53 protein-coding genes, 2 tRNA genes and 1 other RNA gene (1 of these 56 running past the window's edge) are annotated in these 56,213 nt (G+C 71.4%); 34 read left to right on the top strand and 22 right to left on the bottom strand.

The features are described from left to right. Positions 1-126: 126 nt before the first annotated feature. The gene (locus AB0M80_RS41000) at positions 127-573 is read right to left on the bottom strand and encodes an Lrp/AsnC family transcriptional regulator (RefSeq protein ID WP_364575730.1); all 447 of its coding nucleotides are present in this window, start codon (positions 571-573) and stop codon (positions 127-129) included. Between the two features lie 111 nt (positions 574-684). Between AB0M80_RS41000 and AB0M80_RS41005 the strand changes: the two genes are divergently transcribed. The 5 genes from AB0M80_RS41005 (at position 685) to AB0M80_RS41025 (ending at position 6,564) form a co-directional block, all read left to right on the top strand. Beyond that, positions 685-1,113, top strand: coding sequence for a rhodanese-like domain-containing protein (locus tag AB0M80_RS41005; protein WP_364575732.1), 429 nt, complete (start codon positions 685-687; stop codon positions 1,111-1,113). A 15-nt stretch (positions 1,114-1,128) separates the two neighbouring features. After that, positions 1,129-1,878 carry a type 1 glutamine amidotransferase gene (locus tag AB0M80_RS41010; protein WP_364575734.1) on the top strand — a complete coding sequence of 250 codons (750 nt, stop codon included), beginning with the start codon at positions 1,129-1,131 and terminating at the stop codon, positions 1,876-1,878. 94 nt (positions 1,879-1,972) lie between these two features. After that, positions 1,973-3,106: an inorganic phosphate transporter gene (locus AB0M80_RS41015; RefSeq protein ID WP_364575736.1), complete on the top strand. Its 1,134-nt coding sequence runs from the start codon at positions 1,973-1,975 to the stop codon at positions 3,104-3,106. A 29-nt stretch (positions 3,107-3,135) separates the two neighbouring features. After that, the gene (locus tag AB0M80_RS41020) at positions 3,136-6,111 is read left to right on the top strand and encodes a bifunctional [glutamine synthetase] adenylyltransferase/[glutamine synthetase]-adenylyl-L-tyrosine phosphorylase (protein ID WP_364575738.1); all 2,976 of its coding nucleotides are present in this window, start codon (positions 3,136-3,138) and stop codon (positions 6,109-6,111) included. 21 nt (positions 6,112-6,132) lie between these two features. Then, complete coding sequence (locus tag AB0M80_RS41025) at positions 6,133-6,564, top strand: acyl-CoA thioesterase (RefSeq protein WP_364575740.1); 432 nt, start codon at positions 6,133-6,135, stop codon at positions 6,562-6,564. Positions 6,565-6,636: 72 nt separating this feature from the next. On the opposite strand, the gene glnA is transcribed toward AB0M80_RS41025, so the two are convergent. Next, positions 6,637-8,061: a type I glutamate--ammonia ligase gene (gene glnA / locus AB0M80_RS41030; RefSeq protein WP_364575742.1), complete on the bottom strand. Its 1,425-nt coding sequence runs from the start codon at positions 8,059-8,061 to the stop codon at positions 6,637-6,639. 269 nt (positions 8,062-8,330) lie between these two features. Between glnA and AB0M80_RS41035 the strand changes: the two genes are divergently transcribed. Beyond that, positions 8,331-8,720: an RDD family protein gene (locus tag AB0M80_RS41035; protein ID WP_364575839.1), complete on the top strand. Its 390-nt coding sequence runs from the start codon at positions 8,331-8,333 to the stop codon at positions 8,718-8,720. Positions 8,721-8,772: 52 nt separating this feature from the next. Here AB0M80_RS41035 and AB0M80_RS41040 read toward each other — a convergent pair whose 3' ends face one another. Next, positions 8,773-9,513, bottom strand: a complete 741-nt coding sequence (locus AB0M80_RS41040) for a DUF4191 domain-containing protein (RefSeq protein WP_364575744.1) — start codon at positions 9,511-9,513, stop codon at positions 8,773-8,775. Between the two features lie 56 nt (positions 9,514-9,569). On the opposite strand from AB0M80_RS41040, the gene AB0M80_RS41045 reads away from it, so the two are divergent. The 6 genes from AB0M80_RS41045 to AB0M80_RS41070 all read left to right on the top strand — a co-directional run bounded on the left by AB0M80_RS41045 (position 9,570) and on the right by AB0M80_RS41070 (position 14,032). Further along, on the top strand, positions 9,570-11,663 hold the full coding sequence (locus AB0M80_RS41045; protein ID WP_364575746.1) for an ATP-dependent DNA helicase UvrD2: 2,094 nt from the start codon (positions 9,570-9,572) through the stop codon (positions 11,661-11,663). Positions 11,664-11,884: 221 nt separating this feature from the next. Further along, positions 11,885-12,145 carry a hypothetical protein gene (locus tag AB0M80_RS41050; protein WP_364575748.1) on the top strand — a complete coding sequence of 87 codons (261 nt, stop codon included), beginning with the start codon at positions 11,885-11,887 and terminating at the stop codon, positions 12,143-12,145. A gap of 149 nt (positions 12,146-12,294) precedes the next feature. Beyond that, entirely contained in the window at positions 12,295-12,651 is a 357-nt protein-coding gene (locus tag AB0M80_RS41055; RefSeq protein WP_364575750.1) for a WhiB family transcriptional regulator, read from the top strand. Continuing rightward, on the top strand, positions 12,648-12,902 hold the full coding sequence (locus AB0M80_RS41060) for a hypothetical protein (protein WP_364575752.1): 255 nt from the start codon (positions 12,648-12,650) through the stop codon (positions 12,900-12,902). Before AB0M80_RS41055 ends, AB0M80_RS41060 begins: the two co-directional genes overlap by 4 nt. 72 nt (positions 12,903-12,974) lie before the next feature. Beyond that, positions 12,975-13,850: a class I SAM-dependent methyltransferase gene (locus AB0M80_RS41065; protein WP_364575754.1), complete on the top strand. Its 876-nt coding sequence runs from the start codon at positions 12,975-12,977 to the stop codon at positions 13,848-13,850. Continuing rightward, the gene (locus tag AB0M80_RS41070) at positions 13,847-14,032 is read left to right on the top strand and encodes a hypothetical protein (protein WP_364575756.1); all 186 of its coding nucleotides are present in this window, start codon (positions 13,847-13,849) and stop codon (positions 14,030-14,032) included. The genes AB0M80_RS41065 and AB0M80_RS41070 overlap by 4 nt, the downstream gene beginning before the upstream one ends. A 216-nt stretch (positions 14,033-14,248) precedes the next feature. Here AB0M80_RS41070 and AB0M80_RS41075 read toward each other — a convergent pair whose 3' ends face one another. From AB0M80_RS41075 to AB0M80_RS41085, 3 genes are all read right to left on the bottom strand, one after another. Beyond that, positions 14,249-15,142, bottom strand: coding sequence for a hypothetical protein (locus tag AB0M80_RS41075; RefSeq protein WP_364575841.1), 894 nt, complete (start codon positions 15,140-15,142; stop codon positions 14,249-14,251). Between the two features lie 162 nt (positions 15,143-15,304). Next, complete coding sequence (locus AB0M80_RS41080) at positions 15,305-16,645, bottom strand: AarF/ABC1/UbiB kinase family protein (RefSeq protein ID WP_364575758.1); 1,341 nt, start codon at positions 16,643-16,645, stop codon at positions 15,305-15,307. Between the two features lie 74 nt (positions 16,646-16,719). Continuing rightward, positions 16,720-17,751, bottom strand: coding sequence for a hypothetical protein (locus AB0M80_RS41085; RefSeq protein WP_364575760.1), 1,032 nt, complete (start codon positions 17,749-17,751; stop codon positions 16,720-16,722). 230 nt (positions 17,752-17,981) lie between these two features. Here AB0M80_RS41085 and AB0M80_RS41090 point away from each other — a divergent pair, with 230 nt between their 5' ends. Beyond that, positions 17,982-18,491, top strand: coding sequence for a M48 family metallopeptidase (locus AB0M80_RS41090; protein ID WP_013223146.1), 510 nt, complete (start codon positions 17,982-17,984; stop codon positions 18,489-18,491). Between the two features lie 294 nt (positions 18,492-18,785). On the opposite strand, the gene AB0M80_RS41095 is transcribed toward AB0M80_RS41090, so the two are convergent. After that, positions 18,786-20,153 (bottom strand): zinc-dependent metalloprotease, encoded by a 1,368-nt coding sequence (locus AB0M80_RS41095; RefSeq protein WP_364575762.1) that lies wholly within the window; start codon positions 20,151-20,153, stop codon positions 18,786-18,788. 101 nt (positions 20,154-20,254) lie between these two features. Between AB0M80_RS41095 and AB0M80_RS41100 the strand changes: the two genes are divergently transcribed. Then, the gene (locus AB0M80_RS41100) at positions 20,255-21,361 is read left to right on the top strand and encodes a PDZ domain-containing protein (RefSeq protein ID WP_364575764.1); all 1,107 of its coding nucleotides are present in this window, start codon (positions 20,255-20,257) and stop codon (positions 21,359-21,361) included. Here AB0M80_RS41100 and AB0M80_RS41105 read toward each other — a convergent pair. Continuing rightward, a complete protein-coding gene (locus AB0M80_RS41105; RefSeq protein WP_364575766.1) occupies positions 21,358-21,909 on the bottom strand; it encodes a PPA1309 family protein in 552 nt (183 codons plus the stop codon). The two genes, AB0M80_RS41100 and AB0M80_RS41105, sit on opposite strands and share 4 nt — an antisense overlap. A gap of 149 nt (positions 21,910-22,058) precedes the next feature. On the opposite strand from AB0M80_RS41105, the gene AB0M80_RS41110 reads away from it, so the two are divergent. Next, positions 22,059-25,061, top strand: a complete 3,003-nt coding sequence (locus AB0M80_RS41110) for a UPF0182 family protein (protein WP_364575768.1) — start codon at positions 22,059-22,061, stop codon at positions 25,059-25,061. Positions 25,062-25,128: 67 nt separating this feature from the next. Beyond that, a tRNA-Met gene (locus AB0M80_RS41115) sits at positions 25,129-25,202 on the top strand. Positions 25,203-25,406: 204 nt separating this feature from the next. On the opposite strand, the gene AB0M80_RS41120 is transcribed toward AB0M80_RS41115, so the two are convergent. Further along, a complete protein-coding gene (locus AB0M80_RS41120) occupies positions 25,407-26,828 on the bottom strand; it encodes an FAD-dependent monooxygenase (RefSeq protein WP_364575770.1) in 1,422 nt (473 codons plus the stop codon). A 94-nt stretch (positions 26,829-26,922) separates the two neighbouring features. Between AB0M80_RS41120 and AB0M80_RS41125 the strand changes: the two genes are divergently transcribed. From AB0M80_RS41125 to AB0M80_RS41160, 8 genes are all read left to right on the top strand, one after another. Then, the gene (locus AB0M80_RS41125; protein ID WP_364575772.1) at positions 26,923-27,507 is read left to right on the top strand and encodes a TetR/AcrR family transcriptional regulator C-terminal domain-containing protein; all 585 of its coding nucleotides are present in this window, start codon (positions 26,923-26,925) and stop codon (positions 27,505-27,507) included. Between the two features lie 79 nt (positions 27,508-27,586). Further along, a tRNA-Met gene (locus AB0M80_RS41130) sits at positions 27,587-27,660 on the top strand. Between the two features lie 414 nt (positions 27,661-28,074). Then, positions 28,075-28,575 (top strand): helix-turn-helix transcriptional regulator, encoded by a 501-nt coding sequence (locus AB0M80_RS41135; RefSeq protein ID WP_364575774.1) that lies wholly within the window; start codon positions 28,075-28,077, stop codon positions 28,573-28,575. Between the two features lie 63 nt (positions 28,576-28,638). Beyond that, the gene (gene prfB, locus AB0M80_RS41140; protein WP_364575776.1) at positions 28,639-29,736 is read left to right on the top strand and encodes a peptide chain release factor 2; all 1,098 of its coding nucleotides are present in this window, start codon (positions 28,639-28,641) and stop codon (positions 29,734-29,736) included. Between the two features lie 112 nt (positions 29,737-29,848). Further along, entirely contained in the window at positions 29,849-30,538 is a 690-nt protein-coding gene (ftsE, locus tag AB0M80_RS41145) for a cell division ATP-binding protein FtsE (RefSeq protein WP_364575778.1), read from the top strand. A gap of 61 nt (positions 30,539-30,599) precedes the next feature. Further along, the gene (ftsX, locus tag AB0M80_RS41150) at positions 30,600-31,493 is read left to right on the top strand and encodes a permease-like cell division protein FtsX (protein ID WP_364575780.1); all 894 of its coding nucleotides are present in this window, start codon (positions 30,600-30,602) and stop codon (positions 31,491-31,493) included. A 60-nt stretch (positions 31,494-31,553) separates the two neighbouring features. Further along, positions 31,554-32,036: an SsrA-binding protein SmpB gene (smpB, locus tag AB0M80_RS41155; RefSeq protein ID WP_364575782.1), complete on the top strand. Its 483-nt coding sequence runs from the start codon at positions 31,554-31,556 to the stop codon at positions 32,034-32,036. Further along, a complete protein-coding gene (locus AB0M80_RS41160; RefSeq protein ID WP_364575784.1) occupies positions 32,033-32,932 on the top strand; it encodes an amidohydrolase family protein in 900 nt (299 codons plus the stop codon). The genes smpB and AB0M80_RS41160 overlap by 4 nt, the downstream gene beginning before the upstream one ends. 12 nt (positions 32,933-32,944) lie before the next feature. On the opposite strand, the gene AB0M80_RS41165 is transcribed toward AB0M80_RS41160, so the two are convergent. From AB0M80_RS41165 to AB0M80_RS41185, 5 genes are all read right to left on the bottom strand, one after another. Beyond that, a complete protein-coding gene (locus AB0M80_RS41165; protein WP_364575786.1) occupies positions 32,945-34,261 on the bottom strand; it encodes an acyltransferase in 1,317 nt (438 codons plus the stop codon). 93 nt (positions 34,262-34,354) lie between these two features. Next, positions 34,355-34,579 (bottom strand): hypothetical protein, encoded by a 225-nt coding sequence (locus tag AB0M80_RS41170; RefSeq protein ID WP_364575788.1) that lies wholly within the window; start codon positions 34,577-34,579, stop codon positions 34,355-34,357. A gap of 119 nt (positions 34,580-34,698) precedes the next feature. Then, positions 34,699-35,340, bottom strand: coding sequence for a response regulator transcription factor (locus tag AB0M80_RS41175; RefSeq protein WP_014466646.1), 642 nt, complete (start codon positions 35,338-35,340; stop codon positions 34,699-34,701). 39 nt (positions 35,341-35,379) lie between these two features. Then, complete coding sequence (locus tag AB0M80_RS41180; protein WP_364575790.1) at positions 35,380-36,510, bottom strand: sensor histidine kinase; 1,131 nt, start codon at positions 36,508-36,510, stop codon at positions 35,380-35,382. Then, entirely contained in the window at positions 36,507-37,181 is a 675-nt protein-coding gene (locus tag AB0M80_RS41185; RefSeq protein ID WP_364575792.1) for a sensor domain-containing protein, read from the bottom strand. Before AB0M80_RS41185 ends, AB0M80_RS41180 begins: the two co-directional genes overlap by 4 nt. 161 nt (positions 37,182-37,342) lie before the next feature. Here AB0M80_RS41185 and ssrA point away from each other — a divergent pair. Next, positions 37,343-37,710: a transfer-messenger RNA gene (gene ssrA, locus AB0M80_RS41190) on the top strand. A gap of 352 nt (positions 37,711-38,062) precedes the next feature. After that, a complete protein-coding gene (locus AB0M80_RS41195; RefSeq protein ID WP_364575794.1) occupies positions 38,063-38,272 on the top strand; it encodes a hypothetical protein in 210 nt (69 codons plus the stop codon). 6 nt (positions 38,273-38,278) lie between these two features. Here the strand turns inward: AB0M80_RS41195 and AB0M80_RS41200 are convergent, their stop codons facing one another. From AB0M80_RS41200 to AB0M80_RS41210, 3 genes are all read right to left on the bottom strand, one after another. Then, the gene (locus AB0M80_RS41200; RefSeq protein WP_364575796.1) at positions 38,279-39,523 is read right to left on the bottom strand and encodes a GGDEF domain-containing protein; all 1,245 of its coding nucleotides are present in this window, start codon (positions 39,521-39,523) and stop codon (positions 38,279-38,281) included. Positions 39,524-39,656: 133 nt separating this feature from the next. Further along, on the bottom strand, positions 39,657-40,874 hold the full coding sequence (locus AB0M80_RS41205) for an MFS transporter (protein ID WP_364575798.1): 1,218 nt from the start codon (positions 40,872-40,874) through the stop codon (positions 39,657-39,659). A 97-nt stretch (positions 40,875-40,971) separates the two neighbouring features. Next, the gene (locus tag AB0M80_RS41210; protein ID WP_364575800.1) at positions 40,972-41,754 is read right to left on the bottom strand and encodes an IclR family transcriptional regulator; all 783 of its coding nucleotides are present in this window, start codon (positions 41,752-41,754) and stop codon (positions 40,972-40,974) included. A gap of 84 nt (positions 41,755-41,838) precedes the next feature. Between AB0M80_RS41210 and hutH the strand changes: the two genes are divergently transcribed. Genes hutH through hutI form a run of 5 tightly spaced genes read left to right on the top strand, consistent with a single transcriptional unit; the run spans position 41,839 to position 48,641 of the window. Further along, entirely contained in the window at positions 41,839-43,365 is a 1,527-nt protein-coding gene (hutH, locus tag AB0M80_RS41215; protein WP_364575802.1) for a histidine ammonia-lyase, read from the top strand. Positions 43,366-43,367: 2 nt separating this feature from the next. Beyond that, entirely contained in the window at positions 43,368-45,020 is a 1,653-nt protein-coding gene (gene hutU, locus AB0M80_RS41220) for a urocanate hydratase (protein WP_364575804.1), read from the top strand. Then, positions 45,017-46,213: an allantoate amidohydrolase gene (locus tag AB0M80_RS41225; protein WP_364575806.1), complete on the top strand. Its 1,197-nt coding sequence runs from the start codon at positions 45,017-45,019 to the stop codon at positions 46,211-46,213. Before hutU ends, AB0M80_RS41225 begins: the two co-directional genes overlap by 4 nt. After that, positions 46,210-47,499 (top strand): formimidoylglutamate deiminase, encoded by a 1,290-nt coding sequence (locus tag AB0M80_RS41230; RefSeq protein ID WP_364575808.1) that lies wholly within the window; start codon positions 46,210-46,212, stop codon positions 47,497-47,499. Before AB0M80_RS41225 ends, AB0M80_RS41230 begins: the two co-directional genes overlap by 4 nt. Next, entirely contained in the window at positions 47,487-48,641 is a 1,155-nt protein-coding gene (gene hutI, locus AB0M80_RS41235) for an imidazolonepropionase (RefSeq protein WP_364575810.1), read from the top strand. The genes AB0M80_RS41230 and hutI overlap by 13 nt, the downstream gene beginning before the upstream one ends. Here hutI and AB0M80_RS41240 read toward each other — a convergent pair. The 4 genes from AB0M80_RS41240 to AB0M80_RS41255 form a co-directional block, all read right to left on the bottom strand. After that, a complete protein-coding gene (locus AB0M80_RS41240) occupies positions 48,625-49,491 on the bottom strand; it encodes a lipase (protein WP_364575812.1) in 867 nt (288 codons plus the stop codon). The genes hutI and AB0M80_RS41240 overlap by 17 nt on opposite strands. Before the next feature lie 81 nt (positions 49,492-49,572). Beyond that, on the bottom strand, positions 49,573-50,991 hold the full coding sequence (locus AB0M80_RS41245) for a nitrilase-related carbon-nitrogen hydrolase (protein WP_364575814.1): 1,419 nt from the start codon (positions 50,989-50,991) through the stop codon (positions 49,573-49,575). Positions 50,992-51,126: 135 nt separating this feature from the next. After that, positions 51,127-51,903 carry a hypothetical protein gene (locus tag AB0M80_RS41250; RefSeq protein WP_364575816.1) on the bottom strand — a complete coding sequence of 259 codons (777 nt, stop codon included), beginning with the start codon at positions 51,901-51,903 and terminating at the stop codon, positions 51,127-51,129. Continuing rightward, on the bottom strand, positions 51,900-52,109 hold the full coding sequence (locus tag AB0M80_RS41255; protein WP_086863938.1) for a hypothetical protein: 210 nt from the start codon (positions 52,107-52,109) through the stop codon (positions 51,900-51,902). The genes AB0M80_RS41250 and AB0M80_RS41255 overlap by 4 nt, the downstream gene beginning before the upstream one ends. Positions 52,110-52,150: 41 nt before the next feature. On the opposite strand from AB0M80_RS41255, the gene AB0M80_RS41260 reads away from it, so the two are divergent. Genes AB0M80_RS41260 through AB0M80_RS41270 form a run of 3 tightly spaced genes read left to right on the top strand, consistent with a single transcriptional unit; the run spans position 52,151 to position 55,147 of the window. Next, complete coding sequence (locus AB0M80_RS41260) at positions 52,151-52,858, top strand: dienelactone hydrolase family protein (RefSeq protein ID WP_364575818.1); 708 nt, start codon at positions 52,151-52,153, stop codon at positions 52,856-52,858. 46 nt (positions 52,859-52,904) lie between these two features. Continuing rightward, positions 52,905-54,476: a histidine kinase gene (locus tag AB0M80_RS41265; protein WP_364575820.1), complete on the top strand. Its 1,572-nt coding sequence runs from the start codon at positions 52,905-52,907 to the stop codon at positions 54,474-54,476. Then, a complete protein-coding gene (locus tag AB0M80_RS41270; RefSeq protein WP_364575822.1) occupies positions 54,473-55,147 on the top strand; it encodes a response regulator transcription factor in 675 nt (224 codons plus the stop codon). The genes AB0M80_RS41265 and AB0M80_RS41270 overlap by 4 nt, the downstream gene beginning before the upstream one ends. On the opposite strand, the gene AB0M80_RS41275 is transcribed toward AB0M80_RS41270, so the two are convergent. Beyond that, positions 55,092-56,213: the 3' portion of an FAD-dependent monooxygenase gene (locus tag AB0M80_RS41275; RefSeq protein ID WP_364575824.1), read on the bottom strand. It continues 15 nt past the right edge of the window; only the last 1,122 of its 1,137 coding nucleotides appear in the window; its start codon lies off the right edge, out of view — the gene reads right to left on this strand; it ends in the stop codon at positions 55,092-55,094. The two genes, AB0M80_RS41270 and AB0M80_RS41275, sit on opposite strands and share 56 nt — an antisense overlap.

The raw sequence follows: 56,213 nt of genomic DNA on the forward strand, positions 1-56,213 counted from the left end.
TGTGGGAGAGTAGGACACCGCCGAACTTAACCAATGGAAAGGCCCCGGTCGAGAACCCCACAGGTTCTCCCGGGGCCTTTCCCCATGCCCGAAAACCGTGTCGACCCCCCAATCGCGCGTGATGCCTCAAGCCGGCCGCGCCGGCGGCCGCCTCCTCAACGGGGACGACAACACCAGTGACGTCGTCGTCTCCCCGTACCGCTGGACCTTCTCGACCAGCTCCTCCAGCTCCGCCGTGTTCCGGCACAGCACCCGCAGGATCCAGCACTCCTCACCCGTGACGTGATCCGCCGCCACCACCTGCGCCAGCGGCAGCACCGCCGTCCGGAACCGGGGTGTGTCGAGACTCCGGACCCGGGCCCGCACCAACGCCTCGATCGGCAGCCCCAGCTTCGTCGTGTCGACGTTCGCCGCGTAGCCGGTGATCACCCCGCGCTCCTCGAGACGGCGGACGCGTTCCGTCACCGCCGAGCCGGAGAGCGACACCCGGCGGCCCAGTTCCGTGAAGCTCAGCCGGCCGTCGGCCTGCAGGAGCTCCAGCAGGCGCCAATCGACGTCGTCGAGGTGGTCCACCGCAACTCTCCCGGGTTCGCAGGGCCGGAACGGGGAAATCCCCGGCCGTTCCGGGCTTCCACGCCGATTCTGCCCTGTCCGGACCGCGCTCTCGCCAGCAGGATTTACCTCATGACCACCGCACGCACACTCACCTTCCCCGCCGCGGCACCGGAAGCCGCCGTGAAGTACTTCGGTGCCGAGCTCGGCCTCGAGGTCGATCCCGACGATCTCGCCCGGGATCTCGAAGCCCGGCGCACCGATGGCTACGTCGTCGTCGAGACCCGGGCACCCGAAGCCTTCGCCCACGCGCGCATCCCGGGGGCGATCAACTTGCCCTACCGCGACCTGACCCTCGAGACGACCGCGCACCTCGACCGCGATCTCGTGTACGTCTGCTACTGCGAAAGCACCGTCTGCAACGCCGCCACCAAGGGCGCGCTCAAGCTCGCCGAGCTCGGCTTCAAGGTGAAACGGCTCTCCGGCGGCATCACGAGCTGGATCGCCGCCGGCTACCCGGTGGAAGGAACCGCGACTCCCGGAATTCGCTGTGCCTGCTGACCTACCCTGGAAGGCGTGACCCGAATCCTGATCATCCAGCCGGACGCGTCGGACCCCCTGGGCCCCCTCGGCGACTGGCTGACCGAGGCCGGCGCGGAACTCGACGTCCGCCTGCTGCCGGAAAACGACCTGCCCGCCGACCTCGACGGGTACCAGGGTGTCGTCTGCCTCGGCGGCGGCATGGCCGCGGAGGACGACGCCAAGCACCCCTGGCTCGCCGACGTCCGGCGCCTGCTGTCGAAAGCCGCCGGCCGGCAACGGCCCACGCTGGGCATCTGCCTCGGCGCGCAGCTGCTGGCCGTCGCGACCGGCGGCCGCGTCGAGGCCGCTCCCGACGGGCCCGAGGTCGGTCCGCACCTCGTCAGCAAGAAGGACGCGGCGTGGACCGACCCGCTGTTCGCCGACCTGCCGCTCGTGCAGGACGTCCTGCAGTTCCACTCCGACGCGATCACCCGCCTCCCGCCCGGCGCCGAGCTGCTCGCGTCCTCGCCGCTTTACGCGAACCAGGCCTACCGGATCGGGCGTTGTGTCTACGGTGTCCAGTTCCACATCGAGACGACGCCCGCGGTCGTCGAGAGCTGGGCGGCGGAATGCCCCGAAGAAGCGGAATTCGCCCGCCCGGGTGCGCTCGAGCACGAAGCGTTGATCACCGTGCACGCCGACATCGAGGAGACCTGGCGTCCCTTCGCCGGGCGGTTCGTCAAGCTGGCCGCCGGAGAACTCGAGCCCGCCGCGGGAAGGCAACGCACTTTGCCGCTGGCTTGACGACAGAGGTCACAACCAGCAACACGCTGTTAACGCCGGGCGTACCCGTCAGGTACCTTGCGGGAGGAGTCCCCACAAGGGTGCGGAGGTCGGGGTGCAACCCTCGTTGCTGGTCGTGGTCGTCGTCGTCACGGCCCTCATTTTCGATTTCACGAACGGGTTCCACGACACCGCGAACTCGATGGCGACGTCGATCGCCACCGGCGCCTTGCGGCCGCGGGTCGCCGTCGCCATCTCGGCGGTGTTGAACCTGGTCGGCGCGTTCCTGTCGGTCGAAGTCGCCAAGACGATCTCCAGCGGTCTGGTCGACGACACGAAGATCGGCCCGGCGATCGTCTTCGGCGGGCTGATCGGCGCGATCGTCTGGAACCTCGTGACGTGGTTCGTCGGCCTGCCGTCGAGCTCGTCGCACGCGTTGTTCGGCGGCCTGATCGGCGCCACGTGGGTCTCGGCGGGCGCCGACTCCGTCCACTTCGGAAAGATCGTCGAGAAGGTCCTGATCCCCGCCGCGGCCAGCCCGGTCATCGCCGGCCTCGTCGCGATGGTCGCCACCTACCTGGTCTACCGCTTCCTGGTGCGGGGCCGCCCGGCCACGCGCGGGTTCAAGGTCGGCCAGATCGTCTCGGCGTCCCTGGTCTCGCTCGCCCACGGCACGAACGACGCGCAGAAGACGATGGGCGTCATCACGCTCACGCTCGTCAGCGCCGGCAGCCTCCCGTCCGGCGCGTCGCCGCCGGTCTGGGTGATCATCAGCGCCGCGTGCGCACTCGCGCTCGGCACCTACCTCGGCGGCTGGCGCATCACCCACACCCTCGGCAAGGGCCTGACCGACATCGAAGGCCCACAGGGCTTCGCCGCCCAGACGAGCTCGGCGCTGGTCATCCTGGTCTCGTCGCGGCTGGGCTTCCCGCTCTCGACGACGCACGTCTGTTCCGGCGGGATCGTCGGCTCCGGCGTCGGCCGCCGGGACGCGCCGGTCCGCTGGCGGATGGCGGGCCGGATGGTCCTCGCGTGGCTGTTCACGTTGCCCGCGGCCGCGATCGTCGGCGCGATCTCCGGCAAGGTCGCGTCCCTCGGCAGTGCGGGCACGATCGCCGTCGGTGTCGCCGGGATCGGGGTGGGCCTCGGCATCTACCTCCTCTCGCGACGCCATCCCGTCACCGCGCACAGCTTCCAGGTGCCCGAGCCGACGCCCGCGGCGCCCGAGCCCGGCCGGCTCGCGGCCTGAACCGCTTTCCCCGGCTACGGTGGTCCGTGATGGCAGACCGCGCGCGAACGACCGCTTCGGCGGCGAGGTACGGCTTCACCGATTCCCGTGCCGAGGGTCAGTTGCGCGCGGCCGGCTGGTGGGCCGACGCCGGCCCGGTCGACGCGGCCGCCGACGTGCTCGCGGCGTTGTCCCGCACCGCCGACCCCGATCTCGCGCTGCGCGGGCTGGACCGGATCCGCGAGGCCGACGCTGCCGAGTGGACCGACCTCGAAGAGGAGCTCCGCGCCCACCGGACGTTCCGCGGTCGCTTCCTCAGCGTGCTCGGCACGTCGAGCGCACTCGCCGACTTCCTCGCCGCGCACCCGGAGCAGTGGCGCTCACTCACCGCGGACAAGTGCACCGACTCCGCCTGTTACCGGGAGGCCCTGCGCTCGGCTCTCCTCGGAGACGACGGCTCGATCCTCACCGGGCTCAAAGCCGAGCAGGCTCTCAAGGTCGCCTACCGCGGCCAGCTGCTCGGCATCGCCGCGGCCGACCTCGGGCACGTCGTCGAGACCGGGCTCGAGTACCCGCGCTACGCCGAGGTCGCGGCGCAGCTGACCGAGCTGGCCGAAGCCGCGTTGGCCGCCGGGCTGCTCGTCGCCGAGGCCGAAGCCGGCGCATCCGCCGGAGGCACGCTCGCGATCATCGCGATGGGCAAGTGCGGGGGCCGGGAGCTCAACTACGTCAGCGACGTCGATGTCATCTTCGTCGGCGATGGCGACCTCGGCGTCGCCACGCGGCTGGCGAGCAAGATGATGCGCGTCGTCGGGAAGGCGTGCTTCGAGGTCGACGCGGCGCTGCGCCCCGAAGGCAAGGCCGGCGCGCTCGTCCGCACGCTGGACGGGCACCACGGCTACTACCAGAAATGGGCCAAGACCTGGGAATTCCAGGCGCTGCTCAAGGCGCGTCCGGTGGCGGGCGACGCCGAGCTCGGCCGCCAGTACGCCGAAATGGTCGCGCCGCTGGTGTGGTCGGCGGCCGACCGGGAAAACTTCGTCGCCGAGGTGCAGCAGATGCGCCGCCGGGTCGAGGGCCACGTGCCGTCCGAGCACGCCGAACGGGAGCTGAAGCTGGGCCGCGGCGGCCTGCGCGACGTCGAGTTCGCCGTGCAGCTGCTGCAGCTCGTGCACGGCCGGGTCGACGCGGACCTGCGGTCACCGTCCACCATGGACGCTCTCGCGGCGCTCGGTGAAGGCGGCTACGTCGGTCGTGAAGACGCCGCCGAGCTGGGTGCGTCCTACGAATTCCTGCGGATGATCGAGCACCGGCTGCAGCTGCGGCGGCTGCGCCGGACCCACCTGTTCCCGGCGCCGACCGACACCGCCGAGCTGCGGATCATCGCCAGGGCCAGCGGGATCAAGGCGAGTGGCGGCAAGAGCCAGGGCGAGTCGCTGCTCGCGGAGTTCCGGCGGCACGGCAAGGGCATCCGGCGCCTGCACGAGAAGATCTTCTACCGGCCGCTGCTGCAGTCCGTCGCGAACGTGCCGGCCGAGGCGCTGCGCCTGACCACCAAGCAGGCCGCCAGCCGCCTGGCCGCGCTCGGCTACACCGCGCCCGACGGTGCGCTGCAGCACATCAAGGCCCTCACCTCGGGTGTCTCGCGGCGCGCCGCGATCCAGCAGGCGCTGCTGCCGGTGCTGCTCGACCTCCTCGCCGACACGCCCGATCCCGACGGCGGGCTGCTGTCGTACCGGAAGGTGTCCGAGGCGCTCGAAGAAACCCCGTGGTACCTGCGGGTGCTGCGCGACGAGGGCACGGTCGTGGAGGACCTGGCCCTCCTGCTGGGCACGTCACGGCTGGTGCCGGCCCTGCTGGTCCGGGCGCCGGAGGTGCTGCAGCTGCTCGGCGACCCGGCCCGGATGCTGGGCCGCACGCCCGCCGAGGTGGCGACGTCGCTGCGGGCCGCTGTCCGGCGCCAGCCCGGGTTGAACGCCGCCATCGCCGCCGCGCGTTCGCTGCGGCGGCACGAACTCCTGCGCGTCGCCTGCGCGGATCTGCTCGGGCTGTTCGACGTGCCCGCGGTCTGCGAAGCGCTGTCGAGCGTCTGGGTGGCCGTGCTCCAGGGTGCGCTGGCCGCGGCGTTCCGCCAGCGGCAGGCCGAACTCGGCCGGACGCCGGCGCGCATCGCCGTCATCGGGATGGGCCGGCTCGGCGGCGCGGAACTCGGCTACGGCTCCGACGCCGACGTCCTCTTCGTGTGCGAGCCGTCCGAAGGGATCTCGGACGCCGACGCCGTGAAGTTCGCGTCGTCGGTCGCGGAGACGGTCCGGAAGATGCTGGGCGCGCCGAGTTCGGACCCCGCGCTGGAGGTCGACGCCGACCTGCGGCCGGAGGGCCGGAGCGGGCCGTTGGTGCGGACGTTGGAGTCCTATCGCGCCTACTACGCGCGGTGGGGTGAGGTGTGGGAGGCGCAGGCGCTGCTGCGGGCACGGTTCGTGGCCGGCGACGACGAGCTGGGCGCGCGGTTCATCGCGATGATCGATCCGATCCGCTACCCCGAGAGCGGCCTGGACGGGACGAAGGCACGGGAGATCCGCCGCATCAAGGCCCGCGTCGAGACGGAACGGATGCCTCGCGGCGCCGACCCGACGCTGCACACGAAGCTCGGCCGCGGCGGTCTGGCCGACGTCGAGTGGACGGTCCAGTTGCTGCAGCTGCAGCACGCCCACGCGATCGAAGGCCTGCGGACGACGTCGACGCTCGACGCGCTGGCGGTGCTCCCGGGTGCGGGCCTGGCCGAACAGGCCGAGGCGGACTCGCTGAGGGAGGCGTGGCTGCTGGCGACCCGGGTGCGCAACGCGGGGATGCTGGTGCGCGGCAAGGCCGTCGACCAGGTCCCCGGTTCGGGCCGCGACCTGGCCGCGGTGGCCCGGGTGCTCGGCCAGTCGGCCGGCGACGATCCCGGCGAGTTCCTCGACAGCTACCGCCGGCTCACGCGGCGGGCGCACGCCGTGGTGGAGCACCTGTTCTACGCGAGCTGAGCGGTCGCTTAGAGTGGGAGCGTGACCGATCGCGAACCGTTCCGGACCCGGATCAAGGTCCGCCACTACGAGCTGGACACCCTGGGCCACCTCAACCACGCCGTGTACCACTCGTACGGCGAGGTGGCGCGGCTCGAGCTCTTCGAGGCGGCCGGCGGGCTCGAAGGCTTCATGAAGGCGAAGCTCGCTGCGGTGTTGCTGGAGACGCACGTGGTGTTCCGCCGCGAGCTGCGCGCGGGCGACGTCGTCGACGTGACGTGCGAGGTCAAGTTCGGCAGCGGCAAGACGTTCAAGATGGACTCGAACGTCATCAAGGTGGACGGCACGCTGGCGGCGGAGATCTCCTGCACGCTGGGGTTGATGGACCTGGAGCGCCGCAAGCTGGTGGCGGACCCACGGGTCCGCTTCGAGGCGGCGGGCTCGGACCTGAAGCGGCTGTCTCCGGCGGAGTGACGGAGAAACGCCGGTGGCGAGGGCTCTTCGCACCTCGCCACCGGCGTGTCCAGGGGCCGGACTGCTACCGGATCACACGTCGTAGTACAGGGCGAACTCGTACGGGTGCGGACGCAGGCGCAGCGGGTCGATCTCGTTCTCGCGCTTGTACGAGATCCACGTCTCGATCACGTCCGGGGTGAAGACGCCGCCCTCGAGGAGGTACTCGTGGTCGGCTTCCAGCGTGTCGAGGACCGTGCCCAGGTCGCCCGGGACCAGCTTGACGTTCTTGGCCTCCTCGGGCGGGAGCTCGTAGAGGTCCTTGTCGATCGGCTCCGGCGGCTCGATCTTGTTCCGGATGCCGTCGAGGCCCGCCATCATCATCGCCGAGAACGCCAGGTACGGGTTGCCCGACGAGTCCGGGCAGCGGAACTCGGCGCGCTTCGCCTTCGGGTTGTTGCCCGTGATCGGGATGCGGACGCAGGCCGAGCGGTTGCGCTGCGAGTAGACCAGCGAAACCGGCGCCTCGAAGCCCGGAACCAGGCGGTGGTAGGAGTTCACCGTCGGGTTCGTGAAGGCCAGCAGGCTCGGGGCGTGCTTGAGCAGGCCGCCGATGTAGTGGCGCGCGGTGTCCGACAGGCCGGCGTAGCCCGACTCGTCGTGGAACAGCGGCTGGCCGTCCTTCCACAGCGACTGGTGGCAGTGCATGCCCGAGCCGTTGTCGCCGGCGAGCGGCTTCGGCATGAACGTCGCCGTCTTGCCCGCGGCGAACACCGTGTTCTTCACGATGTACTTGAACAGCTGCAGGTCGTCCGCGGCGTGCAGCAGCGTGTTGAACTTGTAGTTGATCTCGGTCTGGCCGGCGGTGCCCACCTCGTGGTGCGCGCGCTCGATCTCGAAACCGGAGCCCTGCAGGTTGCGGACGATGTCGTCGCGCAGGTCGGCGAAGTGGTCGACCGGCGGGACGGGGAAGTAACCGCCCTTGAACTTCGTCTTGTAGCCCTGGTTGCCACCGACCTCGTCGGCGCCGGTGTTCCACCAGCCCTCGATCGAGTCGATCTCGTGGAACGAGGCGTGCTCGGCGGAGTCGAAGCGGACCGAGTCGAAGATGTAGAACTCGGCTTCGGGGCCGAAGTACACGTTGTCGGCGACGCCGTACTCGGAGATGTACTGCTCGGCCTTGCGCGCGATGTTGCGCGGGTCGCGGCTGTACGCCTCGCGGGTAAACGGGTCGTGCACGAAGAAGTTGAGCGCCAGCGTCTTCGCCTTGCGGAACGGGTCGATCCGCGCGGTCGCCGGGTCCGGCAGCAGCAGCATGTCGGACTCGTGGATGGACTGGAAGCCGCGCACCGAGGAGCCGTCGAACGCGAGTCCCTCTTCGTAGGCCTCTTCGGTGAAGGCCTTCGCGGGGACCGTGAAGTGCTGCATCACGCCGGGCAGGTCGCAGAACTGGACGTCGATGACTTCGACGTCCTCGTCGGCGATGAGGCGCTGGATGTCGTCTGGAGTAGTGGGCACCCTCGGTGACTCCTTCTCGTTCGAGCTCGTACGGCAGTGCTCTCTTCGGCTCACGCTAAAAGTGCGGTGTTGCCCGACCGTCACCCGTATGTTTCGCCGGTGTTAACGGGTGGTCGATATCGGGTATCCGACCAGGTCGGATGTGCTCCACGCCACCGGCATACCCTAGACGGGTGGCGAGATGGACCGGTGAATGGCTCCCCGGCACCGGCGACGGCGCTCCGGGCACTGATCAGGACGGCGCGCGCTGGCCGGGCGAGAAGTTCGGTTTGCCCGAATCGGGCGTCGGCTCGGCGGCGAGCGGCGGTGCCCGGCTGCTCGGGCTGATCGTCGACCTGGTCATCGCGGCCCTGGTCACGGCCATCTTCCTGCACCCCAGCCTGCAGGACGCAGCTGCGATGCAGAAGTTCAACCTCTGGTCCGGCGGCGTGTGGGCGGTCATCTCCGTCGTGTCGGCCGGCTTCTTCGGCTTCACCCCGGGGATGGGTGTCGTCGGCATCCGCGTCGCCCGGCTGGACGGCGCCGCGCTCGTCGGCCCGCTGCGTGCGCTGGTGCGGGCCGCGCTGACGTTCGTGATCATCCCGGCCGCGGTCCGCAACGCCGACGGCCGCAGCTGGCTCGACCGGCTGACCGGCACCGTCGTCATCCGGATGCGCTGAGTGCGAAAAGGCCCCCGTCCGGGTTCGGACGGGGGCCTTTTTCGTCTGCGGGTCAGCGGCGGCGGATCGTGCGCTGGACGTTGCGCATCTTCGCGCCGGCCGGCATCGGGCCCTTGGGCAGGGCCGCGCCGCGGTTGCCGAGGGCGGCCAGCTTCGCCTCGAGGGCGTCGACCTGGGCCGGCTTGAGGTTGCGGGGCAGCTTCATCAGGTAGCCCTGGAGCTTCCTCAACGGGAGCTGGCCGTCTTCCTGACCGACCGTCACGTCGTAGATCGGCGTGTCGCCGATCAGGCGGGAGACGCGCTTCTTCTCCTGGGCGAGCAGGGTCTTGACCCGGTGCGACGCGCCTTCGGCGACCAGCACCACGCCCGGGCCACCCAGGACCCGGTGCACCGCGTCGAGGTGGGTCGTCGCCGCGACGGTCTGCGTCACCTTCCAGCGGCCGCGCAGGTTTTCCAGCGCCCACGCGGCGGCGCCGGGCTGCCCGTCGGCCTTCGAGTAGACCGTCTTCTGGACGCGCCGGCCGAAGATGATCATGGCGAGCAGGGCGCCGAGCACCAGGCCGAGCGGCAGCAGCACCCACTGCGCGTCGAAGAAGAACCCGATCCCGAACGCCACGCCGGCGACGACGACGATCGACCCGGCCATCCAGGGGATGAGCCACGGGTCTTCCTTGCGCTGCATCTTGAACGCCTCGAAGAGCTGGCCACGGCGTGCCTTGCTCGCCGCGCGCTTCTCCTTCTTGGCCTGCTTGGCCGCTTCCTTGTTCTTGCCCGAGTCCCGCTGTCCCGCCATATGACCAGGATACGGCCGCGTGCCCCTGCCCCGATTCCCCGTCCCCCTCTGCGAGGATGCCGGACGTGACCGGCGTACTTTCCACCAAGAGCATCAACCGTCTGCTCGATGGCCTCGACCCCGAGCAGCGCGCCGCCGCCAGTGCCCCGAGGGGCCCGGTCTGCGTGCTCGCCGGAGCCGGCACGGGCAAGACCCGCACGATCACCCACCGCATCGCCCACCTCGTCCGGTCCGGGCATGTTTCCCCCGGTCAGGTCCTTGCCGTCACCTTCACGACGCGGGCCGCGGGGGAGATGCGGACGCGGCTGCGCGGCCTCGGCGTCGAAGCGGCGCAGGCGCTGACCTTCCACGCCGCTGCCCGCCGCCAGCTGCGTTACTTCTGGCCGCGCGTGGTCGGCGACCGGCCGTGGGACCTGCTGGAGAACAAGCTGCGGTTCGTCGGCCAGGCCGCGAGCCGCGCCAAGCTGGGGACCGAGGTCGAGGCCCTGCGCGACCTGGCGAGCGAGATCGAGTGGGCGAAGGCGTCGCTGATCAGCCCGGAGGACTACCCGGCCGTCACCGCGCGCGCCCAGCGGGACATCCCGGCACCGGCGGCGCAGGTCGCCGAGGTCTACCGGAACTACGAAGAACTGAAGAACGCCGCGCAGGTCCTCGACTTCGACGACCTCCTGCTGCACACGACGGCGGTGCTCGAGGAGCACGGCACCGTCGCCGAGGAGTTCCGGGACCGCTACCGCTGCTTCGTCGTCGACGAGTACCAGGACGTCACGCCGCTGCAGCAGCGCCTGCTGGACGCGTGGCTCGGCGGCCGCGACGACCTGACCGTCGTCGGCGACGCCAACCAGACCATCTACTCCTTCGGTGGCGCGTCGCCACGGCCGCTGCTGGAATTCACGCGGCGCTACCCGGACGCCACCGTCGTCCGGCTCGAGCGCGACTACCGGTCCACGCCCGAGGTCGTCGCGCTGGCGAACCGGGTGATCGGCGCGGCGCGGGGGCGGCCGGCGGGCTCGCGGCTGAAGCTGATCGGCCAGCGGCCGCCGGGGCCGGAGCCGCGCTTCGCCGAGTTCGACGACGAGGCGGTCGAGGCCGGGGCCGTCGCCCGCCGGGTGCGCGAGCTGCTCGACGGCGGCGTCACGGCGAGCGAGGTCGCGATCCTCTACCGGGTGAACGCCCAGTCCGAGGCCTACGAGTCGGCGCTGGCCGAGGCCGGCATCCCGTACCTGGTCCGCGGCGGCGAGCGGTTCTTCAACCGGACGGAGGTCCGGCAGGCGATGTCCGCGCTGCGGGCCGCGAGCGGGGACGTCAGCTCCGACCTGGTCACGACGGTGCGTTCGGTGCTCGCGCGGGTCGGCCTGACCGAGTCGCCGCCCGCCGGTGGCGCGGCGAAGGAACGTTGGGACGCCCTCCTGGCGATCGTCGAACTGGCCGAAGAGCTCGCTTCGACGGTCGAGGACGCGGACCTGCCGCGCTTCTGCGCCGAGCTCGACCAGCGCGCCGCGGCCCAGCACCCGCCGACGGTCGAGGGCGTCACGCTCGCTTCGCTGCACGCGGCGAAGGGCCTGGAGTGGGACGCGGTGTTCCTCGTCGGTCTCGCCGAGGGCACGGTGCCGATCCTCCACGCGGGCGACGACGAAGCCGCGATCGAGGAGGAGCGGCGGCTGTTCTACGTCGGCGTCACCCGGGCCCGCGAGCACCTGTGGCTGTCGTGGGCGCTGGCCCGCACACCGGGCGGGCGGCGCAACCGGCGGCGCAGCCGGTTCCTCTACGGCCTGGTCCCGGAGGACCACCCGGCCGCCAGGGTCGCGCGGTCCCAGCAGAAGCAGGCGGCGCCGGTCAAAACGCGCTGCCGCGTCTGCGGCGGCCCGTTGCTGGAAACCCTCGACGTCAAGCTGGGCCGCTGCGGCCGGTGCCCGTCCACAGTGGATGAAGGTCTGCTGGAGCGGCTGAAGTCGTGGCGTGGCGACCGGGCGCGCGAGCTGAAGGTGCCGGCGTTCGTCGTCTTCACGGACGCGACGCTGATGGCCATCGCCGAGCAGCGGCCGACCGACGAGGCGGCGCTGGTGTCGATCTCCGGCATCGGCGCGACGAAGCTCGAACGCTTCGGCGCGGAGATCCTCGGTGTCGTGCGGGCGTCGACGGGGTCTTGACCGCGTCCGGACCATGATCGACGCGGCGAACCCGCTGCTCGGGGGCGATCTTCGTATCTTCGAGGATTTTCCCGTTAATTGAGTTGCCCCGGTGTGGTGCGGGGCAATAACCTGCCAGTACCGAGCCCGAAGGGCTCGACTGGGGATCTACGTACAGAGCCTATGCAAGACGTGCCGCTCGGCGGCCGCGTGTGCAGAGTACAGAAGGAGGTGCCGGTGAAATGACCATCAACATGACGCTCACGAACCCGGGCACCCGTCTGTCCTGCGCCGCCGCGGAAGTTGCGGCTGCTCAGCGCCCGGGCATTGATGTGTCCGTGAGCGCTCACGAGATCCGTGGCATGCGTCGTGTCGAGCGGCGTTGGGCCACCGGTGTCGTCGTCTTCGGGACCGATGGCGTTCTCGCCGCGTACCCGCAGGCCGATCTGCCGACCGTCAAGCAGTTCCGTGTTCCGTTGTCGATACGGGAGCGAAGTTCCTGACCTAGTCAGGACACGAGGCTCACGAAGGCCGCGGAACCGGGAAACCCGGATCCGCGGCCTTCGTGCTTTTTGGCTGCACAACCCAAGAGGAACCAGCGTTGCCCAGCTCCAGCACCCAACCGAAAACCCGTACGACACAAGGAGGAACCATGTCTTCGGCCGTCGCCTACACCTCGGGTGAGGCAATATTCGCCGACCTGCTCGACCCGATCGCCGTCCCCGACGTGGCGCTGCCCTGCCGTTCCGGCGACGCGGACCTGTGGTTCGCCGAGTCCCCGGCCGAGCTCGAGCGCGCGAAGGCGCAGTGCGCCGACTGCCCGGTGCGCGAGGCCTGCCTGGCCGGTGCGCTGGCCCGGCGTGAGCCGTGGGGCGTCTGGGGTGGCGAGATCTTCGAGCGCGGTGCCGTGATCGCGCGCAAGCGGCCCCGGGGCCGTCCGCGCAAGAACGCCGCCGTCGAGCCGGCCGCCGCCAAGGCCGGCAGCGATCACCGGAGCGCCGCCGCATGAGCGTCGAACCGGTCACGACCAGGGATTACGAAGCCCACACCAGCAGCGAGCAGCTGCAGTTGACGAAGACCGAGATCGAGGAGATCAGCGAGATGTTGCTTTACGAAGAACTGTCGAGGGCCCGAATACGGGATCTGGAAGAGGGGGTCCGCGCCCAGCGGGCCCGAGGTAGCGCGCGTGCCGTACGCCGATGGACGCGAGTAGCCCGATGGGCGGCTCAACGGGCGGAGCGGTACCAGGATCAGAACTGAGCGCAGAGCCCCTGCCGCCCTTCCCAGGCGGCGGGGGCCTTCGCGCGCTTGTTCCTGGTGTTCAATGGGGTGATGTCCGGACACACCCACGACGACATCGACTGGGCGGACCGCCTCGCCCAGCTGCGCATGGCCGACACTCTCGACGCCGAAGCGCTCACGCCCGTCGCACGACGGCTCGTCGGCTCGGCGCCGGAGCGGCCGACCATCGTCGACGTCGGGTGCGGGGCCGGCGGGATGAGCGTGTTGTTCGCGCGCGAGCTCGCCCGCGGCGCCGGGGGCACTGTCGTGCTCGTCGACGCCACGCCGAAGCTGCTCGCCGAGGCGGAGCGAGCCGTGACGGGCGCCGTGGCGGCCGCCGCCGGCTCCGTCGAGGTCGTCAGCCTGCACGGGGACCTCACCGACCCGGCGCTGGCCGTTCCCGCCGCCGACCTCGTGTGGGCGTCCGGCGTGGTGCACCACGTGGGCGATCAGCAGGCCGCGCTGCGCACGCTCGCCGGGCTGCTGCGGCCCGGCGGGGTGCTGGCCATCGCCGAGGGCGGCCTCGAGATGCGGTGCCTCCCGTGGGAGCTCGGCGTCGGCCGGCCCGGACTGGAGCAGCGGCTGCTCGCCGCGCGGGCCGCCTGGTTCGCGCGGATGCGCGCCGGAATCCCGGGCAGCGTCGCCATGCCCTACGGCTGGCCGCGCGCCCTTCGCGAAGCCGGCCTCGAGGATGTCGAGTCGTTCGGCACGCTCATCGACCACCCGATGCCCGGCTCGGACCTCCTGCGCGAGTACGTGGTGCACCGCGTCGGGTGGTTCGCGGAGTCGGCCGGGGAGTGGCTCGACGCCGACGACCGCGCCGCCGTCGCCGCGCTGATCGACCCGCAGAGCCCGGACTTCCTCGGCCACCGGGACGACCTGTACCTGTTCGGCGCCAAGGCAATCCACAGTGGACGGTTGCGGTGAGCGCCCCGGAACCGGTGGGGTGCACGCGCTGCGGCCGCACCCGCACCGCCGACGACGACCCGGCTACGGCGCTCGCGTGGGTCTCCACCCGCGAGCGTGGCGTGCTGCGATGGCTGTGCCCGGACTGCGCGCGGCAGCACGTGCGGGACATCGAAGGCAAGCTGCCGGACGAGTACTGGTGATCAATTCACGCTCCTGAGTGGTCGATGCCGAGGGGTCTTGCCGCCGGGTGTCGTGGAACGGCGGATGCGCGGCAGCTCGTTGCTGCGCGAGGTCTGAATCCAAAGGCGTCTCCGGTGTGGTGGGGCCTGCGAAGGCGGGTTGCCGAGCGGGCGTCGCAAGCCAGTCGTTCGGCGTGCTGGCCGCTCTCGGGCGCGGGCTGGTGATCGGTGTGGTCGTCAGGCGGCGTCTCCGACGGGGGTCATCGGGACCGCGCGGACCCGTGGTCGGGGCGTACGGGACGCATCGCCGAATGCCCGGGCCAGCTCCTGTGCCACCTCCTGCGGGACCTGGCGCAGCTGCCGCACCGTGCAGCGGACCAGGACGATTCCCGTGGCCGCCAGGGCCAGGTGGCTGAAGCCGCCGCCGGGGCCCGGCGTGCAGCGGTACTGCCACGCCAGGCCGATCTCGTCCCACCATGCGTCGGCTTCGCCGAGGCGGCGGCCGCGGCGGTCGCAGATCGTCAGGTCCCAGCTCGGCGGCGGGAGGTGGCCCATGTCCAGCACGCGCGTGGCCAGGCCGTGGGCCTGGATCGGCCCCTCGTCGAGCTCGTGGAGCACCTTGCGGACCACCGCCGTGCCGCGCTGGGGGCCCGCGTCGAGCTCCGCCAGGAGCTCCTGCCGGTCGCACAGGCCCCAGTAGAGCGGCAACGTCAACAACTGCCGGATGTGGGCCGGGTCGGGTTCGGACCGCGCCATGTCCAGCGTCGCCCGGGCCGGCGGGGCGAACGGCAACCCGTCGACCAGGACCGGATCCGGCAACCGGGCCGTCCGCGCCGGCCGGACGCCTTCGCACGCCGTCACCCGGCAGCGGCCGGGGACCAGCAGCCGGATGTCGCTCGACGCCGGGCACGGGAACTTCACGCCGTGGGCCTGCAGTGCGTCGGCGCCGGTGATCACCACCTCCGGCCCGTAGTGCACGAGCGCGGCGTGCAGCAGCTCCCGCCGCGTCGGGGCGGTGTTGCGCAGCAGGACGACACCGGGGTGCAGGCGGCGCCACGGCCCACCGGGGCCGCAGAGCCGCCGGGTTCTTCGATCGGACACCCCCGCCCGGCGTAGCTGTTCGAGGTTCATCACCTCGCACGCGCCGAAACTACGAAGGGCGAGCGGGTCGGTGCACTGAGTAGCTGTCATTCTTCGAGCATGGCGGCTCGGCCAACCGGGTGGAACCCCGTCCGCCGCAGCTGTGGACAACTCGGCGGAATCCGTCCGTTCGCGGCCCCGCCTGTGGACAACTCAGGCGGCGAAGCCCGGCTGCCAGCGCTCCACGATCCCCCGGGCCGGGATCTCCGCGTCGAGCTGGCAAAGGATGCCCGTCGACCCCGCCGTCACCCGGTGGATCATCAGGTACTCGGGCGGCAGGTTGAGCGAACGCCCGACCCGGAAGTCGTTGCCGCGGCTGTCGCCCACCCGCCCGGCCTGCTTCTGCATCCAGCGGCGGGTGAAGTGGAACGTCGGCGCGGCCAGCGGCTCGGTGAACGGGGCCAGGTAGGCGAGCACCTCGTCCGCGGTCAGGTCGCTGTCCGGCCGGATGAACCGGTTCTCCCGCAGCAGGCGCATCAGCTCGGCGGACTCGCCGTCGAGGGCCAACCGCGTCATCTCGCCCAGGTGGCGGGGGATGCCCTCGGGCAGCCGGGCGACGCCGCCGAAGTCGATGACGCACAGCCTGCCGTCGCCGGTGATCATGAAGTTGCCCGGGTGCGGGTCCGAGTGCAGCAGGTGGACCCGTTCGGGGGACGAGTAGTGGAACTCCGCCAGCAGCCGGCCCGCCAGGTTGCGGGTCTCGCGGTCGCCGTCCGAAATCACCTTCGACAGCGGTGTGCCGCTCGCCCATTCCGTCACGACGACCTTCGGCGCGCTGGCCACCACCCGGGGCACCAGGATGCCGGGATCGCCGTCGAACGCCTTCGCGAAGGCGCGCTGGTGCTGGGCCTCGGCCTGGTAGTCGAGCTCCTCGTTCATCCGCTCGGCGAGCTCCGCCAGCAGCGGCTTGACCTCGGTGCCGGGCACGAACGCCTGGAACAGCCTGCTGAACCGCTGCAGCTGACGCAGGTCGCTGCGCAGCGCCTCGTCGGCGCCCGGGTACTGCACCTTGACCGCGACCGCGCGGCCGTCGTGCCAGACCGCGCGGTGCACCTGGCCGATGCTCGCGGCGGCCGCCGGTTCGTCGTCGAACGACGCGAACCGGCTGGTCCAGGTGCGGCCCAGCTGCTCGGCGAGCACCCGGTGGGTCTGCCGGACCGACATCGGCGGCGCGGCGGCCTGCAGCTTCGTCAGCGCTTCGCGGTACGGCTTCGCCATGTCGTCCGGCACCGCCGCCTCGAACACGCTCAGCGCCTGGCCGAACTTCATCGCCCCGCCCTTGAGCGTGCCGAGCACCTCGAACAGCTGCTCGGCGGCCTTCGCCGACAGCGTCGCGTTCACCTGCTCCGCGCTTTGGCCCGCGAGCCTCTTGCCCCAGCCGCCGACCGCGCGGCCGGCGATGCCGAGCGGGAGACTGGCGAGCTTGGCGGTACGGGCTGCACCCTTGCGCGGCATCGCGGTGTCACGATCGGCGGGGTCGCGGAAGTCGGTCACACCGGCGATTCTGCCCTGTGGCGTCGGCCGTGCGCAGCCTGCGCGCGACGTCTTGGTGGGTTACGCCTCCTGGATCACCTCCGCGCGCCGCAGCCGCACCGCGGGTGCGGCGGCCAGCCGCGGTGGCGGATGCGGCCGTCGAAGGCGTCGATCTCGAGAGTCGCGTTCCACGGCGGTGGGGCCGGCCCGGCGGGCGAGAGCAGCCGCATGGCCTGGGCGACGGCCAGCGACGCGCAGGCCTGGACCGCGCCGAGATCGGGTCGCTGGTGCCGGCCGGCGAGCTGCCCGGCGACGCGCGGCCAGCACGGGTCGAGGTCCGTGCGGTGCAGGTCGGCGCAGCGCAGGCACGAGCTGCGGCCCGGCACCACCAGCGGCCCGACGATGCCCGTGCCGTCGCGGACGCGCACCGCCATGTGCGGGACGCCGTCCTCCACCAGCTCGGCGACCAGCTCGGGAGCAGGCACGACGGCGTCGGTGAGCAGGGCCAGGTCCGGGTACCGGTCGTGCAGGCGGGTGACGCGGACGTCGGGATCGACCCGGCGGAGCAGGTCGGCGAGCGCCTGCCGCCGGGACCGGCCCAGGTCAGCGACGGTGAAGCCCGAGCCGAGGTCGTGTTCGGTCACCGCGCCGGACACCTGCAGCTCGACGTGCCCGATGCCGGCGTTGGCCAGCAGCACGGCGGCCGCCACCGCCACCCGGCCGTTGCCGTACACCGAGATGGCGGCGGCGCGCCGCCGATCGGCCATGGCCGCTTGGTGGTGCCGGGCCCGCAGCGACCAGAGCCCGGGCTCGCCGCGGAAGCCGGGACCGCCGGGGCGGCCGGCGTCGGTGACCAGGCCGAGCGCGGTCAGCTGCCGCAGCAGCGTGCGCAGTTGGCCGCGGTGTTCGCTCTCGGCGAGCAGGAGACCCTCGACGGGCTTGGTGCCGTCGAGGGCGCGCACCTTCGCGGCGAGGTCCGGGGAGAGGTTTTCGACGATCACCCCGTGGCGCGGGTCGAGGCCGATCTGGATCTCGCGCGGGCCGCGTTCCAGCACGGTGAGGCCCGGGAGCAGGGCGGGGTGGGCCGGCAGCAGGACCGGTGGCATGTCCGCGGTGTCGAGGATCATGTCCGCAGGATCGCACCCGGCGGCGACGAAGAAGCCCGTGAACGAGCCGGAACGGCCGAGTTATCCACAAGTGGATCCGACTGTGGACAACTCGGGTCTGTGACCTCGAGGCGCTCGGAGTTGTCGGTGCCTGGCCTTACCGTTGTCGGGTGGTCGAAGCACGCATGCCCTTACTGAGAGGCCGAGGGGAACCGAACCCCTCGTCGGACACACCCGGACACAAGGTCGAAGTGCGGCGCAGCCAGCGTCGGCACCGAACGGTCACCGCGTATTGGAACGACGACACGCTGGTCGTGCTCATCCCCGCGCGGATGACCAGGGCGGAGGAGAAACACTGGGTCGCCGAGATGGAGCGCAAACTGCAGCGCTCGGAACCACGTCGGCCGGCGTCCCCGAAGACGTCGGACGAAGCCCTGCTGGCGCGCTGCGCGCTGCTGTCGGGCAAGTACCTGGGCGGCACCGCGGTGCCGGCGAGCGTCCGCTGGGTGCCGCCGATGCGCACCCGGTGGGCGTCCTGCACACCGGTCGACGCGACCATCCGGGTCAGCGAACGGCTGCGCAAGGTTCCCCCGTGGGTGCTGGACTACGTCCTGGTGCACGAGCTGGCGCACCTGCGGGAGCCCGGGCACGACGCGGCGTTCTGGGCGCTGGTGCAGCGGTACCCCAAGACGGAACGGGCCATCGGGTACCTCGAGGGCCTGTCGGCCGCTGCCGGGTGGGGAATCTCCACCGAGGACTGAGCGGGTGATGGTGGCCGGGGTGATCCGTGGTTGCGGGTCACCCCGGCTTCGTCCGGGTGCCGTGGGTGAGGGCCGGTCGGCGGGTTTGCGGGTGGCTCGACGGTCGGGCGCCTGTGCCTGGAGGATCGGCTCGCGTGCTTGGAGGGTCGACACGCGTGCCTGGAGGGTCGGCTCGTGTGTCTGGAGGGGCGGCTCGCGTGCCTGGAGGGTCGACACGGGGGTGGGTGCGTGAGCGGGGGCGGGTAGGGAAACGGGCGCCTCGCTCGTGCGAGACGCCCGGTTCCAGGGTGCTGCTCAGCTCTTGGCGTCGCCGCCCTCTTCCGACGGCGGCTCCTCCTTCTCGCGCTCTTCGCGCTCCGAACGTTCCGTGCGCTCCAGCTCGGCCATCGGGTCGAGGTCGTCGATCGAGCCGGCTTCGCCCACTCGGTCGGCGAAGTCGATCGGCTCGTCCAGGTCCTCGGCCGTCGGCATCAGGTCCGGGTGGGACCAGAGGCCGTCGCGCTTCTCCAGGCCGTGGCGGTCGCCCACCAGCTTCCACAGCGCCGAGGCCGCCCGCATCCTGCGGGGGCGCAGCTCCAGGCCGACCAGCGTCGCGAACGTCTGTTCCGCCGGGCCGCCCGTTGCGCGGCGGCGGCGCAGCGTCTCGCGCAGCGCGTCCGCTCCCGGGAGGCGGTCGCCGACCGCTTCGGCCACCACCACGTCGACCCAGCCCTCGACCAAGGCCAGCAACGTCTCCAGGCGGTTCAGCGCCGCCTTCTGCTCTTCCGTCGTCTGGGGCTCCAGAAGCCCCGACGACATCGCCTCTTCGATGCTCGCCGGGTTCGCCGGGTCGATTTGGCCGGCCAGCGACTCGAGCGCCGAGGTGTCCACCGAAATGCCGTGCGCGAACTCCTCGACCGTCGCCAGCAGCCGCTGCGGCAGCCACGGCACGTGCGTGAAGAGGCGCTGGTGCGCGGCCTCGCGCGCGGCCAGGAACACGAGGATCTCGCTGTTCGGCAGCTCCAGGCCCTCGGCGAACTTCTCGATGTTCGCCGGCAGCAGCGCCGACGTGCCGGCCGGGGCCAGCGGCAGGCCGATCTCCGTCGAGGTCAGCATCTCCGACGCGAGCTGGGCCAGCGCGTTGCCGAGCTGGGAGCCGAAGGCCATCCCGCCCATCTGCCCCATCATCTGCAGCAGCGGGCCCGCGGCCTGCTTGGCTTCCTCCGGCAGCGCCTCCATCCAGGCGCCCGAGACCTGCCGGGCCACCGGGTCGCACAGCCGCTGCCACGTCGGGAGCGTCTTCTCCACCCAGGAGCGCGGCGACCAGGCGACCGCCGACGTCGCGCCGGCCGGGAACACCGTCCCGGCGTCGAGCCACAGCTCGGCCAGGTGGGCGGCGTCGCGCACCGCGGCGTTCGCGTCGTCGCCGCCGCTGAAGCCGAGCTTGCTCTCGCCGGTGTTGCCGGCGCTGCCCAGGGTCTGCAGGGCGATCTGCTTGGCGAGGTCGTAGTTCACCGGCCCGCTGGAGCTGCCCGCCTGGCTGAGCATCTGGCCCAGCTGGCTCAGCATCTGCCCGAGCTGGTTGAAGGCCTCGGCGCCGGACTGCTGCCCGCCTTCCGAGGGGTCGTTCTCACCTCGTTTGTCGGGATCGGAAGGTCCGAAGCCGAACGGGGGTTTGCTCATGTGTCCACCGTACGCGGGTCGGCGGTCGTCGAGCGCGTCAACCGGACCCATGTGCGTGGCCTTCACCGGGAAGCGAACACGGTCACCGTACGCTGTCGGTCGTGACCAAGTCTTCCGAGGAGACCGCCCCCGCGAAGAGCGCTCCGGAACCGGCGGCGGAGCCGGCCGGCGAGGCCCGGCGGATGACCCGCCGCGGCTGGACACTGGTGGTCAGCGGCTCGCTGTTCCTGATCTTCGTGGTGCTCGGCTCGGTCGTGCCGGTGCCGTTCGTGGCGATCAGTCCCGGCCCGACCTACGACACGCTCGGTCGCGACGCGGCGGGCAACCCGGTCATCCAGGTCACCGGTCACGAAACCCATCCGACCACCGGTGAACTGCGGATGACGACCGTCTCGCTGCACGACGGCGTCACCCTGTTCCAGGGCCTCGGCTTCTGGGCGAGCGGCCGGTACGCGCTCGCGCCGCGCGAGGAGTACTTCAAGCCGGGCGAGACGAGCGAGCAGGTCAAGCAGGAGAACATCCAGCAGCTGCAGGACTCGCAGACGAACGCCCAGGTCGCCGCCCTGCGCAAGCTGGGCTACCCGATCAAGGTGCTCGCGAAGCAGATCGTCTCCGGCAGCCCGGCCGACCACGTGCTCTCCCCGGGCGACCGGCTGATCACCGTGAACGGCAAGAAGGTCGTCGAGGCCGCCGACGTGCGGGCCGCGCTCGCCGGCACCCTGCCCGGCCAGACCGTCCAGATCACCTTCCAGTCGGACGGCCAGCCCGAGCGGACCGTGCCGCTCACCCTCGCCGCGCGCCCCGATCGCAAGGAGGGCTTCATCGGCCTCACCGCGGTCGACCGCGCCGACGCGCCGTTCACGGTCAACATCTCGCTGCAGGACGTCGGCGGCCCGTCGGCCGGGCTGATGTTCACCCTCGCCATCATCGACCGCCTGCAGTCCGGCGACCTCGCGGGCGGCCGGCACATCGCCGGCACCGGCGAGATCACCGAGACCGGCGAGGTCGACCCGATCGGGGGGATCTCGTTCAAGGTCGTCGGCGCCCGTGAAGCAGGCGCTACCGACTTCCTGGTGCCCGAGCACAACTGCGCCGAGGCCAAGTCCAACGCGCCCGCCGGGCTCAACCTCATCAAGGTGTCCACACTGGACGACGCGCTCGCCCAGCTGAACAACCTGAAGGCGGGACGGCCGACGGCCTCCTGCTAAGGCTGCAGCGTGGCCTTCAACGCCTCGACCAGATTCGGGGCCAGGTCGGGGCTTTCCACGATCTCGTCCATCGCTTCGTCCGTGCCCTCGGCCGTGCCGATCCCGCGCAGCCGCATCACGCAGGCGCCTTCCCCCTCGCGCAGGACGGCCGCCACCAGGCGGGCCTCCGTCCGCTGCGGGTGGTCGGCGGCCGCGCGGCGCAGGCTGTCCGCGTCCGCCTCGGCGACGTCCGGCAGCTCCGACTCCGAGCCGGGCGGCAGCACGATGATCTCCTGGGCCAGCGCGCACCCGATGACCAGGTCCGGCCACGCGATCCGGCCCAGCGCCTCGGCCAGGTCGCCCTCGGGCAATGCCTCCTGGGCCACCGGCGTCAGCGGGTTCGCCCGGTCCAGCTGCCCGGCCAGCTCCGGCTGCTCGTCCAGCAGCGCCGCCGTCGGCACCAGCGCGAACAGCTGCGGCGGCTGGTCCCAGCCACCCGCGGCCATGAACTCCTCGATCTCACGGGCGAGCGCGGCCACGCCGGCCTGTCGCGCTTCGTTCGCTGCCATGCGCACATCGTGTCAGGCCGGCCGGCGCGTGGTCGCCGCGAGTCCGCTTTGGGCGGGTCCCGGGAACTTCCCGGGGCATCCGTAGAGTTAGGGAATCAGGGGGCGCACGCGCCCCTGCTCAAGTGTTGACGAAGACAGGAGCGTGTGCCGTGGCGACTCGGCCCCCGGTGAGCCTGCCGAAGCTGTCCCGGCGGAGCCGGATCCTCCTCATCATCGCCGCGGTGATCGTGCTGGCGCTGTTGCTCGGAGCCCGCCTCCTCGACACGTACGTCGACTGGCTGTGGTTCGGCGAAGTCGGCGCACGGCCGGTGTTCACCACCCAGGTGCTGACCCGGATCGTGTTGTTCTTCGCCGTCGGGTTGCTCGTCGGCGGGGCGCTGGCGATCAGCCTGATGATCGCCTACCGCAGCCGCCCGGTGTTCGTGCCGATCTCCGGCGCCGACGACCCGCTGGCGCGCTACCGCTCCGCGATCGTCGCCCGCATCCGCCTCTTCGGCGTCGGCATCCCGGTGCTCACCGGCCTCATCGCCGGCCTGTCCGCCCAGGCGGACTGGCAGGTCGTGCAGCTGTTCCTCAACGGCACCTCGTTCGGCCAGACCGACCCCGAGTTCGGCAACGACGTCGGCTTCTACGCCTTCGACCTCCCGTTCTACAACTGGCTGCTCGGCTGGCTGTTCATCACCGTCGTCATCTCCTTCTTCGGCGCGCTGATCTCCCACTACGTCTTCGGCGGCATCCGGCTGGCCGGCAAGGGCGGCCAGCTCGCCGGCCCGGCCCGCGCGCAGCTCGCCATCACCGTCGGGCTCTTCGTGCTGCTGAAGGCGGTCGAGTACTTCTTCGACCGGTACAATCTGCTGCTGTCCGATCGCGGTGCCCCGCTGTTCATCGGCGCCACCTACACCGACCTGAACGCGGTCCTGCCGGCCAAGCTGATCCTGCTGTGCATCTCGGCGATCTGCGCGGTCGCGTTCTTCGCCGGCGCCTTCCTGCGCAACCTGCAGCTGCCGGCGATCTCCCTGGTGCTGCTGATCCTGTCCGGCATCCTGGTCGGCGTCGCCTGGCCCGCCATCCTCGACCAGTTCTCGGTGAAGCCGAACGCCAACGAGAAGGAAGCGGCGTCCATCCAGCGCAACATGGACGCGACCCGCCGCGCCTACGGCCTCACCGACGTCCAGTACCAGCCCTACACCGGCAGCTCCGCCGCCACCCCGGACCAGCTCAAGGCCGACACCGGAACCATGTCCAACATCCGGCTGCTCGACCCGAACATCCTTTCCGACACCTTCACCCAGCGCGTCGGCCGCGAGAACTTCTACGGCTTCCCGGCCAAGCTGGACATCGACCGCTACACCGTCGGCGGCGTGACGCAGGACTACATCGTCGCCGCCAAGGAGATCAAGACCGAGGGCCTGACCGGCAACCAGACCAGCTGGATCAACAAACACCTCGTCTACACCCACGGCAACGGCTTCGTCGTCGCGCCCGCCAACACCATCGACCGCGCGGTCAAGGACGCCAACTCCGACGGCGGCTACCCGATCGCCACCACCAGCGACACGCAGAACCCGGCGGGCGCCGGCGCGCCCGCAGTCGGTCAGACCGGCATCGAGGTCAAGGAACCCCGCATCTACTACGGCGAGCTGTCCGCCGCGGAATCCGACTACGCCATCGTCGGCGGCACCTCCGGCAACGCGCCCGGCGAGTACGACACCACCACCGACCGCTACACCTACAAGGGCACCGGCGGTGTCGCCATCGACAACTGGTTCAACCGCCTCGCCTTCGCCGCCGAGTACGGCGAACGGAACATCCTGTTCTCCGACGCCATCGGCGACAACTCGAAGATCATGTACAACCGCGACCCGCGCGACCGCGTCAGCAAGATCGCCCCGTGGCTGACCCTCGACGGCGACCCGTACCCGGCGGTCGTCGACGGCAAGATCCAGTGGATCGTCGACGGCTACACCACGCTCAACAACTTCCCGTACGCCCAGCAGACCCAGCTCGGCGCGGCCACCAACGACTCGCTCAACGGCGTCGCCCGCCAGGCCAACAGTTCCATCAACTACATCCGCAACTCGGTCAAGGCCACCGTCGACGCCTTCAACGGCAACGTCACGCTGTACTCGATCGACGACGAGGAACCGGTCCTCAACGCCTGGGAGAAGGTCTTCCCCGGACTCGTGAAGCCCAGCTCCGAGATCTCCCCGGACCTGCGCGCCCACTTCCGCTACCCCGAAGACCTCTTCAAGATCCAGCGCGAGCTGCTGTCCCGCTACCACGTCAGCAACCCGCAGGAGTTCTACTCCCAGCAGGCCTTCTGGAGCGTCCCGCAGGACCCGACCGCCGAAGGCGGCTCCAACCCGGCCGCGGCCGGCGCCGCCAACCAGCCCGGCTACTACGTCCTCGCCGACGCCCCGGGCCAGAACAAGCCGACGTTCCAGCTGACCAGTTCCCTCACCGGTCTCCAACGGCAGTACCTGGCGTCCTGGATGTCGGTCTCCTCCGACGCGAACGACTACGGGAAGATCCGCGTCCTCCAGCTACCCAGCGCGGCCACCGGAGCCAGCCAGGTCGACGGTCCCGTCCAAGTCCAGAACCGCTTCCAGAGCGACCCCCGCGTCGCCCAGGACCGCACCCTCTTCAACAACCCCAACGTCACCCCCATCTACGGCAACCTGATCACCCTCCCGGTCGCCGAAGGCTTCCTCTACGTCGAGCCCGTCTACATCCGGCAGCGCAACCAGACCAGCTACCCGCAGCTGGCCCGCGTCCTCGTCTCCTACGGACCCAAGGTCGGCTACGGCGCCACCCTCCAGGAAGCCCTCGACCAGATCTTCGGCCCCGGCACCGGCGAAGCCACCACCACGCCACCCCAAGCCGGACAGCCGACGACACCCACGACGACACCCACCACCACCCCGACCACGACACCCCCCAACACGAGCGGCGGCAACGCCGCCCTCGACCGGGCCGTCATCGACATCCAATCGGCCATCGCCAAGCTCAAGGCAGCCCAGCAATCCGGCAACTTCGCCGACCAAGGCGCCGCGCTCGCCGCCCTCGACGCCGCGGCCAAGGCCTACGAAGCAGCCAAGACCGCGGCACCCGGAACGAGCACCCCGCCGCCCAGCAGCCAGCCGGGAAGGTGACCTCGCTTACCCAAGGGGCACCTGCTTTGCACCCGCCGGAAAGGCAGGCGTAAGGTAGGTGTCACGACGCGGGGTGGAGCAGCTCGGTAGCTCGCTGGGCTCATAACCCAGAGGTCGCAGGTTCAAATCCTGTCCCCGCTACAGAGGTTGGGAGGGGTGTGCTCGCCAAAATCGGCGGGCCGCCCCTCCTTCGCATTGCCCTGGGGGTCGGACCCCCAGACCCCCGCCAGGGGGGCTTCGCCGCCCCTGGACCCCCCGGTGTGTGGATCCGTCGGGTGGGGAGTCGTGGTGTTCCGTCGGGTGGGGAGTCGTGGTGTTCCGTCGGGTGGGGGGTCGGCGCCTTTTTCAGGTGAGCCAGGGTTCTGTTGCTCCTGTTGTGTTGGCTATGTAGCCGTCTGGGCGGACTAGGACCCTTGTCAGGTCGGGCCAGGGGAGCGTGGGGGTCTCCGCTACGACTACCTCTGTGTGTGGGGTTGGGGTTGGGGTTTTTGTCAGTAGGACGAACTTTCCTTTGTGGAATAGGGTGCTTGCGTGGCCGTTGTTCAGGGGGAAGTCCGGTAGGCGGGATCCTTCGGCCGGGTGGTGGGCTTTCGCTGGGGTGTAGCGGATGTCGAGGCCTGAGACCATTCCTGATAGGTGGTGCTGGACTTCGGGGAGCGTTGCCAGGTCGTGGAACAAGCTTCGGAGGGCCAGCTGGTTCGCGTTCAGGGGGATCAGGGCGTTCTGGGCCGCTATGTTGTTCAGGACTCGGTTTGCCACGGGGCGGCGCTCTGCTTCGTACGTGTCCAAGAGCGTTGCCGGCGCTCGGTTGCGTAACTCGGCCGCCAGCTTCCAGCCCAGGTTCATGGCGTCCTGGATGCCCAGGTTCAGGCCCTGGCCCCCTGCCGGGAAGTGGATGTGGGCCGCGTCTCCGGCCAAGAGGACTCGACCCACCTTGTAGTTCGCCGCCAGGCGGCTGTCGTCCGAAAAACGGGATGCCCAGCGGATCTCCGCGATCTCCGCTTCGGGGCCGAAGCGTTCGTGGACCGCTGCGCGGACTTCTTCGTCGGTCACCTCTGCTCGGAGGTTTTCGGGGCGGTTCAGGCGGTCGCCGAAGCTGATGCGGTACAGGTTCGGTTCGTTCAACGGGATCACGCCGACGAACTTGCCCGGACTCCGCGACGTCACCATGTTGCCCATCGAGCGCCACTCCGTCGGCGCTCCCGGGGGCGTCGCCTTGAACAGCACGTCCGCCGACACGCCGTGGCCCTCGCCCTCGATCCCCTCGAACGGCATGTTCAGTGCCTTGCGCACCGCGCTCCGGCCGCCGTCGCAGCCGACCAGGTATGCCGCACGGACACGCACGTCGCCTGCCGCCACCGTGACGCCGTCGGCGTCCTGGGAGAAGCTGGTGAGCTCGTGGCCGCGACGCACGTGCACGCCCTGCTCCGCCAGCCGCTCCTCCAGCGCCGCCTCGACCTCCGCCTGCGGGATGCCCAGCTGGTACGGGTGCCGGGTGTCCCAGCCGGTGTAGCCCACCGGGATCACCGCGAAGTGTCCGTCCGCGACAGTCGCGAACGAGCGGTGCTCGGCGCGACCCAGCAAGCCCCGCAGATCCAGGACTTCCGCAGTCCGCGGCTGCAGGTTCAGCGCCTTCGACAACCCCGTTCGCTCGTGCATCCGCTCGAGCACCAGAACGTCCACTCCGGCCAGTGCCAGCTCGTTCGCCAGCATCAACCCGGTCGGCCCCGCCCCGGCGACGACCACCTCCGCGGTCAGCTCGTCCATCCCCAGCTCCTTAACAACGTTAAATTGACCTGGACCGAGGATGCCCTTAACATCGTTAAGGTGTCAAGCCGGCACCGCGAGGAGACTGCAGAACATGGCCCTGACCAGGCAAGACATCGCGCGATCCGGGCTCAAGCTGCTCAACGAAGTCGGGCTCAACGGGCTCACGCTCCGGCTGATCGCCGCCGACTTGGGGGTCAAGGCGCCCGCGCTCTACTGGCACATGAAGAACAAACAGGAACTGCTCGACGAGATGGCGACGCAGATGTACCGCGACTCCGTGGCGGACCGGCGGCCGCCGGCGTCCCTGGGGGAGTGGGAGGCCGCCGCGCACAGCGCCCGCGCGCTGCGCCGGATGATGCTCTCCTATCGCGACGGCGGGAAGGTCTTCGCCGGCACCTACCTCGGCGATGCGAGCCTGGTCGGCGAGCATCCGCTACGCCGGAGCATCGAGGCCGGGCTGGACGAGGCCCGGGCGAGCCGGGCGACCTTCACCGTCTACTGCTTCGTCATCGGCTACGTGATCGAGGAGCAGGCCGTCCGGCCCATGCCGGGCGAGTTCGACGAGCGTTATCGCGAATCGGCCGGCGAAGCGGTATTGGGAGACGCCGACGCACGGTTCGAGGACGGCCTGTCGATGGTCCTCAGTGGAGCCCGTCAGTGGCTTGCAACCGAGTAAGCCCAGGTCAACGGACTTTGGGGACCCCGGTGCAACCGCCTCGAGGGCGCCATGTAATCTTCTTCAAGTAAGACAACGGCGCGGGGTGGAGCAGCTCGGTAGCTCGCTGGGCTCATAACCCAGAGGTCGCAGGTTCAAATCCTGTCCCCGCTACAAAGGTAAGAGGCGTGTGCGAACGGAAAACGTTCGCCACGCCTCTTTCTCATTGTAATGGGGGTCGAACCCCCAAACCTCCGCCAAAGCGGCTCGGCTCGCTGGGATCCCCCGTCGCGGTCGCCCTTTGCTACGAATCTCGTGATACGTGTCGCGGGTTGCTGTGGTTGCGGTGTGTGTTCGGGGTGCGGCATGCCGGGGAAAGCCGTCTGGCGAACTCACCTGGCTGGAGGTGCCGGGGCGGCTTGGGTGCGTCTGGTTGGACCAAAGCCCGTCCGGAACGGTTGCAGAGCGTATCCGGGTCCACAGTGGACCCGGTCGCATTGGGCCGAACGAGGGGATCTCACTAGCCACAATGGACAGAACCGCTGACCACTGTGGACACAGCGGCCGATAAGTGGGAATCTAGGTGGCGTGTCCGAATTGAATGCAACAGCCGCCGCCCTGCTCGGTCTGCTCCACGACGGTCCCGCCACCGGCGGGCAGCTCGTCGCGGGAGCGGGTGAGCGATTCGGCGCCTTCTTCAGCGTCACCCGCAGCCAGGTGTACCGGGAGCTCCCGGCGCTGTCCAAAGAAGGTCTCGTCCGGCTCGGCAAGCAGGGCCCGCGCTCCAGCCAGCAGTACCTGATCACCGCCGCCGGCAAGAAGGCCTTCAAGGCCTGGCTGACGTCCGAGGCCGGCCCCGACCACCTGCGCAGCCCGCTCATCCTGCGGCTCGTGCACGCGGGGTCGCTGACCGCGAAGCAGCGCCAGGCGCTGCTCGAGTCGGCCCGGTCGAGCTACAGCCAGCAGCTCGACGACGCCAAGGCGGCCACCAAGGCGGCCGAGGGGCCCTACGAAAAGGCCGTCGCCGAGTTCGCCCAGGCTCAGGCCAAGGCCGCGCTGAAGCTGCTCGACGCCATCCCCGCGGCCTGAGGTTCGCGCGCCCACGACCGGTCCCCGCAACCGGTCGTGGGTTTTGCCGTAACCTTGACAAACGTGAGTGATGAGTTCGACGCGGCACTGAGGGACCTGACCGGCAAACTGACGCAAATCGAGTCGGTGATGGACCTGGACGCGCTGCGTGCCCAGGTGGCCGACCTGGAACAGCAGGCTTCGAGCCCCAACCTCTGGGACGACCCGGAGGCGGCGCAGAAGGTGACCAGCCAGCTGTCCCACCGGCAGACCGAGCTGCGCCGGATCAGCGAGTTGCGCCAGCGGCTCGACGACCTCGGCGTGCTGTACGAGCTCGCCGAAGCGGAGGGTGACTCCGCCAGCATGGCCGAGGCCGAGGCCGAGCTCACCCACCTCGGCAAGGACATCGACGGCCTCGAGGTCCGCACGCTGCTGTCGGGCGAGTACGACGACCGCAACGCCGTCGTCACCATCCGGTCCGAGGCCGGCGGCGTCGACGCCGCGGACTTCGCCGAGATGCTGCTCCGCATGTACCTGCGCTGGGCGGAGCGCCACGGCTACCCGACCGACGTCTACGACATCTCCTACGCCGAAGAGGCGGGCATCAAGTCGGCGACGTTCAAGGTGACCGCCCCCTACGTCTACGGCACCCTCTCGGTCGAGCAGGGCACCCACCGGCTCGTCCGGATCTCGCCGTTCGACAACCAGAGCCGCCGCCAGACGTCGTTCGCGCACGTCGAGGTGCTGCCCGAGGTCGAAGAGGTCGACCACGTCGACATCCCGGAGAAGGACATCCGGGTCGACGTCTACCGCTCGTCGGGCCCCGGTGGCCAGAGCGTCAACACGACCGACTCCGCGGTCCGCATCACGCACATCCCGACGAACATCGTCGTCTCCTGCCAGAACGAGAAGTCGCAGCTGCAGAACAAGGCGGCCGCGATGAAGGTCCTCCAGGCCCGGCTGATGCTGCGGAAGAAGGAAGAGGAGCGCGCCGAGATGGACGCGCTCAAGGACGGCGGCTCCAGCTGGGGCAACCAGATGCGCTCCTACGTGCTGCACCCGTACCAGATGGTCAAGGACCTGCGGACCGAGTTCGAGGTCGGCAACCCGTCGGCGGTGCTCGACGGCGACATCGACGGCTTCCTCGACGCCGGCATCCGCTGGCGGAAGCAGACCGCCTGATCGGCGCAAGGGGTAGGCGCACGACCGCTCACCGTGCGCAAACGCCCCTTGCTCCACTCGGGTGGACCGGGCAACCGGGGCTTCACGAGACCGGTGGGTAGTATGCCGAATCGTGATCCGGCTCGAAGAGGTTTCCAAGGTCTACAAGACCTCGACGCGGCCCGCGCTCGAGCGGGTGTCCGTCGACATCGCCAAGGGTGAGTTCGTCTTCCTCATCGGTCCCTCGGGCTCGGGGAAGTCGACCTTCCTCCGGCTCCTGCTGCGCGAAGAAGTGCCGAGCAAGGGCCGGGTGGTGGTGTCCAACTTCGACGTCGCCAAGCTGGCCCGCCGCCGGGTCCCCCGCCTGCGGCAGACCATCGGCTGCGTCTTCCAGGACTTCCGCCTGCTGGCCAACAAGACCGTCGCGGAGAACGTCGCGTTCGCCCTCGAGGTCATCGGCAAGCCGGGCCCGACCATCAAGAAGGTCGTCCCCGAGGTGCTGGAGCTCGTCGGCCTCGACGGCAAGGCGGACCGGCTCCCCAACGAGCTTTCCGGTGGTGAGCAGCAGCGCGTCGCGATCGCGCGCGCGTTCGTGAACCGCCCGCTGGTGCTGCTCGCCGACGAACCGACGGGGAACCTGGACCCCGACACCAGCCAGGACATCATGCTGCTGCTGGAGCGGATCAACCGCACCGGCACGACCGTCCTGATGGCGACCCACGATCACTCCATCGTGGACTCCATGCGGCGCCGAGTCGTCGAGCTCCAGCTCGGCCGGGTGATCCGCGACGACGCCCGCGGCGTCTACGGCATCGGTCGCTGACCCCCCGCACCCGCGACCACCCCGCCCGCAACGACCCCGACCCCAAGGACCTGCACCCGCCATGCGCGCCAGTTTCGTCTTCAGTGAGGTAGTCACCGGCCTGCGCCGGAACGTCACGATGACCATCGCGATGATGCTGACCACGGCCGTGTCGCTCGCCATGCTCGGCGGCGGCCTCCTCGCCGTGCGGACGATCGACAAGATGAAGGCCAACTTCCTCGCCGACGTCGAGGTTTCGGTCTACCTCACCGACGACATCAGCGGGGGCGACAAGAACTGCACCCAGTCGCTGTGCCAGTCGCTGCGGACCTCGCTGCAGAGCAACAACGGTGTCGAGTCGGTCGTGTTCGAGAACCGCGACCAGGCCTTCGACCGGTTCAAGAAGATCTTCGAGAGCCAGCCGGAGCTGGTCGCGCTCACCGGTCCCGAGTCGCTGCCCGCGTCGCTGCACGTGAAGCTGAAGGACCCGGACCGCAGCGACGCGATCGTGCAGGAGTACGCCGGCAAGCCGGGCGTGCGGAAGGTCGACGACCAGAAGAAGTTCCTCGACCGCGTCTTCAACGCCTTCAACGGCGTCCGCAACATGGCCTTCGGCGCGGCGCTCATCATGGCCGTCGCCGCGCTGCTGCTGATCGCCAACACGATCCAGGTGTCCGCCTTCACCCGCCGCACCGAGGTCGGCATCATGCGGCTGGTCGGCGCGACGCGGTGGTACACGCAGCTGCCGTTCCTCCTGGAGGCGGTGGTCGCCGGCGCGGTCGGTGCGGTCCTCGGGATCATCATGCTGGCCCTCACCAAGGCGAGCTTCCTCGACTCGGTGTTCACCGGCGACGTCTTCCCGAAGATCACCATGCTGGAACTGCTGTTCCCGGTCGCGCCGATCCTGCTCGGGGTGTCCGTGGTGATCTCCGCCATCACCGGTTACGTCACGCTGCGGCTGTACGTCCGGCACTAGCTTGCCGTGCCGGTCCAAAACTGGCTGCTTGTCCCACCCGGAATCACGTAGAGTGGTCGTATGCCCAAGGAACGTGGCCAGAAGGTGATCGTGTCGAACCGCAAGGCGCGGCACGATTACTCCATCCTCGACACCTACGAGTGCGGTCTCGTGCTCGTCGGCACCGAGGTGAAGAGCCTGCGCGAGGGCAAGGCATCACTGGCGGACGCGTTCGCGACCGTCGACGACGGCGAGGTCTGGCTGCGCAACGTGCACATCCCGGAGTACACGCAGGGCACGTGGACCAACCACACGCCGCGGCGGACCCGGAAGCTGCTGCTGCACCGGCGGGAGATCGACAAGCTCATCGGCAAGATCAAGGAGAGCGGGCTCTCGCTGGTGCCGCTGTCGATGTACTTCAAGGACGGCAAGGTCAAGGTCGAGATCGCGCTGGCCCAGGGCAAGAAGGCCTACGACAAGCGGCAGACGCTCGCCAAGCGCGACGCGGAGCGCGACATCAGGAAGGCCATGGGCCGTGCGCTGAAGGGCCGGTTCACGGAGTGACGCACGGCCCGGCCGACGACAGTGATGTTGCGCGCTGGACGGCGTCGCTGGGCCTGCCGGGCCTGGTCGACCTGCACGTCCACTTCCTGCCGAAGCCGGTGATGGACAAGGTTTGGGCGTACTTCGACCAGGCCGCCACGCACTACGGCACCGAATGGCCGGTGCACTACCGGACGTCCGAAGAGGACCGGCTGGCCACCCTGCGCTCGCTGGGCGTGCGGAAGTTCGCGCCGCTGGTGTACCCGCACAAGCCTGGGATGGCGCGGTGGCTGACGGACTGGGCGCTGGAGTTCGCTTCGCGCGTCCCGGACGCGGTGCCGACCGGCACGTTCTACCCGGAGCCCGGCGCCGGGTCCGCTGTGGACGATGCGCTGCGCGCCGGCGCCCGGGTGTTCAAGGCGCACGTGCAGGTGGGCGCGTACGACCCGCGTGACGACCTGCTGAAGCCGGTCTGGGGCGCGCTGGCCGACGCCGGCGTCCCCGTCGTCGTCCACTGTGGACACGGTCCGTTGCGGGGCGACTTCACCGGGTTGCCGGTGTTCGAGGAGGTCCTGGCGCGGCACCCGAACCTGACTGCGGTGCTCGCGCACGCGGCGATGCCCGAGTTCGGCACCGCGTTCGACCTGATGGCGAAGTACCCGCGGGTGCACCTGGACACCACGATGGTCGGCGTGCCGTTCGCCGAGGCGATGGCGCCGCTGCCGCCGGACTGGACGGCGCGGCTGGCGGAGTTCGCCGGCCGCGTCGTGCTCGGCACCGACTTCCCGAACATCCCGTACTCGTACGCGACGCAGCTGCAGGCGATCGCCGGCTGGGCGGCAGCCGACGACCGCCTGGGGGAGCCGTTCCTGCGGGCGGTCCTGCACGACACCCCGCTGCGGCTGCTCACCGCCTGACGCCGCGCCGGATCAGCGGATGCCCTGGGCGCGTTCGGTGACCGCCACCGCGCGGCCCAGCAGGTCGGTCACCGGGATCTGCCGGCCCGCCAGGAGGAACCCGGCCGTCGCCAGGACCACCCACGGCACCGGGCCGCGGGCGATGCCGTCCGACAGCGGGGCGAACCCGTGCGCGGCCAGGCCGAGCAGGCCACCCGAGACCATCAGCCCGGCCGCGACCAGCTGCGGCACCTTCGCCGTGACCACCGTGGTGTCGCGCTGCATTTCGAAGTGGGCGAACAGCCGCAGCAGCCCGAACAGCACCATCCCGCACGCCGCGAACCACGCGGGCGCCATGACCAGCCAGAACACCGTCCCCGGCGCCGGCGTCTCGTAACCGAGGCCGTACACCGTCACCCCGGCCACCACGACCAGCGCCGGCATGTGCCAGAGGTAGACGGTCATGAACCGCGCGCCGAGCCAGCCGAGGGCGTGGCCGACGCCGGGGCGCGCCGCGAGCGCGTTGAGCTGCGGGCGGAAGGCGAGCAGCAGGCCGATCTGGCCGACGGCGAGGAAGGCGAGCAGCACGGTCGGCGGGCTCATGTTCGACACCGGCGCACCCGGCATGCCGATCATGCTGGCCGGGTACGGGCCGAACGCGACCATCAGCGCCGTGACGCCGAAGCCGGCCGCCGACAGCGCCAGCGCGCCACGGCGGGTCAGCGAACCGAGGCGGCCTTCGACGTAGTGGAAGCCCAGCTGGTGCACCGCGACCCAGACGAACACGGCGTTGGCGTACCCGACGAAGCCGACGTCGTTGAACCGGGCGACGTCGACGAGCACCCCCGCCACCGCCATGACCAGCGGCACCTTCAGACCCCAGCGCCGGTGCGCGGCGGCCATGAGTGGCGTGACCAGCACGACGAGCACGTACACCGCGAGGAACCACAGCAGCTGCGCGGCGATCGCACTGGCGACCTGCAACGGCTGGGGCGGCACGCCGAGGCCGCGCAGGAAGTCCGGCATGACCAGCCAGACCGCCATCAGCGGCAGCACCGGCACCATCAGGCGCTTGATGCGCCCGGCGAGCCACTGCTGCGTCGACCGGGCGCGGCGGAAGGAGATCAGGTTGGCCGCGCCGCCGGCGAAGAAGACGAGCGGCATGACCTGGCTGAGCCAGGTGACGACCCACCAGCCGGGCGTCGCCAGCGCGTTGCCGGTCGCGAGGTGCCCGCCGGAGTAGGACAGCACCGGCATGGTCCAGTGCTGGGCGATGACGGCGAGGATGGCCCCCGCCCGGACGACGTCGAGGAACCGGTCCCGGCCCGGGGTCACCTGGCTTGTCTGCATGCGTTCAGCCTGGCCGCTGCGAGCTGGGAAAACAGCGGTGCTGACCGGCCTGTCCGGGCTCCGGTTCACCCCCGGTGGATGCGGGGGTTTTCCCTACCTCAGGCCGTCCGGCTCGGGTTCGTGCTGAGCGGCGGCGAGGCGGTACTCCCAGCCGTGCTCGGTGAGGCCGAGCTCGTAGCGGGTCTCGATCTTCGGGCCGCCGTGCAGGTGGATGTGCCGGATGACGGTGCCGGGCACCGGTTCGGCGTCCCCGAGCTCCTGGACGCGGCCGTCGAGCGGTCCGCCGAAGAAGCGGACGCAGCGGGTCTCGTCGGCCATCTGCGCGCTCCTCTCGACGGCGTCCGCTCATGGTAGGTGAGCAGTCCCGGGGGTGCCGCCCGCGGAACGGGTGACCCTATGTCCACCCTACGGGAGTTTCGGTCACCGACCGTCGCCGATCAGCGACCGAGATAGGTGAGGACGGCCCGCACCCGGCGGTGTTCTTCCGCGCTCGCCTCCAGGCCGAGCTTCGAGAAGATGTTGCCGATGTGCTTCTCGACCGCGCCGTGCGAAACCACCAGCGAGTTCGCGATCGCCGTGTTCGACAGGCCCTGCGCCATCAGGCCCAGGACCTCGGACTCGCGGGCGGTCAGTGCGTCCAGCGGGTTGCGGCGGCCGCGGGCCATCAGCTGGGCGATCACGTCCGGGTCGATCGCCGTGCCGCCGCCCGCCACGCGGCGGACCGCGTCCAGGAAGTCCGCGACGTCCGCCACGCGCTCCTTCAGCAGGTAGCCGACCCCGCCGGCGCCGCCGGAGAGCAGCTCCACGGCGTAGGACTCCTCGACGTACTGCGACAGCACCAGCACCGGCAGCCCCGGGATCTCCTTGCGGGCCGCCAGCGCCGCGCGCAGTCCCTCGTCGGTGAACGTCGGTGGCATCCGGACGTCGACGATCGCCAGATCAGGGCGGTGTTCCTTGAGCGCGCCGAGCAGGTCGTCCCCGTTGTCGACGGCCGCGACCGTCTCGATGCCCTCGTCAGCGAGCAGGCGGGTCACCCCGGCCCGCAGCAGCACGGCGTCCTCGGCGATGACTACCCGCATCCGGCCCCCAGGTTCGTGGATGAACGGGGTCCAGCCTATTCACCACTGGCAGGGGAGGTCAGCCCGGATGACGGTCGGCCCGCCCACCGGGCTGACCACGGTGATCACGCCGTCGATCGTCGCGGCGCGGTCGGCCAAGCCGGCCAGCCCGCCGCCGGGGCGCACCTCCGCGCCGCCGTGGCCGTTGTCGGTGATCTCGACGACGACGTGGTCATCGGTCCGCCACACCTTCACGCCCGCTTCGGTCGCTCCGGAGTGCTTCGCGATGTTCGTCAGCGTCTCGCCGACGATGAAGTACGCCGTCGTCTCCACCGCCGCGGGCGGCCGCGGGTCGACGGCCACCGTGACGTCCACCGGGATCGGCGACTTCGCCGCCTGCGCCGACAGCGCCGCGTCCAGCCCCCGGTCGCCGAGCACGGCCGGGTAGATGCCACGCGCCAGGTCACGCAGCTCCGACACGGCGAGCTTCGCGTCCGAGTGCGCCTCGTCGATCAGCTCCCGCACCAGCTGCGGATCCTGGTCGAACTTCGCCTTCGCGCGCCCCAGGCTCATCGCGACGGCCACCAGCCGCTGCTGCGCGCCGTCGTGCAGATCACGCTCGATGCGACGGCGTTCGGCCTCCGCCGCGTCGACCCCACGGGCCCGCGACGCCTGCAACCGCTCCGCCTTCTGCTCCAGCCGCTTCGTGCGATCCGTCCCCAGCAGCGCCAGCGCCAGCTCGCCGTGCAGCCAGCCCAGCCACGGCGTCACCCAGATCGCCATCGGCAGCAGCACGACCGACGCCAGCGCGATCGCGAACTCCGCGCACGCCAGCGGGAACGCCGCCATCAGGTAGGCCAGGTCCCGCCACGTCGTCGGGTCGCTCAGCCGGGTGACCCACCGCCGCACCAGCGCCAGCCCCTCGACCGGGCGGCGCTCCACCGGCGGCAGCGGCACCTGCAGCATCTTGCCCGCCCAGGCCCGCTCGCGGTCCCCCGACCAGCGGACGAAGCCCGTCGTCGCCAGCAGGATCGGGAACCCGACCCAGATCACCGCCGTCGACACCCCCACCGCGATCCCGACCACGATCAACACGAACTGCAGGAGCCGGAAGACGAAGCTCACGATCATGTACACGATCGTGCGAGCCGGGTGCGGCCGCAGGTGCTCCGGTTGTTGCGCGTCGCTCATCCCGCCACCAGGTTCTTCTCTTCCGCGTTTTCCCACCAGCGCTCCATCCGGCGGCGCTGCGCCACCGTCGGACCCAGCAGCGCATACGCCAGCCGGGCGTGCGCCCCCGCCAGCGCCCTGGTCAGGGCCACGGACAACGCGACGAACAACACCCCCAGCGCCGCCCACGGTAGCGCCTCCACCGTCGAGTCCACGGTCAGCCACGGCACCTCCCAAGCCGGGAAGTGGTACTCCCCGCCCGGCAGCCACCGGAAGTAGACCGGCAGCCCCACGAGCGCCAAACTCGTCGCCCAGAACGTCGTCACCAGCACGAACTCGACCAGCCCCACCGGAAAGAGGAGAGCGAAGTAAGCCAGGTCCCGCCAGGTCGACGGGTCCTTCACCCGGCCCTTCCACCGCGCGGCCTGCTTCCCGGCCGGCAGTGGCAAGTACGGAAGGTCGATGTGGCGGTCCAGCAGCGCGTAGACCCGCGCCCGCTCCAGCCGCGCGGCCCCCCGCACGGCCAGCACCACCAGCGCGAGCAGACCCACCCCCACCCACACCACCGCGGTCCCCACCCCCGCCGAGACGAACGACGTCAGCAACGCGAACGCCACCACCCCCAGCGGCAGGTTCATCAGCAAGAACACCACCGAACCGACGAACGGCGGATCCCGCCTCTCGCTCACCATGACCGCGCTCCCTTCGTCCCACGACGCCGTACCAGCATCGCGTTCCCCCAGCGCAGGCGACATGGTGCGAGCGGGCATCCCCGCGGTAGGGCTGACCCCACCCCACCCGGACCAAAGGAGTGGCGCGGGGCGTTATGATGAACAGGTTGTGATCCCGACAAGGGGGTGAACGGTTTCGACTTTGGACGTTGAGTCAGGGGAAGCGTGCCGGTGCAGGCGAGAGACCACCGTAAGCGTCATCGCAAACCAATAAGCGCCGACTCCAGTCAGCGCGAGTTCGCCCTCGCCGCCTGAGCGAGTGCGACTCTGTCGGCCCGGGTTCGCCTCCGACCCGGGTACCGGCATCAGTCAGGAGGCTCAGCGGCTGTCCCGGCCACGGGGAACAGTCGTGAAGCAAACAGTGGCTGGGCTCGTCACCTCAGCTTGTTCGCGTGATTGAGGGAGCCAAGCAGAGACGTAGCGGACTGCGCACGGAGAAGCCCTGTCGAGACGCCAGAGGACCCGGGTTCAATTCCCGGCACCTCCACTTCGAGAAGGCCCACGCCCCTTCGGGGCTGGGCCTTCTCTTTGTTCTCGGGTGTTTTTTGGGGGTCGGACCCCCAAGCCCCCGCCAAGGGGGCTTCGCCCCCCTGGACCCCCCGTGTGGGTCACCTCCCAGCCCGATCCGGGCTTCGTGCTGTCAGGCCGGCGAAGTCGTTTGTGTTCCGGCCGGGCTCTTGGGCGGTGCCGGGGGCGGGGGCGGGGTCGGGGTGTATTGGGGGGCTTTTGGTGGGCGGGTGGGGGGCTTGTGTGGGGGGCACTTGTGGGTGAAGTTGGTGTTAATGGCATGCTTGGGGTCCGACCATGGCTCCGCACCCGTGGGGTCGGAAGTAGGTGGCCAGATGACCTGGGCCCGACGTAGTGGCAGCTCGATCGCCAATGACGAAGACAGCCGGATGGGCGTTATCCGGGCTGAAGAGGCGGTGCGGCTGGGCGAACAGAACGATCGCGCCGTCATCACCGTTGCCGGCCACTCCTCCGATGTTCGGGACTGCACCGAACTGCTCGCGATGCTCGGCCTCGACGCCGGGCGGCGGCAGCGGACCGCCTGACCCCCGTCACACCAGGTCGGCGACGTGGACCACCTTGTTCCGGCCCGTCGCCTTCGCGTGGTAGAGCGCGGTGTCCGCCGCGTCCAGCAGGCGCTGTAGCGAGGTACCCGCCGTCGGGTAGACCGCTATGCCGATCGAGACCGACAGGCCCGTGATCGACAACTGGCCCGCCGGCACCTGCAGCGCGCTGATCGCCCGGCGGATCCGCTCCGCCACCGCGCCGATGTCCGGCTGCGCGATACCCGGCAGCAGCACGACGAACTCTTCACCGCCGAACCGGCCCACCGCATCGCCGCGGCCCCGGACCGCCGAGATGATCGACTGGGCCACCGCCCGCAACACCGCGTCACCCGCCAGATGACCGTACGTGTCGTTCACTTGCTTGAAGTGGTCCAGATCCAGCATCAGCAAGCCGAACGTGCCCCGCTGGCGGGCGGCGGCGGCCAGCGTCCGCTCCGCGAGCGCGTGCCAGCCGCTCGTGTTGTACAAGCCGGTCTTCTCGTCGCGGTGGGCCGCCACCTCCAGCTGCTTCACCAGCACCGTCCGGTGCAGCAGCAACAGCGGTGGCACCACCAGGACCACCAGCCCCGGCAAGGTCGCCAGGGCCAGTGCGTTCAGGGCACCCAGACAGAGCGTCGCCACCTCGAGGCCGTTGTCCGACCACGTGCCGAACAGCGCCTCCGGCGTCCGGCCGACTTCCCGGCGCGCCGGCAGCACCAGGAGAGCGTTCACCGCGAAGAACGCCACCCCCGCGGCCGCGATCGCGAACGTGCCGAGCCAGCTGTGCGCCATCGCCGCGCGGACGTCGCCCAAGCCGGCCAGGCGCAGCACCGACTGGGCCGCGTAGCACGAGAGCACGATGATCGCCGCGTTGCTGACCGTGCGGGACGCCGGTACCCGCTGCAGGCGGTACCAGCTGCGGACCGCCAAGTGGGCGTACAGGCCCCCGACCAGCACCGCCAGCAGCAGCGGGGGCAGCAGCAGGATCCCGGCGAACGTCCAGACCGACGTCATGTTGATGTGCGGGGTCCCCGACACCCGGCGGCGGATCCGCTCCACGCGCCGGCCCGTCTCGGACTGCGCCACCCCGAGGACCAGCAGCACCGCGAGGATCGACAGCGTGCGGCGGTCCACCGCGATCGGGGACGGCCGCAGCGTCAGCACCACCGCCACCACCTCGCTCACCAGGCAATACACGATCACCCGCGGCCCCTGGCGCCACAGCGCCCAACGCCGCGGTGCCACGAGCACGTCACGAAAACGTGGCACAGAGCGCGAAATCCCGCCGCCGGTCCGCATACTCATGGTGTCCGGCCGGTGACAGAGCCGGTTCGGCTCGAAGTGGTGAAGGGAGGCGCACCATGTGCGGACGCGACAACTGAGGTCATCGTTCCTCCAGCCTGACCCGGCGCCACGCCCTCGCGATCGGCACGGCCACCGCGGCACCCGTCGCCCCGGCCACGGCGATGGTGTGGGCCGGGCCCAGTACTTCGGCCAGCCCGCCCGCCGCGGCCGCGCCGACCCCTTGCACGGTGATCAGCCCCGCCGAATTCACCCCGGCGCACTGGGCGCGGTGCTCGTCGGGCACCCGCCGCATGAACGACACTGTGCCCTGGATGTTGTACCCGGTGGCCAGTAGCCCGGACGCCGCCAGCAGCACCACCGACACCACCAGCCCCGGCCGGAACACGAACAGCACCAGCGGCAGCCCCGCCGCGATCCCGAGCAGCCCGAGCACCCGCACCTGGACGTGCTCCGGGACCGCCTTGCCGAACACGAACCCGCCGAGCACGCTGCCCGCCGGATCCGCCGCCATGAGCAGCCCCACCAGCGTCGCGCCCGCGCCGATCCCGGCCGCGTACGGTGCGGCCAGTGCCTCCGGCACGACGTAGAACCCGGCCAGCCAGTTGAGCGCCACCAGCGTCCGCAGGGCCGGGTCGCGCCAGATCAGCCGGATGCCCGCGCCGGTCGTGGAAAGCCAGGCGGCCCGGACGGCCTGGGCGATCGCCGCGCGCCGCCGCACGCCGGTGACCAGGAACAACGCCGAGAGCAGGAACGTCGCCGCGTCCAGCGCCAGTGCCGCGGACGGCGTGAGCGCGGCGATCAGCGCCCCACCCCCGGCGAACCCGGCCAGCTGCGCGCCCTGGATCGTCACGTTCCGCAGGGCCATCCCGACCAGGTACCGCTCGCCGGCCAGGACCGTCGGCAGCAGCGCCTGCTGCGCCGCCTTGAACGGCCCGCCGAGCGCCGTCATCACCGCGACCAGCACGCACAGCACCCACAGCGGGACACCGGGGACGGCGATGACCGCGACCAGCGCGGCGCGGGCCAGGTCGGCCGCGACCATCACGTCCCGCCGCGGCCACCGGTCGCCCGCGCCGGCCAGCAGGATGCCGCCGAGCAAGGAAGGCACGTACGTCAGGGCGTAGGTCAGGCCGGTCAGCGTGGCGGAAGAGGTGCGCTGGTAGACGAGCACCGCGAGCGCGACCCTGGCGAGCTGGTCGCCGCAGACGGACAGCAGCTCGGCCAGCCACATCGCCCGGAACTCGGCGACAGCGAGCACCGCGCCGAAACCCGCTTTCGTCACGCGTGCGTCATCCATCGCCGGCGCCCCTCGAGACCGCTGTTCAGCCACGGTAATCACCGAGCGGAACGGAATCGAGCCGTTCGGTGACAGTTGCCCCGTTCGCACCAGCACGTCAGCCCGGGTGGCCGCCGATCCGGGTGGTCAGCTCGGCCGCCGTCGCCGCCACTTCCGCGGCGAGGTCCGGCCACGTCTCGGCGCACGGCTCGGCCGCGCAGTGGTGGCGAAGGGTGACGCTGATCGCGGCCAGCGGGCGGGCGCCGTGGTCGAAGACCGGGCAGGCCACCGACGCGAAGCCGGCCGTGACGTGGCCGTCCTCGACCGACCAGCCGAGCCGGCGTTCCGTGGTGAGGGTGCGGCGCAGTTCGGCCAGCGTGCGCGGGCCGCGGCCGGTGCGGAGCACGAACGCCGCCGCCGAGGGGAACAGCGCGCGGACGTGCGGGGCCGGCAGGTGCCGCAGGACCGCGCGGCCGGACGCGGTCAGCTGCGCCGGCAGCCGGACGCCGACCTCCGTCACCAGCGTCTCCGGCCGCGCCGGGCGTTCCTTGATCAGGTACAGCGACTCGTTGCCGTGCAGGACGCCGAGGTGGGCGGTGTGCCCGACGCGGTCGACCAGCTTGCGCAGCAACGGTCCGGCCAGGCGCTCCAGGGGGTCGTGGCGCAGGTAGGCCGAGCCCAGCTCGAACGCGGCGATGCCGAGGCCGTAGCGGCGTTCCGCGGGCAGGTGCACGACGAAACCGGCCGCCTCGAGCTCGTTGAGCAGGTGGTACGTGGTCGAGCGGGGGAGTTTCGCTTCCCGGGCGATCGCCGCCGCGGTGACCGGGCCGGGCCGCGTCGCCAGCAGGCGGAGCACCGCCAGCCCGCGCCGCAGCGCCGGCACCTCACTGCTGTCGCCCACGGCCCGAGCCTAACGTCTGGCATACCAGACAGAACCACCCGTTGAGGCATCCCACCAGCGGGAAGGACGTTGTCCAATGGGCCCATGCCGGAAAAAGTGCTCCTGGGCCCGGACCCCTTGACCGCCGCCCAGGTCGTCGACGTCGCCCGCGGCCACGCGCCCGTCGGGCTCACGGATGCGGCCGAGAAGAACCTCGCCGCGACCCGCCAGCACATCGAGAACCTCGCTCACGCCGTCACGCCCACCTACGGCGTCTCGACCGGGTTCGGCGCGCTCGCCACCCGGCACATCCCGGTCGAGAGCCGGACCGCGCTGCAGCGGAGCCTGATCCGCTCGCACGCCGCCGGCGCCGGGCCCGCCGTCGAGCCCGAGGTCGTGCGCGCCCTGATGCTGCTGCGGCTGCGGACCCTCGCGAGCGGCTACACCGGTGTCCGGCCGGGCACCGCGCAAGCGCTTGCGGCCCTGCTCAACGCCGATATCACGCCGATCGTCCACGAGTACGGCTCGCTCGGCTGCTCCGGCGATCTCGCACCCTTGGCCGCCGTCGCGCTCGCGCTCATGGGAGAGGGCGAAGTGACGTACCGCGGCGAGACCGTCGAAGCGGCAGAAGCGCTGAAACACGCCGGCATCGAGCCGGTCGTCCTGGCCGAGAAGGAGGGCCTCGCCCTCACCAACGGCACCGACGGCATGCTCGGCATGCTCCTGCTCGCCGCCGCCGACCTGCACCGGCTCTTCGACATCGCGGACCTCACCGCCGCGATGAGCGTCGAGGCGCTGCTCGGCACCGACCGTGCCTTCGCCGCCGACCTCCAGGCCCTGCGCCCGCACCCCGGCCAAGCGAAGTCGGCCGCCCGGATGTGGAACGCGCTGCAGGGCTCGAAGATCGTCGAAAGCCACCGCGGGCCGGACTGCAACCGCGTCCAAGACGCCTATTCGCTGCGCTGCGCCCCGCAGGTCCACGGCGCCGCGCGCGACAGCCTCGCCCACGCCGAGCTCGTCGGCGAGCGTGAGCTGATGTCTGCTGTGGACAACCCGGTCGTCCTCGCCGACGGCCGCGTCGAGTCCAACGGCAACTTCCACGGCGCGCCCGTCGGGTACGTGCTCGACTTCCTGGCCATTCCGGTCGCCGACGTCGCCAGCATCGCCGAGCGCCGCACCGACCGGATGCTCGACAAGGCGCGCTCGCACGGCCTGCCCCCGTTCCTCGCCGACGACCCCGGCGTCGACTCCGGCCACATGATCGCCCAGTACACCCAGGCCGCCGTGGTCAGCGAGCTCAAGCGGCTCGCCGTCCCGGCGTCCGTCGACTCCATCCCGAGCAGCGCCATGCAGGAGGACCACGTCTCCATGGGCTGGTCGGCCGCGCGGAAGCTGCGCAAGGCCGTCGACGGCCTGACCACCGTGCTCGCCATCGAGCTGCTGACGGCGGCCCGGGCGCTGGACTTCCGCGCGCCGCTCGAGCCGTCGCCGGTGACCGGCGCGGTCCGCGATCTGCTCCGCACCAAGGTTCCGGGCCCCGGCCCGGACCGGCACCTGGCGCCCGAAATCGCGGCCGCCGAAGAACTCGTCCGCTCCGGCGCCGTCCTCGACGCCGCCCGTCTGGAGGTCTGAGAATGTCCCGCGTCGTCCGTGCCGCCCGCGGCACCCAGCTCACCGCCAAGTCGTGGCAGACCGAAGCCGCGCTGCGGATGTTCCACAACAACCTCGACCCCGACGTCGCCGAGCGGCCGGAGGACCTGGTCGTCTACGGCGGCACCGGCAAGGCCGCCCGGAACTGGGCCAGCTTCGACGCCATCACGCGCGAACTGACCACTTTGGACATCGACGAGACGCTGCTGGTGCAGTCCGGCAAGCCGGTCGGCGTGTTCCGCACGCACGAGTGGGCGCCACGCGTGCTCATCGCGAACTCGAACCTGGTCGGCGACTGGGCGACCTGGCCGGAGTTCCGCCGCCTGGAACAGCAGGGCCTGACCATGTACGGCCAGATGACCGCGGGCTCGTGGATCTACATCGGCACCCAGGGCATCCTCCAGGGCACCTACGAGACGTTCGCCGCCGTCGCCAGGAAGAAGTTCGGTGGCTCGTTGAAAGGCACGCTGACCGTCACCGCCGGCCTCGGCGGCATGGGCGGCGCGCAGCCCCTCGCCGTGACCATGAACGACGGCGTCGCGCTCGTCATCGAATGCGACCCGCAGCGCGCGCACCGGCGCGTCGAGACCCGCTACCTCGACGAGGTGGCCGACGACCTCGACGACGCCATCGCCCGCGTCACCCGAGCCAAGCGGGAGAAGCGGCCGCTGTCGGTCGGCGTCGTCGGCAACGCCGCCGAGGTGCTGCCGGAACTGCTGCGCCGCGGCGTCGAGGCCGACATCGTCACCGACCAGACGTCCGCGCACGACCCGCTGTCGTACCTACCCAAGGGCATCGGCGTCGACGACTGGCACGACTACGCGGCGAAGAAGCCCGACGAGTTCACCGACCGCTCGCGCGAGTCGATGGCCGACCACGTCGACGCCATGCTCGGCTTCCTCGACCGCGGTGCCGAAGTCTTCGACTACGGCAACTCCCTGCGCGGCGAGGCCAAGCTCGGCGGCTGCGAGCGCGCGTTCGACTTCCCGGGTTTCGTACCCGCCTACATCCGCCCGCTGTTCTGCGAAGGCAACGGCCCGTTCCGCTGGGCGGCGCTCTCGGGCGACCCCGAGGACATCGCCGCCACCGACCGCGCGATGCTCGAGCTGTTCCCGGAGAACGAATCCCTCGCCCGGTGGATCCGGCTCGCGGGCGAACGGGTGGCCTTCCAGGGACTTCCGGCTCGGATCTGCTGGCTCGGCTACGGCGAACGCCACCTGGCGGGCCTGCGGTTCAACGAGATGGTCGCCAGCGGGGAGCTCAAGGCCCCGGTCGTCATCGGCCGCGACCACCTCGACTCCGGCAGCGTGGCCTCGCCGTACCGCGAGACCGAGGGCATGGCCGACGGCTCGGACGCCATCGCGGACTGGCCGCTGCTCAACGCGTTGGTCAACACGTCCTCGGGCGCCAGCTGGGTGTCGATCCACCACGGCGGCGGCGTCGGCATGGGCCGGTCCATCCACGCCGGACAGGTCAGTGTCGCCGACGGGACGCCGCTGGCCGCGCAGAAGCTGGAGCGGGTGCTCACCAACGACCCGGGCATGGGCGTCATCCGGCACGTCGACGCCGGTTACGACCGCGCGGCCGAGGTCGCCGGCGAACGCGGCGTGCGCGTGCCGATGCGGGAGGGCGAGTGAGCGCCTCGGGTCTGCTGGGCGAGCTCGCCGACGTCGGGCGCGACCCGAAGCGCGGCGGCTATTCGCGGCACGCGTTCGACGCGCCCGAGCAGGACCTGCGCGCGTGGTTCGGCGAGCGCGCGCTGGGCCTCGGGCTCGACGTCGACACCGACCACAACGGCAACATCTGGGCGTGGTGGGGCCCGCCGGGGCCGGACGCCGTCGTCACCGGCAGCCACCTCGACTCCGTCCCCGGCGGGGGTCCCTTCGACGGCCCGCTCGGCGTCGCCAGTGCTCTGTCCGCGGTCGAAGCCTTGCAGGCGCGCGGGTTCCGACCCGACAAGCCGTTCGCCGTCGTCGTGTTCGCCGAGGAGGAGGGCGGCCGGTTCGGCGTCCCGTGCCTCGGCTCGCGGCTGCTCACCGGCACGATCGACGCCGACAAGGCGCGGCGGCTGCGAGACGCCGACGGCGTGACGTTCGCCGAGGCCGCCGCGAAGGCCGGGTTCGACCCCGCCCGGGTGGGACCGGATCCCGGACGGCTCGGCCTGATCGGGAAGTTCCTGGAGCTGCACGTCGAGCAGGGCCGGGGACTGATCGACCTCGGTTCGCCGGTGGCGCTCGGCAACACGGTGATCGCCCACGGGCGGTGGCGGTTCTCCTTCACCGGCCAGGGCAACCACGCCGGCGCGACGCTCCTGGCCGACCGCGCCGACCCGATGCTGCCCGCCGCCGCGACGGTCACCGCCGTCCGGCGGCTGGCGTCGAGCGTCCCGGACGCGCGGGCGACCGTCGGCCGGCTGGTGCCGACCCCGGGCGGCACCAACGTCATCGCGTCCACTGTGGACCTCTGGCTCGACGCGCGGGTGCCCGGGGCGGCCACGCCGGCGCTGGTCGAGGACATCGCCCGCGCGGCGGACGCGGCCGCGCGGGAGGAGGGCTGCCGGGTGACCGTGACCCGGGAGTCCTATTCGGACGACGTCGTGTTCGACGACGCCCTGCGCCGCGACCTGGGCGGGTGGCTCGGCGGTCCGCCGGAGCTGCCCACCGGCGCCGGCCACGACGCGGCGATCCTCGCCGGGTTCGTCCCGGCCGGGATGCTCTACGTGCGCAACCCGACCGGCATCAGCCACTCGCCGGAGGAGTTCGCCGAGGCCGGCGACGTCGAGGCCGGGGCCAGTGCGCTGGCCACGGTGCTGGAGCGGCTGGCGCGATGACTTTCTGGTGTGCACAGGCCTGGCTCCCCGGCGGAATCGCCCGCGGGGTGCGGATCGACGTCGCGGACGGCCGGATCACGGCGGTGACGCCCGGCTCCCCGCGCGCGGGGACCGTGCTCGAGGGACTCACGCTGCCCGGGTTCGCGAACGGGCATTCGCACGCCTTCCACCGGGCGCTGCGGGGGCGGACGCACCACGAGCGCGGCACGTTCTGGACGTGGCGGGCACGGATGTACGCGCTGGCGTCCCGGCTCGATCCCGATGCGTACTACCGGCTGGCGCGGGGCGTCTACGCCGAGATGGTCCTGGGCGGGTACACCAGCGTGGGGGAATTCCACTACCTGCACCACGCCCCCGGCGGGAAGCCGTACGCCGACCCGAACGCGATGGGGCAGGCGCTGCGGCAGGCCGCGGCCGACGCCGGGATCCGGCTGACGCTGCTCGACACGTGCTACCTCACGGGCGGGATCGGCGTCGAGCCCGACGAAGTGCAGCGGCGGTTCTCCGACGGCTCGGCCGAGGCGTGGGCGGAACGGGTGGCCGCGCTGGAGGAAGACGACGGGTTCCGGGTCGGCGGGGCGATCCATTCGGTGCGGGCCGTTCCGGCGGATCAGTTGTCGCTTGTGGACAGCGCGCGCGTGGTGCACGTCCACCTTTCCGAGCAGCGAGCCGAGAACGAGCAGTGCCTCGCCGCGTACGGCCGCACGCCGACGGAACTGCTGCACGAGCGCGGGGTGCTGACCGACCGGCTGGTCGCCGTGCACGCGACCCACCTGACCCGGCCCGACATCGAACGGCTCGGCGCGGCCCGCGCTCGCGCGTGCTTCTGCCCGACCACCGAACGCGACCTCGGCGACGGCATCGGCCCCGCCCGCGCGCTGCGCGACGCCGGTGTGCGGCTCAGCGTCGGCAGCGACAGCAACGCCGTCGTCGACGCCTTCGAGGAGACCCGAGCCCTGGAACTGGACGATCGGCTGGCCAGCGAAGAGCGGGGCCGGTTCAGCGCGGACGAGCTCCTGGAAGCGGGCACCGACCACGCGGCCGTTGGCTGGCCCGAGGTCGGCGTGCTGTCCGCGGGCGCGGGCGCGGACTTCGTCACGGTGGCCTTGGATTCGGTGCGGACGGCCGGGATCGAGCCTTCGGGGGTCGTGTTCGCCGCGTCCGGTGCCGATATCCGGCACGTCGTCGTCGGGGGCCGTGAGATCGTGCGGGACGGCGCGCACCAGCTCGTCGAACGACCCGAAACCATCCTGGCGAAGGAGATCGAAGCACTGTGGCCCTCCTGATCACCGGCATCGGCGAGCTCACCACGAACGATCCCGGCTTGGGACGGCTCAGCGACGCGGCCCTGGTTCTCGACGGATCGGCAGTCGCCTGGGTGGGGGCCGCGAGCCAGGCGCCGGACGCCGACGAGCGCGTCGACGTCGAAGGCCGCGCGGTGCTGCCCGGCTGGGTCGACAGCCACACGCACCTCGTCTTCGCCGGTGACCGCACCGCCGAGTTCGAGGCGCGGATGGCGGGGAAGCCCTACACCGCGGGCGGGATCGCGACCACCGTCGGCGCGACGCGGGAGGCCTCCGACGAGCAGCTGGCGGCGAACCTGCGTCGCCATGTCGACGAAGCGGCCCGGCAGGGGACGACCTGCCTGGAGACGAAGACGGGCTACGGGCTGACGGTCGCGGACGAGGCGCGCTCGGCCCGGATCGCCGGGGAGGTGGCCGACGAGGTCACGTTCCTCGGCGCCCACCTGGTGCCGCCGGGTGCCGATCCGGAGTCCTATGTGGACCTCGTATGCGGGGAAATGCTCGACGCCGTCGCGGGAAGCGTGCGTTGGGCGGACGTGTTCTGCGAGACCGGTGCGTTCGACGAGGCGCAGTCGGCGAGGGTGCTGAAGGCGGCGGCGGAGCGCGGGCTCGGCCTGCGCGTGCACGGAAACCAGCTCGGCGAGGGCCCCGGCGTGCGGCTGGCCGTGGAGCTCGGCGCGGCGAGCGTCGACCACTGCACGTACTTGAGCGATGCCGACGTCGAGGCCCTGGCCGCGTCCGGCACCGTGGCGACGCTGCTGCCCGCCTGCGACCTGTCGACCCGCCAGCCACTGGCCCCGGCCCGGCGGCTGCTCGACGCGGGGGCGACGGTGGCGCTGGCCAGCAACGCCAACCCGGGCAGCTCGTACACGACGTCGATGGCGTTCTGCGTCGCGACGGCGGTGCTGCAGATGCGGATGACGATCGAAGAGGCGGTCTGGTCGGCCACGGCGGGCGGCGCTCAGGCGTTGCGCCGCACCGACGTCGGCGTCCTGCGGCCCGGCGCGCGGGCGGACGTCCACGTGCTGGACGCGCCTTCGGTGACCCACCTGGCGTACCGGCCGGGGGTGCCGCTGACGCACTCGGTGTGGCGCGCGGGTGTCCGGGTCACAGTGGCAGGGTGAACGGCGTGCACGCCGGCGGGTAGGCCGGGTCCAAGGCGTGCAGGATCAGCCCCGTGACGTTCGGGTCGATCGCCTGGCTCAGGTGCCCGGCCGCGTCCGCCGCGCAGAAGTCCTGCAGGACGATGTCGGTGGTGCCCGGTTCGCCGAGGATTCCGCTGGTGTAGGGCGTGACCACCTCGTCGTGGCGGCTGACGATGCTCGTGTACGACGGACCGGGGACGTGGACGCCGCCGCGGGCGAGGTCGTCGAGGAAGGCCGACGGGGCCAGGTACTCGGTGCACGCGCCGCACGCCGTGCGGAGGATCGCGCCGAGGCCGGGTACCGACGTGAGCAGGGCCTTGGCGAGCGCGTCGAGGCCACCGAGGGTGGTGCCGCGGTAGTTCGCGCCGAAGCCGACGAAGTGGGCGACCTTCGCCGCACCGCCGAGGAACTTCAGGTAGTACGCGGGCATCGTGCTGCCTTCGGAATGCCCGACGATGTCGACCTTCGCCGCGCCGGTCGAAGTGCGGACCCGGTCGACGAACCGGCCCAGCTGCGCGGCACTGTCGCGCATCGACGCGAGCCCGCCGACGCCGGGGCCGAGGATGCCGGTGCCGTAGGTCAGGGAGAACACGCAGTAGCCCTGGGCGGCGATCTTCGGCGCGTGGAAGGACCAGTTGACGGCGTCGTTCGCGCCGAGGCCGTGCACGAGGACCACGGGCTCCGGGTGCGTGGCCGACGGACGGCAACCCCAGTCGTTCCAGCCGCCGCCCGGCGCGGCTTCGGCCACCGCCGGAGCCGCCACACCGAGGGTGATGGCCGCGACCAGAGCGGTCAGGATTCGCTTGGCACCGCCGTTGGTGTCCCGCATTCCGTTGCCTCCGATTACCCGTCAGTAGGTGACGCAGATCATGATCGGTCACAGATCAGGGGAGGCGAGCTGGGAAAATGCTCAGAGTTGGCCGGCGTTCGTTGTGACGGGTGACAACGACGGCCTGCGGCTCGCGGTGACGATCCCGGCCAAGGCGACCAGGCCGCAGAGCCACGCGAACCAGTCGCCGAAGCGGGCGTACGGGGTCTTCCCCGGGCCGAACGGGACCTCGGCGACGACCACCGAGAACGCGCGGTCGCCGGTGTGGGTTTCGGCGAGCACGCGGCCATGGGCGTCGGCCAGCGTCGGTGTGCCGCGGGCGGCGCTCCACGCCACCGAGAAGCCGTTCTCGACGCCGCGGATCAGTGCCGTGCGGCTGTGCGTCCAGCCGTCGACGTCTTCGTCGGACGCCGGGATGAGGACCAGGCCCGTGCCGGCTTCGCCGTATTCCCTGCTGGGGTCGGCGAAGTTGACGTCCATGCACACCATGAGCCCGATCCCGGCGAAGCGGGCGAGCTCGGTGCCGGAGGCGAGATGGTTCGAGTCCCCGTTGTGCCACTTGCGGTATTCGACCGGGGCACCGGACGGCGGCACGGCGAGCGCGGCGTTGAACCGGCCGTCCGGCGTGGTGTCGAGGACGCCGGTGACGACGTCGAGGTTCCGCGTGCGAGCGACGTCCGTGAAGGCCTCGACGAGCCGCGGCCGGCTGGTCTGGTCCACCGCGAAGGCGGCCTCGGGGAGCACGACCGCCTGGACGCCGCCGGGCAGCCGGCCGATCTGGTCCACATAGGACCGGATGAGCGCCTGGCCGTCCGGCGTGGCGACGTCGACCGCCCAGCGGTTCTGCGCGGGGGCGATCAGGGCGACCCGCGCCGAGGGCCCGGTGAGCGGCGGGACGCTCACGAAGGTGAGCGCACCCAGGACCGCGGCCACGGCGACCAGCCCGCTCGCCCGGGACCGGGCGCGGCGGCCGGGGGCGAGGGCGGCGGCCACCGCGGCCGGGACGAACAGCACCAGGAACTCCACGCCCCAGCCCCCGGTGACCGCGGCGATCCGCAGCACGGACGGCCGGTCGGCCTGGGTGGTCATCAAGGTCCCCATGACGCCGGTCGGGTTCAGCAGCGAAACGACGTAGAGCGCCACGGTCCACAACGCGGGCGCGGCGAAGGCGGCGAGCAGCGCGTGATCGCGCCGGACCAGTGACCGGAAGAGCCCGGCGCACACCGCGAACAGGAGCGCACTCCCGCCCAGGATGCCCAGTGCGGCCGGCCGCGGGATGGAGAGGGAATGCCAGAAGTAGCTCCAGCTGCCGGCACTGCCCGCGAGGTAGGCGACGAACGCGCAGGCGAGCGCGGCGGCGCCGCGGACGCGCGGGGCGAGCAGCAGGATCGGCAGCGGCGCCAGCCAGGCGAGTTCGGGCAGCGGGTCCAAGCCCGTGCCGAAGAAGAACAACACGGCCGACGCCGCCGTCGCGACGATCGCCCACCCCAGCTTGGTCATCGTGACCCCTTTCGCCCGGTTCCGAGGGTTCCAGGCGGCACGGGCGAAGACACTGGGCTGAACCACCGGGTTTTGGTGGGGTTTACCCCACCCCGGTTCCTGGGGAGTTCCGGAAGCCGTCACCGGAGAGGGCGGCTACGGGATCTCCTTGATCGTCGCCTGAACGCGGTCCCGGAACCCTTCGGGCAGGCCGGAGAGCATCGGTTTCAGCGTCGCGCGCCGCGCCTCGCCCAGGTGGTTCAGCAGGTCGAGCGCCGGCGCCCAGAGGTCCTCGTCGGCGCTCGCCGCGGTCAGCAGCCGGCCGAGCCGGTGGGCCGGGAGCAGGCCGATGACGTGGTCGATGCGGCGCTTGTCGTCGAGCACGAACGCGATCCGCAGCAGGCCGGGATCGTCGATCTGCTCCAGGGCCCGCCGCACCGTGGGGTCGGGCAGGTGCCCGACGAACCGGCCGAGGGTGATCCAGTCCTCCTTGCGCGCCAGCTCGACGGCGACCGCGAGGACGGTGTCCAGGGGGATGCGGGTGATGATCGCGTTGGCGCGCCGCGGGTCGAGTTCCGCCGCCACCTCGGCGAGGAACCGGGTACCGAGCCGCTTGGCGACGTCGACGCCGCGCGTGACGTCGACCAGCCCGGCGATCCGGGCGCACAGCAGCGGGCCGAACACCTTCTCGGCGATCTTGGCGAGCACCCCGACGGGCACGACCCGCGCCGCCAGCGCCATCCGCTGCAGCGCGGCCGCGTTCGCGTCGAACAGCGTGTCGGTGACCTGTTCGCGGAACGCCCGCAGGTCGTCGGTGTCGACGCGCGCGAGGTACCCGAGCCGCTCGGGCTCGACGCCGAGGACGCGCGCCAGCTTCAGGATCTCGGCTTCGGCCCCGTAGTTCTCCGAGGTCCCCGTGTGCTCCGACGTCACAGGCCCACCGCCTTCCGGACCGCTCCGCGCAGCAGCGCGGGGACGTACCGAAGGCCTTCTTCGCCCGCTTCGGCGAGCGCTTTCGCCTGCCGTCTGCGCGCGTCGCGCAGCGCGTCGGCGAGGTCCTGCCGCTCGTGCTCTTCGAGGGCCTCGATGCCTTCGGGGAGGTAGCCGCCCAACTGTTCGGCGAGGGTGCGCTCGGCCATGGTGGATCATCATGCAACACCACGGGCGCTACCGTGCGGATATGCGCATCGAGACGTCCACCGTCCGTGTCGGCGAACTGTCCGCGTACCTGGCCCGGCCGGACGGCGGGGCGGCGTCCGGGCTGCTCCTGCTGCCGATGATCACCGGGATCGGGGAGCAGGTGCGGGCCTGGGCCGGCGAGCTCGCCGGCCGCGGGATCACGGCGCTGGCCTGGGACGTCTTCCACGGCGCCAGCACCGACAACACGTCCCGCGAAGACCTCGGTGCGAAGCTCGGCGACCTGCGCGACGAAGCCGCGCTCGCGGAGCAGACCGCGTTGCTCGACCACCTGCTCGGCGACCTCGGCTGCACGTCGGCCGGTGTCATGGGGTGGTGCCTCGGCGGCCGCTTCGCGCTCCTGCTCGCCGCCCGTGACCAGCGGCTTTCCGGGGTCGTCGCCTACCACCCGACGGTCCGCGACCCGGCGCCGCCGAACCACGACCTCGACGCTGTCGCTTTGTCGACAGAGATCACTGCGCCGGTGCTCGTCGCCTACCCCGAGGCCGACTCGGTCGTCTCGCACGAGACGTTCTCCCGGCTGCAGACGGCGTTGCAGTCACGGCCGCGCGGCGCGACGTTCACCCAGCACTTCCCCGGTGCCGAACACGGCTTCAGCGACTCCGCGCGGCACGGCACCGAGGTCAACGCCGAGGCGTTCGCGCTGTCCTGGCCGCAGACCCTGGCGTTCGTGGACACGCTGAAAGGTTGACTTTCGGCAGTGGTCGGCCGCCGGCCCGCCTTGTAGCTTCGAACCCGTGCGGGAGGTGACGAAGCGCAGGTGGCGGTGGGTGCTCGACGTCGGCGTCGGGCTGTTCCTCGCGTTCACCGTCGTCGTGGGCACGCTGGAGAGCCGGTCGTACGGCGAGCTGGCCGGCGGCCTCGCCGTCGTGGCCGGCTCGGTGGCGACGGCCCGGCGGTACCCCGCCCTCTCGCTCGGCGTCGCCTTGGCCGGTGCGCTGGCCGTGCCGTTCCCGTACGGCGACCGCGTGCCGGTGTGGGTGGTCTTCGTGCTGGTCGCGATGAGCTACCAGGCCGGGCTGCGGATGCCGCGCGCCCGTCCCGGGATCCTGACCGGGGTGGCTGTCGCGGTGCTCGGGCTGCCGCTGGCGCTGCTCGTCGGGCCGGACGGCCTCGGTGACTGGGCGGCGATGGTGGCGATCCTCGTGTTCGCCGGGCTGTCGCCGTGGCTGCTCGGCCGGTACGTCCGGGTGCGTGGCGAACTCGCCCGCACGGGCTGGCGCCGGGCCGAGGAGATGGAGAGCAGGCAGCGGCTGGTCGCCGGGCAGGCGCGGCTGCGCGAACGCGCGCGGATCGCCAGCGACATGCACGACTCGCTGGGGCACGAGCTGAGCCTGATCGCCGTCCGCGCCGCCGCGCTGGAGGTCGCGGGCGGGCTGGACGACGCTCAGCGCGACGCAGCCGCGCAGCTGCGGACCAGCGCCGCGGCGGCGACCGACCGGCTGCGCGAGATCATCGGCGTGCTGCGTGAGGACGCCGCACCGGTCGAACCGGTGCAGGGCGACCTCGCGGAGCTGATCTCCCGGGCGCGGGCCTCCGGGCTGCACATCGAGTCCACAGTGGATACGGCGGAGGCGCCGCCGATGGTCGCCCGGGCCGCCTACCGCGTGGTGCAGGAAGCCCTGACGAACGTGGCGAAGCACGCGCCGGGCGCCGCCGTCACGGTCCGGGTGGCCAGTGCCGGCTCGCGGACCGACGTCAGCGTGGTCAACGCGCCGCCGCCCGCCGGGCCGTTGCCCGGGGCCGCGTCCGGGCACGTCGGGCTGATCGGCCTGCGCGAGCGCGTCCGGCTCGTAGGCGGCTCGCTGCGGGCCGGTCCCCACGGCGGTGGGTTCGCCGTCACCGCGACGCTGCCGCACGAGGCCGCGCCGGGCGAGTTGCCGGAGGTCGCCGACGACGACGAGGCCGGGCCGTCGACGTCGGCCCAGGCCCTCGAGCTGGCCCGGCGCGACGTGCGGCGCAGCCTGATCCAGGCCGTCGCCGTCCCGCTCGCCCTGTTCGGGATGCTCCTCGCGATCGCCGGAATCGCGTTCCTCTACCAGTGGACCTCCTCGGAGCTGCCCGGCCCGGCCTACGACGGACTGCGGATCGGGCAGCCGCGAGCCGAACTCGCGTCGCAGCTGCCCGAACGCGAGCGCGTCGCCCGCCCGGTGCGGGGCGAGCCGCCGCTGCCGGCGGTGCCCGGCGTCGCGTGCGAGTACTACGGCACCGGGAGGTCGTGGCTCGACAACGACTACGCCGCCTACCGGCTGTGTTTCGCCGATGGGAGACTGGTCGCCAAGGACAGGTTCGCCGAGGGGGCACCGTGATCAGGGTCGTGCTGGCCGACGACGAAGCGATGATGCGGGCGGGGGTGGCGGCGATCCTCGGTGCGGACCCGGAAATCGAGGTCGTCGCCGAGGCCGCCGACGGCCGGGAAGCGGTTTCGCAGGTGCTGGCCACGCACCCGGACGTGGTGCTGCTGGACATCCGGATGCCGGGACTGGACGGCCTCGGCGCGGCCGCCGAGATCCGGCGGCTGCTGCCGGCCACTGGCGTGATCATGCTGACCACGTTCGGGGAGGACGACTACATCGAACGCGCTCTGGGCCTCGGCGCGGGCGGGTTCCTGCTGAAGTCGGGCGATCCGCGGGAGCTGCTGGCCGGCATCCACGCCGTCGCCGGCGGGGCCGCGTTCCTTTCGCCGAAAGTGGCGCAGCGGGTGATCGCCCGGCTCTCCGGCGGGCAGCTGGCGCGCGCCGCGGCGGCCCGTGAGCGGATCGCCGCGTTGACCCCGCGCGAGCGGGAAGTGCTGACGCTGCTGGGGTCGGGACTGTCCAACGCGGACATCGCGGCGAAGATGTTCGTCGTCGAGGGCACGGTGAAGGCGCACGTGAGCACGATCCTGACCCGGCTCGGGGTGAAGAACCGGGTGCAGGCGGCGATCACGGCGTACGAGGCGGGACTGGTCGGGGGAGACGCGGCGGCCGCCACCCCGTGATCCCCGCGCCGGCGCGGGCGGTCGCCTTGGCCGGGAGGACCTTCAGCAGGGCCGTGCGCAGTCCCGTCGCGACCGGGTTGGTCAGCTGCGGGCCGAGCCTGCCCATCCGGACGGACTCGCGGACGACCTTCTGGCTGCGTGGCCGTCGCTGCCGGTCGTAGCTTTCGAGCGCGGCTTTGACATTGTCCTCTGTGGACATCGTGTGGGCGAGCACGACGGCGTCCTCGATGGCCTGGCAGCCGCCCTGGCCGAGGAACGGCGGCATCGCGTGGGCGGCGTCGCCGAGCAGCGCGATCCGGCCTCGGGTGAACGTCCCGAGCGGGGTGCCGAGGTAGTAGAGGTCGTGGTGCAGCACGGCTTCCGGCGGAGTAGCGGCCAGCAGCGCCGGGATCGGCTCGTGCCAGTCGCCGAAGGTCTTCTCGAGGTCGACGGGCCGTGCGCCCGGTTCGGCGACGGACGAGATCCACCAGTAGACGTCGCCGCCGGTCAGCGGGAGGACGCCGATCTCGATGCCGCGGCCGAAGCTCGTGCTCAACCTCGCTCCGGGGTGGTGCGCGACGCCACGGAACGCCGTGCTGCCCGCGTACACCGGCTCCGGGTGGTCCGGGAAGAGCGCGTGCCGGACCCGGCTGTGGATGCCGTCGGCCGCGACGACGAGGTCGGCGCGCAGTTCTCCGCCGGTGAAGCGGACCAGCCCGTCTTCGCCGGCTTCGATGACTTCGGTGCCGGTTTTCAGGCTTTCGGCCGGGACGGCGTTCCGGAGGGCGGCGATGAGGTCGCGCCGGTGGATCGCGCCCAGCGGCCGCCCGTGCCGGCGTTCGAACTCGGCGCCGTCGTAGCGGGCGATCCGGCGGCCACGGGGGTCGCGGAACCCGCCTTCTTGCTGGGGGGCCAAGCGGTCCCCCAGGTCGACGCCGAGTTCGTCGAGGCAGCGCAGGGCGTTCGGCCACAGCGAGATCCCGGCGCCGACGTCGCCGAACTCCGGGGCTTTCTCGAGGACGGTGACCGTCCAGCCGACCCGGTGCAGCCCCACGGCCGCCGCCAGTCCGCCGATGCCGCCGCCGAT

The organism is Amycolatopsis sp. NPDC051045 (genome assembly GCF_040682955.1).
In the GTDB taxonomy this organism is placed as follows: Bacteria; Actinomycetota; Actinomycetes; order Mycobacteriales; family Pseudonocardiaceae; genus Amycolatopsis.

Excerpts from the sequence above, each read along its gene's own strand:
- AB0M80_RS41005 (WP_364575732.1), top strand. The coding sequence starts at position 685 with ATGACCACCGCACGCACACTCACCTTCCCCGCCGCGGCACCGGAAGCC.
- AB0M80_RS41020 (WP_364575738.1), top strand. The coding sequence starts at position 3,136 with ATGGCAGACCGCGCGCGAACGACCGCTTCGGCGGCGAGGTACGGCTTC.
- AB0M80_RS41040 (WP_364575744.1), bottom strand. The coding sequence starts at position 9,513 with ATGGCGGGACAGCGGGACTCGGGCAAGAACAAGGAAGCGGCCAAGCAG.
- AB0M80_RS41045 (WP_364575746.1), top strand. The coding sequence starts at position 9,570 with ATGCCGGACGTGACCGGCGTACTTTCCACCAAGAGCATCAACCGTCTG.
- AB0M80_RS41050 (WP_364575748.1), top strand. The coding sequence starts at position 11,885 with ATGACCATCAACATGACGCTCACGAACCCGGGCACCCGTCTGTCCTGC.
- AB0M80_RS41055 (WP_364575750.1), top strand. The coding sequence starts at position 12,295 with ATGTCTTCGGCCGTCGCCTACACCTCGGGTGAGGCAATATTCGCCGAC.
- AB0M80_RS41060 (WP_364575752.1), top strand. The coding sequence starts at position 12,648 with ATGAGCGTCGAACCGGTCACGACCAGGGATTACGAAGCCCACACCAGC.
- AB0M80_RS41065 (WP_364575754.1), top strand. The coding sequence starts at position 12,975 with ATGTCCGGACACACCCACGACGACATCGACTGGGCGGACCGCCTCGCC.
- AB0M80_RS41075 (WP_364575841.1), bottom strand. The coding sequence starts at position 15,142 with ATGAACCTCGAACAGCTACGCCGGGCGGGGGTGTCCGATCGAAGAACC.
- AB0M80_RS41085 (WP_364575760.1), bottom strand. The coding sequence starts at position 17,751 with ATGATCCTCGACACCGCGGACATGCCACCGGTCCTGCTGCCGGCCCAC.
- AB0M80_RS41095 (WP_364575762.1), bottom strand. The coding sequence starts at position 20,153 with ATGAGCAAACCCCCGTTCGGCTTCGGACCTTCCGATCCCGACAAACGA.
- AB0M80_RS41105 (WP_364575766.1), bottom strand. The coding sequence starts at position 21,909 with ATGGCAGCGAACGAAGCGCGACAGGCCGGCGTGGCCGCGCTCGCCCGT.
- AB0M80_RS41120 (WP_364575770.1), bottom strand. The coding sequence starts at position 26,828 with ATGGACGAGCTGACCGCGGAGGTGGTCGTCGCCGGGGCGGGGCCGACC.
- AB0M80_RS41125 (WP_364575772.1), top strand. The coding sequence starts at position 26,923 with ATGGCCCTGACCAGGCAAGACATCGCGCGATCCGGGCTCAAGCTGCTC.
- ftsX (WP_364575780.1), top strand. The coding sequence starts at position 30,600 with ATGCGCGCCAGTTTCGTCTTCAGTGAGGTAGTCACCGGCCTGCGCCGG.
- smpB (WP_364575782.1), top strand. The coding sequence starts at position 31,554 with ATGCCCAAGGAACGTGGCCAGAAGGTGATCGTGTCGAACCGCAAGGCG.
- AB0M80_RS41165 (WP_364575786.1), bottom strand. The coding sequence starts at position 34,261 with ATGCAGACAAGCCAGGTGACCCCGGGCCGGGACCGGTTCCTCGACGTC.
- AB0M80_RS41170 (WP_364575788.1), bottom strand. The coding sequence starts at position 34,579 with ATGGCCGACGAGACCCGCTGCGTCCGCTTCTTCGGCGGACCGCTCGAC.
- AB0M80_RS41175 (WP_014466646.1), bottom strand. The coding sequence starts at position 35,340 with ATGCGGGTAGTCATCGCCGAGGACGCCGTGCTGCTGCGGGCCGGGGTG.
- AB0M80_RS41180 (WP_364575790.1), bottom strand. The coding sequence starts at position 36,510 with ATGAGCGACGCGCAACAACCGGAGCACCTGCGGCCGCACCCGGCTCGC.
- AB0M80_RS41185 (WP_364575792.1), bottom strand. The coding sequence starts at position 37,181 with ATGGTGAGCGAGAGGCGGGATCCGCCGTTCGTCGGTTCGGTGGTGTTC.
- AB0M80_RS41195 (WP_364575794.1), top strand. The coding sequence starts at position 38,063 with ATGACCTGGGCCCGACGTAGTGGCAGCTCGATCGCCAATGACGAAGAC.
- AB0M80_RS41205 (WP_364575798.1), bottom strand. The coding sequence starts at position 40,874 with ATGGATGACGCACGCGTGACGAAAGCGGGTTTCGGCGCGGTGCTCGCT.
- hutH (WP_364575802.1), top strand. The coding sequence starts at position 41,839 with ATGCCGGAAAAAGTGCTCCTGGGCCCGGACCCCTTGACCGCCGCCCAG.
- hutU (WP_364575804.1), top strand. The coding sequence starts at position 43,368 with ATGTCCCGCGTCGTCCGTGCCGCCCGCGGCACCCAGCTCACCGCCAAG.
- AB0M80_RS41230 (WP_364575808.1), top strand. The coding sequence starts at position 46,210 with ATGACTTTCTGGTGTGCACAGGCCTGGCTCCCCGGCGGAATCGCCCGC.
- AB0M80_RS41240 (WP_364575812.1), bottom strand. The coding sequence starts at position 49,491 with ATGCGGGACACCAACGGCGGTGCCAAGCGAATCCTGACCGCTCTGGTC.
- AB0M80_RS41245 (WP_364575814.1), bottom strand. The coding sequence starts at position 50,991 with ATGACCAAGCTGGGGTGGGCGATCGTCGCGACGGCGGCGTCGGCCGTG.
- AB0M80_RS41255 (WP_086863938.1), bottom strand. The coding sequence starts at position 52,109 with ATGGCCGAGCGCACCCTCGCCGAACAGTTGGGCGGCTACCTCCCCGAA.
- AB0M80_RS41260 (WP_364575818.1), top strand. The coding sequence starts at position 52,151 with ATGCGCATCGAGACGTCCACCGTCCGTGTCGGCGAACTGTCCGCGTAC.